45 protein-coding genes, 1 tRNA gene and 1 pseudogene are annotated in these 57,487 nt (G+C 69.4%); 22 read left to right on the forward strand and 25 right to left on the reverse strand.

What is annotated here, in order from left to right:
* Positions 1–94: 94 nt before the first annotated feature.
* A pseudogene (locus ASD47_RS28055) lies at positions 95–196 on the reverse strand (hypothetical protein); the annotation flags it as partial.
* Positions 197–490: 294 nt separating this feature from the next.
* Here ASD47_RS28055 and ASD47_RS00005 point away from each other — a divergent pair.
* Positions 491–2,266, forward strand: coding sequence for a class I adenylate-forming enzyme family protein (locus ASD47_RS00005; RefSeq protein ID WP_056749880.1), 1,776 nt, complete (start codon positions 491–493; stop codon positions 2,264–2,266).
* Between the two features lie 117 nt (positions 2,267–2,383).
* On the opposite strand, the gene ASD47_RS00010 is transcribed toward ASD47_RS00005, so the two are convergent.
* Positions 2,384–3,832, reverse strand: coding sequence for an amidase (locus ASD47_RS00010; protein ID WP_056749881.1), 1,449 nt, complete (start codon positions 3,830–3,832; stop codon positions 2,384–2,386).
* A 100-nt stretch (positions 3,833–3,932) separates the two neighbouring features.
* Between ASD47_RS00010 and ASD47_RS00015 the strand changes: the two genes are divergently transcribed.
* Complete coding sequence (locus ASD47_RS00015) at positions 3,933–4,670, forward strand: TlyA family RNA methyltransferase (RefSeq protein ID WP_056749883.1); 738 nt, start codon at positions 3,933–3,935, stop codon at positions 4,668–4,670.
* 199 nt (positions 4,671–4,869) lie between these two features.
* Here ASD47_RS00015 and ASD47_RS00020 read toward each other — a convergent pair whose 3' ends face one another.
* The gene (locus tag ASD47_RS00020) at positions 4,870–5,520 is read right to left on the reverse strand and encodes a hypothetical protein (protein ID WP_056749885.1); all 651 of its coding nucleotides are present in this window, start codon (positions 5,518–5,520) and stop codon (positions 4,870–4,872) included.
* A gap of 250 nt (positions 5,521–5,770) precedes the next feature.
* On the opposite strand from ASD47_RS00020, the gene ASD47_RS00025 reads away from it, so the two are divergent.
* The 3 genes from ASD47_RS00025 (at position 5,771) to ASD47_RS00035 (ending at position 8,278) form a co-directional block, all read left to right on the forward strand.
* Positions 5,771–6,997 carry a class I SAM-dependent RNA methyltransferase gene (locus tag ASD47_RS00025; protein WP_056749888.1) on the forward strand — a complete coding sequence of 409 codons (1,227 nt, stop codon included), beginning with the start codon at positions 5,771–5,773 and terminating at the stop codon, positions 6,995–6,997.
* A 28-nt stretch (positions 6,998–7,025) separates the two neighbouring features.
* Positions 7,026–8,117 carry a class I SAM-dependent methyltransferase gene (locus ASD47_RS28010; RefSeq protein ID WP_056749890.1) on the forward strand — a complete coding sequence of 364 codons (1,092 nt, stop codon included), beginning with the start codon at positions 7,026–7,028 and terminating at the stop codon, positions 8,115–8,117.
* An 87-nt stretch (positions 8,118–8,204) separates the two neighbouring features.
* A tRNA-Cys gene (locus tag ASD47_RS00035) sits at positions 8,205–8,278 on the forward strand.
* Between the two features lie 19 nt (positions 8,279–8,297).
* On the opposite strand, the gene ASD47_RS00040 is transcribed toward ASD47_RS00035, so the two are convergent.
* The 11 genes from ASD47_RS00040 to ASD47_RS26430 form a co-directional block, all read right to left on the reverse strand.
* Positions 8,298–8,879 (reverse strand): SCO family protein, encoded by a 582-nt coding sequence (locus ASD47_RS00040; protein WP_056749892.1) that lies wholly within the window; start codon positions 8,877–8,879, stop codon positions 8,298–8,300.
* Complete coding sequence (locus ASD47_RS00045; RefSeq protein WP_056749895.1) at positions 8,879–9,343, reverse strand: copper chaperone PCu(A)C; 465 nt, start codon at positions 9,341–9,343, stop codon at positions 8,879–8,881. Before ASD47_RS00045 ends, ASD47_RS00040 begins: the two co-directional genes overlap by 1 nt.
* A gap of 2 nt (positions 9,344–9,345) precedes the next feature.
* A complete protein-coding gene (locus tag ASD47_RS00050) occupies positions 9,346–10,695 on the reverse strand; it encodes a PepSY domain-containing protein (RefSeq protein ID WP_308424039.1) in 1,350 nt (449 codons plus the stop codon).
* Between the two features lie 5 nt (positions 10,696–10,700).
* Entirely contained in the window at positions 10,701–12,752 is a 2,052-nt protein-coding gene (locus tag ASD47_RS00055; protein WP_056749897.1) for a TonB-dependent receptor domain-containing protein, read from the reverse strand.
* 141 nt (positions 12,753–12,893) lie between these two features.
* Positions 12,894–13,313, reverse strand: a complete 420-nt coding sequence (locus ASD47_RS00060) for a DUF2946 family protein (RefSeq protein WP_056749899.1) — start codon at positions 13,311–13,313, stop codon at positions 12,894–12,896.
* A gap of 35 nt (positions 13,314–13,348) precedes the next feature.
* Positions 13,349–14,554: a glycoside hydrolase family 27 protein gene (locus ASD47_RS00065; RefSeq protein ID WP_056749900.1), complete on the reverse strand. Its 1,206-nt coding sequence runs from the start codon at positions 14,552–14,554 to the stop codon at positions 13,349–13,351.
* Positions 14,538–16,091, reverse strand: coding sequence for a tryptophan halogenase family protein (locus tag ASD47_RS00070; protein WP_056749902.1), 1,554 nt, complete (start codon positions 16,089–16,091; stop codon positions 14,538–14,540). Before ASD47_RS00070 ends, ASD47_RS00065 begins: the two co-directional genes overlap by 17 nt.
* Before the next feature lie 78 nt (positions 16,092–16,169).
* On the reverse strand, positions 16,170–19,445 hold the full coding sequence (locus ASD47_RS00075) for a TonB-dependent receptor (RefSeq protein ID WP_056749904.1): 3,276 nt from the start codon (positions 19,443–19,445) through the stop codon (positions 16,170–16,172).
* A 297-nt stretch (positions 19,446–19,742) separates the two neighbouring features.
* Entirely contained in the window at positions 19,743–20,720 is a 978-nt protein-coding gene (locus tag ASD47_RS00080; protein WP_056749906.1) for a S1C family serine protease, read from the reverse strand.
* A 76-nt stretch (positions 20,721–20,796) separates the two neighbouring features.
* Positions 20,797–21,345 (reverse strand): AraC family transcriptional regulator, encoded by a 549-nt coding sequence (locus ASD47_RS00085; RefSeq protein ID WP_056749908.1) that lies wholly within the window; start codon positions 21,343–21,345, stop codon positions 20,797–20,799.
* A 311-nt stretch (positions 21,346–21,656) separates the two neighbouring features.
* Positions 21,657–21,815: a hypothetical protein gene (locus ASD47_RS26430; protein WP_156402046.1), complete on the reverse strand. Its 159-nt coding sequence runs from the start codon at positions 21,813–21,815 to the stop codon at positions 21,657–21,659.
* 202 nt (positions 21,816–22,017) lie between these two features.
* On the opposite strand from ASD47_RS26430, the gene ASD47_RS00090 reads away from it, so the two are divergent.
* The gene (locus ASD47_RS00090) at positions 22,018–23,109 is read left to right on the forward strand and encodes a PA0069 family radical SAM protein (protein ID WP_056751467.1); all 1,092 of its coding nucleotides are present in this window, start codon (positions 22,018–22,020) and stop codon (positions 23,107–23,109) included.
* A gap of 173 nt (positions 23,110–23,282) precedes the next feature.
* Here ASD47_RS00090 and ASD47_RS00095 read toward each other — a convergent pair whose 3' ends face one another.
* Positions 23,283–23,933, reverse strand: a complete 651-nt coding sequence (locus ASD47_RS00095) for an HAD-IA family hydrolase (protein ID WP_056749909.1) — start codon at positions 23,931–23,933, stop codon at positions 23,283–23,285.
* Positions 23,934–24,007: 74 nt separating this feature from the next.
* Between ASD47_RS00095 and ASD47_RS00100 the strand changes: the two genes are divergently transcribed.
* On the forward strand, positions 24,008–24,493 hold the full coding sequence (locus ASD47_RS00100; RefSeq protein ID WP_056749910.1) for a glycosyltransferase: 486 nt from the start codon (positions 24,008–24,010) through the stop codon (positions 24,491–24,493).
* Here ASD47_RS00100 and ASD47_RS00105 read toward each other — a convergent pair.
* The 3 genes from ASD47_RS00105 to ASD47_RS00115 all read right to left on the reverse strand — a co-directional run bounded on the left by ASD47_RS00105 (position 24,490) and on the right by ASD47_RS00115 (position 27,315).
* Positions 24,490–24,750 (reverse strand): hypothetical protein, encoded by a 261-nt coding sequence (locus ASD47_RS00105; protein ID WP_156402047.1) that lies wholly within the window; start codon positions 24,748–24,750, stop codon positions 24,490–24,492. The genes ASD47_RS00100 and ASD47_RS00105 overlap by 4 nt on opposite strands.
* 108 nt (positions 24,751–24,858) lie before the next feature.
* Positions 24,859–26,349 (reverse strand): lytic transglycosylase domain-containing protein, encoded by a 1,491-nt coding sequence (locus tag ASD47_RS00110; RefSeq protein WP_235525697.1) that lies wholly within the window; start codon positions 26,347–26,349, stop codon positions 24,859–24,861.
* Positions 26,350–26,493: 144 nt separating this feature from the next.
* A complete protein-coding gene (locus ASD47_RS00115) occupies positions 26,494–27,315 on the reverse strand; it encodes a uracil-DNA glycosylase (RefSeq protein ID WP_056749915.1) in 822 nt (273 codons plus the stop codon).
* Positions 27,316–27,478: 163 nt separating this feature from the next.
* Here ASD47_RS00115 and ASD47_RS00120 point away from each other — a divergent pair, with 163 nt between their 5' ends.
* The 4 genes from ASD47_RS00120 (at position 27,479) to ASD47_RS00135 (ending at position 32,147) form a co-directional block, all read left to right on the forward strand.
* Positions 27,479–29,152 (forward strand): electron transfer flavoprotein-ubiquinone oxidoreductase, encoded by a 1,674-nt coding sequence (locus ASD47_RS00120; RefSeq protein ID WP_056749918.1) that lies wholly within the window; start codon positions 27,479–27,481, stop codon positions 29,150–29,152.
* A gap of 99 nt (positions 29,153–29,251) precedes the next feature.
* Positions 29,252–30,985, forward strand: a complete 1,734-nt coding sequence (locus ASD47_RS00125; RefSeq protein WP_056749920.1) for a tetratricopeptide repeat protein — start codon at positions 29,252–29,254, stop codon at positions 30,983–30,985.
* Between the two features lie 35 nt (positions 30,986–31,020).
* Complete coding sequence (locus ASD47_RS00130; protein ID WP_056749927.1) at positions 31,021–31,905, forward strand: 4-(cytidine 5'-diphospho)-2-C-methyl-D-erythritol kinase; 885 nt, start codon at positions 31,021–31,023, stop codon at positions 31,903–31,905.
* Positions 31,902–32,147 carry a hypothetical protein gene (locus ASD47_RS00135; RefSeq protein ID WP_056749929.1) on the forward strand — a complete coding sequence of 82 codons (246 nt, stop codon included), beginning with the start codon at positions 31,902–31,904 and terminating at the stop codon, positions 32,145–32,147. The genes ASD47_RS00130 and ASD47_RS00135 overlap by 4 nt, the downstream gene beginning before the upstream one ends.
* A 92-nt stretch (positions 32,148–32,239) precedes the next feature.
* On the opposite strand, the gene ASD47_RS00140 is transcribed toward ASD47_RS00135, so the two are convergent.
* Positions 32,240–33,769, reverse strand: a complete 1,530-nt coding sequence (locus ASD47_RS00140) for an ammonium transporter (RefSeq protein WP_056749930.1) — start codon at positions 33,767–33,769, stop codon at positions 32,240–32,242.
* 26 nt (positions 33,770–33,795) lie between these two features.
* Positions 33,796–34,134, reverse strand: coding sequence for a P-II family nitrogen regulator (locus ASD47_RS00145; RefSeq protein ID WP_007665036.1), 339 nt, complete (start codon positions 34,132–34,134; stop codon positions 33,796–33,798).
* Between the two features lie 321 nt (positions 34,135–34,455).
* Here ASD47_RS00145 and ASD47_RS00150 point away from each other — a divergent pair, with 321 nt between their 5' ends.
* The 4 genes from ASD47_RS00150 (at position 34,456) to glyS (ending at position 38,477) form a co-directional block, all read left to right on the forward strand.
* On the forward strand, positions 34,456–34,806 hold the full coding sequence (locus tag ASD47_RS00150) for a DMT family protein (RefSeq protein ID WP_056749931.1): 351 nt from the start codon (positions 34,456–34,458) through the stop codon (positions 34,804–34,806).
* A gap of 84 nt (positions 34,807–34,890) precedes the next feature.
* Positions 34,891–35,289, forward strand: a complete 399-nt coding sequence (locus ASD47_RS00155) for a hypothetical protein (protein WP_056749933.1) — start codon at positions 34,891–34,893, stop codon at positions 35,287–35,289.
* Between the two features lie 84 nt (positions 35,290–35,373).
* Entirely contained in the window at positions 35,374–36,273 is a 900-nt protein-coding gene (locus ASD47_RS00160) for a glycine--tRNA ligase subunit alpha (RefSeq protein WP_156402083.1), read from the forward strand.
* Positions 36,274–36,281: 8 nt separating this feature from the next.
* Entirely contained in the window at positions 36,282–38,477 is a 2,196-nt protein-coding gene (glyS, locus tag ASD47_RS00165) for a glycine--tRNA ligase subunit beta (RefSeq protein WP_056749951.1), read from the forward strand.
* A gap of 3 nt (positions 38,478–38,480) precedes the next feature.
* On the opposite strand, the gene ASD47_RS00170 is transcribed toward glyS, so the two are convergent.
* Together ASD47_RS00170 and ASD47_RS00175 are read right to left on the reverse strand one after the other, a co-directional pair.
* On the reverse strand, positions 38,481–40,112 hold the full coding sequence (locus ASD47_RS00170; RefSeq protein WP_235525699.1) for an ATP-binding protein: 1,632 nt from the start codon (positions 40,110–40,112) through the stop codon (positions 38,481–38,483).
* Positions 40,113–40,213: 101 nt separating this feature from the next.
* Positions 40,214–42,025, reverse strand: a complete 1,812-nt coding sequence (locus tag ASD47_RS00175; RefSeq protein ID WP_056749953.1) for a methyl-accepting chemotaxis protein — start codon at positions 42,023–42,025, stop codon at positions 40,214–40,216.
* A 180-nt stretch (positions 42,026–42,205) separates the two neighbouring features.
* Between ASD47_RS00175 and ASD47_RS00180 the strand changes: the two genes are divergently transcribed.
* From ASD47_RS00180 to ASD47_RS00195, 4 genes are all read left to right on the forward strand, one after another.
* Entirely contained in the window at positions 42,206–43,384 is a 1,179-nt protein-coding gene (locus ASD47_RS00180) for a carbohydrate porin (RefSeq protein ID WP_056749954.1), read from the forward strand.
* Between the two features lie 309 nt (positions 43,385–43,693).
* Entirely contained in the window at positions 43,694–46,381 is a 2,688-nt protein-coding gene (gene ppdK, locus ASD47_RS00185; protein WP_056749955.1) for a pyruvate, phosphate dikinase, read from the forward strand.
* A 166-nt stretch (positions 46,382–46,547) separates the two neighbouring features.
* A complete protein-coding gene (locus ASD47_RS00190) occupies positions 46,548–47,024 on the forward strand; it encodes a heme-binding protein (protein WP_056749956.1) in 477 nt (158 codons plus the stop codon).
* 12 nt (positions 47,025–47,036) lie between these two features.
* Positions 47,037–47,942 (forward strand): hypothetical protein, encoded by a 906-nt coding sequence (locus ASD47_RS00195; RefSeq protein ID WP_369800249.1) that lies wholly within the window; start codon positions 47,037–47,039, stop codon positions 47,940–47,942.
* On the opposite strand, the gene ASD47_RS00200 is transcribed toward ASD47_RS00195, so the two are convergent.
* Positions 47,836–49,056: a glycosyltransferase gene (locus tag ASD47_RS00200; protein WP_056749963.1), complete on the reverse strand. Its 1,221-nt coding sequence runs from the start codon at positions 49,054–49,056 to the stop codon at positions 47,836–47,838. The genes ASD47_RS00195 and ASD47_RS00200 overlap by 107 nt on opposite strands.
* Before the next feature lie 153 nt (positions 49,057–49,209).
* Complete coding sequence (locus tag ASD47_RS00205) at positions 49,210–50,538, reverse strand: Hsp70 family protein (protein ID WP_056749965.1); 1,329 nt, start codon at positions 50,536–50,538, stop codon at positions 49,210–49,212.
* A gap of 121 nt (positions 50,539–50,659) precedes the next feature.
* Between ASD47_RS00205 and ASD47_RS00210 the strand changes: the two genes are divergently transcribed.
* The 3 genes from ASD47_RS00210 (at position 50,660) to ASD47_RS00220 (ending at position 54,752) form a co-directional block, all read left to right on the forward strand.
* Positions 50,660–51,478 carry an alpha/beta hydrolase gene (locus ASD47_RS00210; RefSeq protein ID WP_056749966.1) on the forward strand — a complete coding sequence of 273 codons (819 nt, stop codon included), beginning with the start codon at positions 50,660–50,662 and terminating at the stop codon, positions 51,476–51,478.
* 84 nt (positions 51,479–51,562) lie between these two features.
* Positions 51,563–53,392, forward strand: a complete 1,830-nt coding sequence (locus tag ASD47_RS00215) for a methyl-accepting chemotaxis protein (protein ID WP_056749967.1) — start codon at positions 51,563–51,565, stop codon at positions 53,390–53,392.
* A 181-nt stretch (positions 53,393–53,573) separates the two neighbouring features.
* The gene (locus ASD47_RS00220) at positions 53,574–54,752 is read left to right on the forward strand and encodes an NAD(P)/FAD-dependent oxidoreductase (protein ID WP_056749969.1); all 1,179 of its coding nucleotides are present in this window, start codon (positions 53,574–53,576) and stop codon (positions 54,750–54,752) included.
* A 149-nt stretch (positions 54,753–54,901) separates the two neighbouring features.
* On the opposite strand, the gene ASD47_RS00225 is transcribed toward ASD47_RS00220, so the two are convergent.
* On the reverse strand, positions 54,902–57,175 hold the full coding sequence (locus ASD47_RS00225; RefSeq protein ID WP_056749972.1) for a DEAD/DEAH box helicase: 2,274 nt from the start codon (positions 57,173–57,175) through the stop codon (positions 54,902–54,904).
* Positions 57,176–57,487: the final 312 nt, after the last annotated feature.

Consider the following 57,487-nt stretch of genomic DNA (forward strand, 5'->3'; position numbering starts at 1 on the left):
GCGAGTATGCCCATAGGCCCGCGCCCCCGGCGTCCGGTTTCTCCCGAAAGGGATCGAGACCGGGTCCGGCTAAGCCTCAACAGGGCTGCCCACCGGACGCTGGCGGAAAACGACCGCGCGGAGCGRTCGGCTTCGTCGAAACGGTAATAACTTAAAGAACTCCGGACGATGTCCGGCGCTCCGCGTCCCTTTCCATCAGCTCAGCGAGAGATCGCGTGAGGCGGCGAACACTTGCCCCCACCTGACCGCTTCGCGGTCTGTCGCGGCGAGGGGGCAGAGCGCTCTTCCTCCTCTGGGGGAAGACGACCGCGAAGCGGTCCGTAGCGGGCAAGGGCGTGAGCCGCGACGTCCTAGGCCTCCCGTCCGCACCTCTAACTTATCGTTGTTCCCTTAGGTTCGAACAGACGTTTGCATCCCGCCCCGGCCTGTGCTTTCTCGTGGGGAAACGTGCTCGGCCAGCGAAGCGCGACCATAGACCGGGAGAGTAACGATGACCCAGGCCGCCACCGCGCCCAACGCCGCGCCGACCCCCGCCGCCATCCCCTGGCCCGCCATGTCGGTCAAGCAGGCCTACGCCCTGATCACCGCCCCGGGCTCGCCCGGCGAGATGGAGGAGATCGAGATTCGCGGCGTTCCGACCCGGGTCTGGAAGCACTGCCCACCCACCCTGCGCGACACCCTGCTGATCGGCCGCACCCATGGCGACAAGATTTTCCTGGTCCATGACGACGAGCGGGTCAGCTTCGAGGCCTTCTATCGCGCCGTGACCGTGTTCGCCGCCGAGCTGGCGGCGGCGGGGGTGAAGAAGGGCGACCGGGTCGCCCTGATCATGCGCAACCTGCCCGAATGGCCGGTGGCCTTCTATGCCGGCCTGTCGCTGGGCGCGATCCTGACCCCGCTGAACGCCTGGTGGACCGGCCAGGAGCTGGAATACGGCCTGGTCGACAGCGGCGCCTCGGTGGCGGTGATGGACGTCGAGCGCTTTGAACGCCTGGCCGAGCACCTGCACAACTGCCCCGACCTCAAGCGCGTCTATGTCAGCCGTTCCAAGGAGGAGATCGCCCATCCCTACGTCAAGCGGCTGGAGGGCGTGATCGGCTGTCCCAACGACTGGATCAAGCTGGACGAAAAACCGCTGCCGACCGTCGACCTGGGCCCCGAGGACGACGCGACGATCTTCTACACCTCCGGCACGACGGGCAAGCCGAAGGGGGCGCTGGGCACCCATCGCAACGTCAACAGCAACATCTTCGCCACCGGCGCGGCGACGGCCCGGGGCTACCTGCGGCGCGGCGAGGTCCCGCCCCAGCCCGATCCCACCCTGCCGCAGAAGGGCTCGCTGATCTCGGTGCCGTTCTTCCACGCCACCGGCTGCTTCGCGGTGCTGAACCCCTCGCTGTTCGGCGGCGCCAAGCTGGCCATGATCCGCAAGTGGGACCCGGAAAAGGCCATGCAGCTAATCCAGGACGAGAAGCTGACCCAGATGGGCGGCGTGCCCACCATCGCCTGGCAGATCATCGAGCATCCCAGCCGTCCCAACTACGACCTGTCGTCGCTGGAGACCGTGGCCTATGGCGGCGCGCCCTCGGCGCCCGAGCTGGTGCGCAAGATCAAGGAGATCTGGCCCAAGTCGCTGCCGGGCAACGGCTGGGGCATGACCGAGACCTCGGCCACCGCCACCAGCAACTCGGCCGAGGACTACGAGAACCGTCCCGACAGCTGCGGCCCGGCCGTGCCGGTCACCGACCTGAAGATCATGACCCTGGAGGCGCCGTATCGCGAGCTGCCGATCGGCGAGGTCGGCGAGCTGTGGTGCAAGGGCCCGCAGGTGGTGAAGGGCTACTGGAACAAGCCCGAGGCCACCGCCCAGACCTTCATCGACGGCTGGGTGCGCACCGGCGACCTGGCGCGGCTGGACGAGGAGGGCTTCTGCTACATCATCGACCGGGCCAAGGACATGCTGATCCGCGGCGGCGAGAACATCTACTGCATCGAGGTCGAGAACCTGCTGTACGAGCACCCGGCGATCATGGACGCGGCCCTGGTGGGGATCCCGCACAAGACCCTGGGCGAGGAGCCGGCCGCCGTCGTGACGCTGAAGCCCGGGGCCGAGGCCACCGAGGCCGAGCTGCGGGCCTTCGTCGCCGACCGCCTGGCCGCCTTCAAGGTGCCGGTCAAGGTGCTCTTCTGGCCCGAGACCCTGCCGCGCAACGCCAACGGCAAGATCATGAAGAACGAGCTGAAGAAGGTGTTCATCGAGGGGTAGGGCGGGCGCCGTGCGTCCTTCGGCGCTCGGCTACGCCTCGCCTCTCAGGATGAGGACTTCAGCAAAAGTTTCTCATCCTGAGGCGCTCGCGCAGCGGGCCTCGAAGGACGCAACGCGCTAGCCGACGCTGATCCCCGGCCGCCGCCAGGCCCAGGGCTGGGCCGCTTCCAGTTCATAGGCCAGTTCGAACAGTGTCCGCTCGTCCCCGGCCCGGGCGGCGAACTGCACGCCCACGGGCAGGCCGTCGGCGGTCCAGTGCAGCGGGACGCTCATCGCCGGCGCGCCGGCCACGTTGTGCAGGGTGGTGTAGCCCACATAGGCGTTCAGGCGCTCGGTCAGGTCGGGGATCGAGACGGTCGGCGCCACCCAGCCCAGCGGCGCGGGCGGCTGGCCCAGCACCGGCGAGAGGATCACGTCATGGCGGTCGAACCAGCGGTCATAGGCCTGGGCGTCGGCGTTCAGGCGGGCGACCGACTGCTCCAACCCGCCTTCGGGCAGGCCGCCGAACAGCTCGGCCAGGGCCAGGGTGAACGGCTCCAGCAGGGTCTCGTCGGGCCGGCGACCGATCGCCTGGGCGACGAAATCGACCAGCTCGGCCCCGGCGCTGGCCCAGACGGCCAGGAAGTCCAGGGCGAAGACCGGACCGTTGGTCGGCCACTGGGTCGGCTCGACCTGGTGCCCCAAGGACTCCATCAGCTTGGCCGCGGCCTCGGCGGCGGCGCGAACCTCGGCGTCCGGCTGGACGCCCAGCTGGGTCTCGGTGACCAGCCCGACCCGCAGCCGCCTTTGGCTCGGTCCGGCCACCCGGCCGACGGCGGGCAGGGGACCAGCGGCCTGTTCGGTGGCGGCGAACAGGGCGGCGCTGTCGCGGACGCTGCGCGACACACAGTGCTCGACCGCCAGGTCCACGGCCCGCAGCGGCGGCCGGCTGGGCGGCATCCGGTGGCGCGACGGCTTCAGCCCGAACAGGCCGCAGCAGGCGGCGGGAATGCGGATCGAGCCGCCGCCGTCATTGGCGTGGGCGAACGGAACGATCCCCGCCGCCGTGGCCGCCGCCGCCCCGCCGGACGAGCCGCCGCTGCTGTGGACCGGGTTCCAGGGGTTGCGGGTCGGCGGAAAGGCCACCGGCTCGGTGGTCGGCAGAAAGCCGTATTCCGGCGTGGCCGACTTGCCGATCACCACCAGCCCCGCCCTGTCGAAGGCGTCGCAATAGCCGTCCTGGGTCGCGGCGGGCGGCAGGCCCAGCATGGCCCGCGAACCCGACCGGGTGGGCAGGCCGGCATAGTCGTTGAGGTCCTTGACCAGGAACGGCACGCCGGCGAACGGCGCGCCGCGGTCGCCCTGGCCCTGGTCCAGGCGTTTGGCCTTGTCGATCGCCCGGTCGAAGTCGGCGGTGACCAACACGCCCAGGGCGCCGTCCAGGGCCTCGGCGTCGCGCACGGCCTTTTCGACGACCTCCACGGCGCTGGCCGCCCGGGTTCGGATACGGTCGGCGATCTCGGTGGCGTCGAGCGTCCAGGCGGCCTGGGAAGCGGGCGCGGCGGTCAGGCCATGGCGAGTGTCCATCGGGTTTCCTCGGGCGTCCCGACGTCTCGGGCGCGTCGGTGAACGCCGATCACTGTGAACCGGAAGGCGCGCCGGCCGCAAGTCGTGCTACAGCCCGCCGATGAAACGCAAACGCGCCGACATCCTGCTGGTCGAGTCCGGCCTGTTCGACAGCCGGGCCAAGGCCCGCGCCGCCATCGAGGCCGGGGCGGTCAAGGCCGACGGCAAGCTGGTGACCAAGCCCTCGCAGGAACTGGAGCCGACCGCCGTGCTGGAAGGCGTCGCCGCCTTCCCGTGGGTTGGGCGCGGCGCCCTGAAGCTGGCCCACGCCCTGGAGCTGTGGCCGATCGCCGTCGAAGGCAGGATCGCGCTGGACGTCGGGGCCTCGACTGGCGGCTTCACCGAGGTGCTGCTGTCCAAGGGCGCGGCCAAGGTCTACGCGGTCGACGTCGGTCGCGAGCAGCTGCATCCGCGCATCGCCGCCGACCCGCGCGTGGTCGACCGCTCCGGCGTTGACGCCCGGGTGCTGGACGAAGGCCATCTGGATGAGGCGCCCAGCCTGGTGGTCAGCGACGTCAGCTTCATCTCGGTGGAGAAGTGTCTGCCCGTGGCCCTGGACCTGGCCGCGGCGGGCGCCGACCTGGTCAGCCTGATCAAGCCGCAGTTCGAGGCCGGTCGCGACCGGGTGGGCAAGGGCGGACTGGTCAAGGATCCGGCGATCATCGCCGACTGCATCGCCTCGGTTTCAGCCTTCGTCGAGGCGGCCGGCTGGACGGTCAGAGGCCTTGCCCCCAGCCCGATCGCCGGCGGCGATGGCCAGGTCGAGCACCTGCTGTGGGCGGTGAAGGATCAAGGCTGATCAATCGAGCTTCGGAAGCGAAACCTCGTCCTTCGACAAGCTCAGGATGAGGTTTTCTACGGCTACGATTGGAGCATTGGTCCTCATCCTGAGCCTGTCTAAGGACGACGGCCATTCGCTAGCCAGCCTTAGGCCAAAGGAAAGCCGCCGGCGCGAACGCCGGCGGCTCCCATTTGGTTCGACTGAAACCTCGGATCGCCTAGTCGACGACCTGGTAGCGGCCCGAGGCGTCGGGGCAGACGCGGACGAAGCGCTTCTGGGTGCGGCCGTCGGGCAGGTAGATCGGGCTTTCGGCCAAGGTGCAGCCGTTGGCGTCGGCGCGGCTGTCGGTCACGCTGTAGGAGCGTTCGGACTCGTAGGTGTAGCCGTCGCGACGATCGCCATAGCGGCTGTCCTCGTAACGCCCGGCATAGCCGCGATCCTCGTAGCCGCGGTCATAGCTGTTGTCATAGGGCTGGTTGTAGGCGCCCTGGTTGTAGGACGGGGGAGGCGGCGGCGGCGGGGCGGCGCCCGGCGAGCAGGCCGCCGAGTTGCGGCCGATGGCCGAACCGGCGATCGCGCCGAGCACGCCGCCGAGCACGGCGCCTTCGGTGCGGGCGCCCTTGGCGGCCACGCCGCTGCCGATGGCGGCGCCGATGCCGGCCCCGGCCAGGCCGCCGCCCGTGCCGCGCTGCGTCGTGCTGCGGCGGCAGGGATCGTAATAGTAGCCGTTATTGTCATAAGCGCCGCCACCGCCGTAGGCGCCGGCGTTGCCATAGGCGCCATAGGCCTGGGCCGAGGCCATCGTCGGGGCCAGCGCGCCGGCGAGGGCGGCCGCGGCGGCGACGCCGAGAACGGTCTTGAACATCATGAGAAACTCCTCCGACCGGGGCCGCCGAGAGTCGGACCCGCCTTAACGTCTAAATTGCCAAGCCTTTGATGAATGGCTGTTGAGCGACCCGTTCATCTTCGTTCACGCGCATTCGCTCCGAATAGGCTATGGGAGCGTCCGAAATCTTGTCCGTGTCGATCGTGGCGCGGGCATGGCGGGCGCCGTCCCGAACATCATAACAGAAATGGCGCGGACCGGTGAAGGTTCCGCCTGTCGAATTGGACTGTCCATGCGTGAACTGAGGATCCAGGCGGTCGGCGCCCAGGGCGACGGCATCGCCGAGGGCTCTTTCGTCCCCCTGACCCTGCCGGGCGAGCGGATCACCGCCGAGATGACCGGCGCTCGCGGCGAACTGGTCGAGGTGCTGGAGCCCAGCCCCGACCGCGTCCTGCCGCCATGCCCGCACTTCGGCGTCTGCGGCGGCTGCGCCTTCCAGCACTGGGACGCCGCGCCCTATCTGGAGTGGAAGCGCGAGCAGGTGCGGTTCCAGCTGGCCCGCGAGGGACTGGAAACCGAGGTCTTGCCGACCTTCGCCTCGCCGCCGGCCTCGCGCCGTCGCGTGGCGCTGCACGCCCGGGGCGGCAAGGGCGGCGCCCGACTGGGCTTCAAGGAGCGCCGGTCGTGGAACCTGGCCCGGATCGAGACCTGCCCGGTGTCAAACCCCAAGCTGGTCGCGGCCTTTCCGGCCTTGGCCCGGCTGGCCGCGCCGTTCCTGGAACATCCCAAGTCGGCCCCGACGCTGCACGTGACCCTGACCGCCACGGGGCTGGACATCGACGTCACCGGCGTCGAGGCCAAGAGCGGCGGGCTGTCGGCCGACGCCAGGGTCCGCGCCGCCATGATCGCCGGCGAGCACGACTTCGCCCGGGTCACCATGGCCGGCGAGATGATCTACATGGCCCGCCAGCCGATGGTGAAGCTGGGTCCGGCCGTGGTCGCCCTGCCGGCCGGGAGCTTTCTCCAAGCCGTGCCCCAGGCCGAGAAGGCCATGGTCGAGTTCGCGGTCGAGGCGGCCCGGGGCGCGTCGCGGATCGTCGACCTGTTCAGCGGCGTGGGCACCTTCACCTTCCGGCTGGCCGAGGTGGGCAGCGTCCACGCCGCCGACAGCTCGGCGCCCGCCATCGCCGCCCTGAAGGGGGCGCTGGGCACGGCCAACGGGCTGAAGGCGATCACCGCCGAGGCCCGCGATCTGACCCGCCGGCCGGTGCTGTCGACCGAGCTGAACAAGGTCGACGTCGCCGTGCTCGACCCGCCCCGGGCCGGGGCCTTCGAGCAGCATGTCGAGATCGCCAAGTCCAAGGTGGCCCGCGTGGTCGGCGTCTCGTGCAATCCCGCCACCTTCGCCCGCGACGCCAAGGTGCTGACCGACGCCGGTTTCCGCCTGGAGCGGGTCTTGCCGGTGGACCAGTTCCTGTGGTCGCCCCATATTGAGCTGGTCGGCGTGTTTTCGCGATAGGACGGCTTGGACCGTCCGGGAGACGGTCATGGACGAGCGATCCGCCAAGTCCGGCGAGCCCCGGGAGGCCGTTCCCAAGGGCCGTGGGGCGTTCGCCCTGGACGGCGCCAGCCAGCGGGCGCGAGCGGCGATCAAGGCCGCCTGGTGGACCGCCGCTGGCGGCGTGACGCGGGCCCTGGCCCAGCCGACGCGGGGCGAGGCCAAGGTCCGGTTCGAACCGCAGGGGCCGCCGGTCTCGGCCGCCCGGTTGCGCAGGGCCTATCTGGCCGCCTTCGACAAGGACGCCGCCGACGTCGCCGCCGGCCTCTATCCGCCGGCCCAGGACGGACTGGGCGACCCGGCCGAGGCCTTTCGCCAGGCGCTGGACGTCATCGCCGACGCCCGCGCCGTCGACCAGCGCCGCCGCCGGGGCGACGGGGTCGAGGTGCGCGAGGAGCCCGGCACCGAGGCCTATCCCAACTACTATCGGCAGAACTTCCACTACCAGTCGGGCGGCTGGTTCACCGACGCCAGCGCGCGTCGGTACGAGGCCCAGGTCGAGGCGTTGTTCTCTGGCGCGGCCGGAGCCATGCGGCGGCGGGCCCTGTCGCTGCTTGCCCGCCATTGGCGCGGCCAGGACCAGCGCGGGCTGAAGGTGGTCGACCTGGCCTGCGGCTCCGGCGCGTTCCTGGCCGATCTCGCCACGGCCTTTCCCCGCGCCGCCATCGCGGGCCTCGACCTGTCGCGGGCCTATCTGGCCGCCGCGCGCAGCCGCTCGGGCCGGGGCGGGGTTCAGGCCAACGCCGAGCGTCTGCCATTCGCCGACGCCAGCCTGGACGCGGTCACCTGCGTCTACCTGTTCCACGAGCTGCCGCCGCGGGTGCGTCCCGTGGTGGCCGCCGAGATCGCCCGGGTGCTCAAGCCCGGCGGCGTGCTGGCCTTCGCCGATTCGGTCCAGCCGATCGACGAGCCCGACCTGTCGCGGCTGCTGGAGGCGTTCCCGGCCTATTTCCACGAGCCCTATTATTCGACCTACGCTCAGGCGGACCTGCCGGCCCTGTTCGGCGCGGCGGGCCTAAGCGTGGCCGGGCAGGACCAGGCCTTCCTGACCAAGGCGCTGCTGCTCGAGAAACCCTGGTGATCAACAGCTTGATGGCCATTGCCTAGGGCGGCGGGCTCCTGTATTCGAACCGACCTCTTCGCCGACGCAGCTTGCGTTGACCCGGATGGCCCGGTGGCGGAGTGGTGACGCAGCGGATTGCAAATCCGTGCACCCCGGTTCGATTCCGGGCCGGGCCTCCACCTTCCTCCCTCCTGTGACTTATCCCTTCAGCAAGGCCCTCAACTGGCCCAGGCCGCGCTCAGGCGGGCCGCCATAGCCGATCGGCTCGACGAACCGGCCCTGGGCGTCGAACAGGTAGATCGCCGAGGAATGGTCCAGCGTGTAGCCGCCGCCGTCCGTCGCCACCTTCTGGTAGTAGACGCGATAGGCCTTGGCGGTCTTGGCGATGTTCTCCGGCGTGCCGGTGAAGCCCTGGATGCGGCGGTCGAAGTTGGACAGGTAGAGCTTCAGCTGTTCGGGGGTGTCGCGCTCGGGATCGACCGAGACGAAGACCACGTTCAGCTTGTCGGCCTCCGGTCCCAGCGCCTTCAGCCAGGCGGTCATCTCGGCCATGGTGGTCGGGCAGACCTCGGGGCAGTAGGTGAAGCCGAAGAAGATCGCCGTGGGCTTGCCCAGCAGCGTCTTCTCGGTGACCGGCCGTCCGTTCATGTCGACCAGCTGGAACGGACCGCCGATCTGGACCGTCGAGCTTTGGCTGGCGTGCTCGGCGGGCTTGTCGCAGGCGGCGAGGGGGGCGCAGACCAGGATCGCGGCGAGGGCGGCGGCTTTCCACGAGGTCATCAGTGGCCTCCCATAGGCATGCTCATGGCCGGCGTCGGCGCGGTCTTGACCGGCGCGGTCACGGTAACGGGCGGCGCGGACTTGAAGCGCAGGGTCAGGGCGACCTTGGCGCCGGGCGTCAGGGCGATCTTCGGCCCGATCAGCATCAGGTGCTCGGCCCCGGGCTTGAGGGCGACGGGCTTGCCGGCCGGCAGGGCGACGCCGTCGGCCAGCTGGCGCATGCGCATCACCCCGCCGTCCATCGACATGGTGTGGATCTCGGCGCGGCCGGCCGCGGCGGTCTCGACGGCGACCAGGCGATCGTCGACGCTGGCGGCCAGGGTCAGGTAGCAGCCGCCGGCCAGGGCGCCCTTGGGCGCGGCCCGGCACCAGGCGTCCGTGACCTTGACGGCTGGCGAAGCAGCGGCGGCGAGCGAGGGAACCGCCAGGGCGGTGACGGCGAGGGTAGCGAGGAAGGGCTTCATGATCAAACTTCCGTCTTGAGGCGCGCGGTCGGGATCAGCCGGCGCAGGGCGATGTCGAGGGTCAGCACCGCCAGAAGCGAGGCGCCGACGAGCGGGTAGAGAAGGGCGAGGGGGACGACGACCAGGGCCAGGCCACCATAGGCGCGGCGGTCGGCCGGAGCCGGCGGCGCGGCCAGTCGTCCCCTCGGCCGGCGCTTCCACCACATGACCACGGCCGACAGTCCCAGCAGCCAGACGGCGACGCACCCGGCCAGCATGACCAGCTTGTTGGCCAGGCCGAACTGCTGGCCCTGGTGGACGGCGACGCCCCACTCGATGGCCTTGGCCGCGGGTCCGAAGTCGGCGTAGCCGATGTCGGCCAGGGGCCTTCCGGTCAGTCCGTCCAGATAGAGGGTCCGGGTGCTCTCGATCCGATCGGGCATGAAGGCCGCCGACCAGGCCTTGCCCGGAGCTTTGGGCAGGGACAGCGCATAGGGCCTGGGCAGGCCGGCGGCGTCGACCCTGGCGACGATGTCGTCGACGCCGAGCGGCGCCATGGCGTGGTCCATGTCCTGCATGCCGTCCATGCCGTCCATGGTCTTGCCCTGCAGCGCCCAGGGCACGGCTTCGGCGTTGACCGCATGATGTCCGCCGCCGGTCGGCGGCGTGGGGCGGCCGAGGCCCGCCTCGGTGGTGATCTTGCGGACCTCCTGGCCCCAGAAGGCCGACCACGGCATGCCGGTGGCCGCCAGGAAGACGATCACCGCGCCGGCGAACAGGCCGGTCACCGCATGGAGGTCGCGCCAGAACACCCGCTTTCGGGGCGGACCGCGCACCGTGACCACGCCGCCTGACTGGCCGCGCGGCCACCACAGGAAGACGCCGGTGGCGACCAGGACGATGGCCCAGCCGGCGACGACCTCGACCAGCCAGTTGGCGACGGTTCCGAACAGGTCGAGGCTGTGCAGGCGCTTGATCGTCCCCATCACCCCGCCCTGGGGCGTCGAGCCCAGCAGGCGGGCGTCGTGCGGATCGACATAGGCGCTGAGCGTCTCGCCGCCGGGCCGCTGGACCAGCATCTGCACGGACCGGTCGGGCCGGGCCGGCGGGACCAGTTGCAGGACCTTGCCGCCCAGGCCGCGTTCGGCGCTGGCGATCCAGGCCGAGGGCGGCGCATGGGCGGCGCTTTGCGGCGCGACCAGCAGCCGGCGGTAGAGCACCTCGCTGATCTCGGTCTTGAACAGGTAGAGGCCGCCGGTCAGGGCCATCAGCATCAGGACCGGCAGCACCAGCAGGCCGGCATAGAAGTGCCAGCGCCAGAAGGCGCGGTAGACCTGGCCGGCGGGGCGTTCCGAGGGGGCGGGATGGGTCATGGCGGTCAGAACGACACGGTGACGCCGCCGAACACCGAGCGGCCGTCGCCGGGCCAGACGGCGGCCGTGGCCGGGGTCCAGGTCGTGGCGGCCTGGACGTTGGAGACATAGGCCTTGTCGGCCAGGTTCCGGGCGTCGAGGAACAGCGAGACCCTGTCGTTCAGCGTCCAGCCGGCGTTGAGATTGAGGATCGCGTAGGACGGGGCGGCCTTGGTGTTCCGGTAGTCGATCCACTGGTCGGAGGCCGACCATTCCACCGACGGGGCCACGAACCACCCCCGGGCGTCGTCGTAGCGCAGCTCGGCGCGGTAGAAAGTCTTTGGCACGATCGGCAGGCGGTTGTCGCCGTACTGGGTGTCGCCGTCGAAGCGGAAGTCCGACAGGGTCCAGGTCTGGCGCAGCCGCCAGCGCGGGGCCAGCTTCCAGTCCAGCGCCGCCTCGACCCCCTGGTGGATGGTCCTGTCGGCGTTGAAGGTCGCGGCCGGGTGCTGGCTATCGACCGCGAACTGCAGCAGCTCGTGCTGGAGGTGGGCGCGATAGAGCGTCACGTCGTAGGTGAATGGTCCGCGATGGCCGCGCGCCCCGACCTCGCCCGTCCAGGCCTCCTGGGCCTGCACCGGGGCGAAGCCGACATTGTTCGGCGACAGGGCGCCGAAGTTCGGCGGCTCGACCGAGCGGGTGATGTTGGCGAAAAGCTGCGAGCCGTCGTCGCCTTGCCACAGCACGCCGACGCGCGGCGAGACCCAGGCGTAGTCCTTGCCGGCGGCCAGGTTGAAGGTCGTGGCCACGCCGGGGACGGCGAAGCTGCGGTAGTCGCGCTTGGCGGTCCCCCAGGTCAGACCGCCGACCAGGGCCAGATGCGGCGTGGCGAACACCCGGCCCTCGGCGAAGACATCGGCCGCCTTGGCGTTCTGCAGGGACAGCGACTGCAGGGCGCCGCGAGCCCCCCTGAGGTTGGTGTAGAAGGCCGAATCCAGGTCGCCTTGACGATACCAGGCGCCCAGATAGGCGTCGGCCTTGAGGCCGCCCAGCACGCCCTCCCAGTCCAGCCGGCCGAAGGCGCCGTAGTTGCGGCTCTGCTGGTCAATGACCTGGAAGATCGGGTGGTCCAGGTCCTTCCACACTGCATAGACCGCGCCCTCGAACACGGTGTGGTCGTCCAGCCGCCAGGCGGTGCGCAGCGAGCCGCGCAGGCCGCGCTGGTTGCGGCCCTGGTCGTTGGCGGCGCTGGCGGCGGCCGTCTGGCGTGGATTGGCGGCGAACTGGGCCAGGGTCAGCGAGCCGGGAATCTCCTGGTTGATGTTGGAGCCATTGACGACGAAGCGCACCTCGCGATCTTCGCCGAAGCTGCGGCCGATGTTCAGCGACCCGAACTGGATGTTCTGCTGGCTCTGCGAGCGCCAGCCCTGGCCGGTCTGGTTGGTGGCGGCGGCGTAGACGTCCCAATCGCCGGACTGGCGGGCCACGGCCACATGCTCGCGCAGCAGGCCATAGGAGCCGCCGTCGAGGCGGACCTGCTCGTCGAATCCGGCGTTCCGGCCCGTGGGCGTGACCATGTTGATCGCCCCGCCCAGCAGGGCGCCGCCGAAGCGCAGGGCGTTGCCGCCGCGATAGACCTCGGTGAAGCGGGTGTTCAGCGGGTCGGCGACCTGGCTGTCGCCATAGCCGTCGGCCTCGTTCAGCGGCACGCCGTCCTGGGCCAGCAGCAGGCCGCGATTGTGGCTGGCGTTGCCGATGCCCGAGCCGCGGATCGAGATGCGGACGTCGCCGCCCCACTTGCGCTGGGCGTAGACGCCGGGCGCGTCGCGCAGCATGTCGTCCAGCGCCAGGGCCTGGCGGCTGGCGTAGGACTCCTGGGAGATCACCGTGACGCCGCCGGGGGTTTCGGACAGGCGCCGACGGGCGGCGGCGACCACGGGCGGGTCCTCCGGGGCGGGACGGGCGGTGACGATGACGGAACTGACCTCGCGGGCGGACGGGGCGTCGTCCGGCGCGGCCAGGGCGATGGCGGGCAGGGCGAGAAGGGCGGCCGTGGAGGCCAGCAGGAAAGGCTTCATCGGATCTGGATCCTTCGGCGCGCGACGGGCGCGGCCGGAGCAGGCTGAACGGAGTGCGAGGACGCAACGCGCGAAGGCGGCCGCCGGACATCGTCCGGACGGCGCAGGCGCGTGCAGGCCGGCCGCCGCAGCGGCCGGGCGCTAGATCAGCAGGCTGGGCGGACCTCGGGCCGGCAAGGGCGGCGCGGCCAGGCCGCGGCCCGGAACGGGGTCCACGGCGCGCGCCAGGGCCATGGGCCGATAGGCGACGAACTCGACCTTGGCCACCGCCAGCGTGCTGGGCGGCGGCGCCGTCGCGCCATGGCTGGCGAACGGGCAGGGGGCGTCGTGGCCCGGCTTGTCGGCGGGCGACTTGTCGTGAGGGTCCAGGGCGTCGCCCGGTTGGACGACCAGCGGGCCCTGGCCCGTGCAGAGCACCAGGGCGAACGGCAGGCCGTTCCTCGGCTCGGCCTGGGTCATGAAGCCCGCCGGGACCATGACCTTCAGGGCGAGCGCCAGGATCGCGAGCGCCAGGAAGGCGCCGCGTGTCCAGGTCCGGCCAAGGCTTGGCGAGCGGGTCACGTCCGGGCTTTATCCCAAGCGGTCGGGCAAGGCTACTAGGGGCTGACCCTGACCATCACCACGCCGTGCGAGGCGACCGGCGCGGCGAACCGCCCCGTCATCTTGCCCAGTGTCTTCTTGGACCACAGGTCGCGGACCTGGGCCCGGAGGCTGGCCGGGTAGCCCAGCTCCGTCCAGTCCACGGCGATGGTCTGGGTCGCTGCGCCGCGATTGAACAGGATGACCGCCCGGCTTCCGTCCGCCAGCGGCTTGGACCAGACCTCCAGGTCCCCGTCGTCGCGGACGCGGCGGCCCTGCACGCCCAGCGGATCCTGGTTCACGGCGATCACGTCGGTGTTCAGCAGGATGGCGCGGGTGGCCTCGTCCATGTTGGCGATGTCGTTGCCGGCGATCAGCGGGGCGGCCATCAGCGCCCAGAGGCTGAAGTGCGAGCGGTACTCGGTGTCGGTCAGGCCGCCGTTGCCGACCTCCAGCATGTCCGGATCGTTCCAGTGGCCGGGGGCGGCGAAGGAATGGAGCGGTTCGTTGAGATCGACGATGGGCAGGACCCCCAGCGCGTAGTCGTGCTTGCCGTCCCACTTGTCGGTGATGTCGCCGGTCGTGCGCCACAGGTTGCCGACCTTGTCGGCCCACAGCCAGGGCTTGGCCGTGCCCCACTCGCACATCGAAAAGACAATGTCGCGGCCGGTCTCGCGCAAGGCGTCGGCCATCAGGGTGTAGGCTTCCTCGGCGTTGCGCGTGCCGGTCGAGCACCAGTCGTACTTCAGATAGTCCACGCCCCAGTCGGCATAGGTCTTGGCGTCCTGGAACTCGTGTCCCTGGCTGCCGGGGCGGCCGCCGCAGGTCAGCCGCCCGGCGTCCGAATAGATGCCGAACTTCAAGCCCTTGGCGTGCACATAATCGGACAGCGCCTTGATGCCGCTGGGAAAGCGCTTAGCGTCGTAGGTGATGAAGCCGCCGGCGTCGCGCGGACCATGCCAGCAGTCGTCGATCACCACGTATTGGTAGCCGGCCGCCTTCATGCCGTTGCCGGCCATGGCGTCGGCCATGCGGCGGACGGTCTGCTCATCGATGTTGCAGGCGAATTTGTTCCAGCTGTTCCAGCCCATCGGCGGCGTCTTGGCCAGGCCGTTGGCGACCCGGGGCGGGTCCTTGTCGGCGGCCGAGGCCAGGGTCGGCGAAGCCAGGGTCAGGACGACGGCGGCCAGCAGGGCGATATGGCGTTCAGGCGACCGGGGCATCAGCTCTTCTTTTCTGGCTGTCGGCGGGGAAGCGCGCAAGCACGCTGGCGTGGGTCGGCATGCGGTCGGCGGCCTGCCGGCAGGCGACCCGCATATGATGCAGGCGCTCGGCCAGCAGGCGCTCGTCCATCAGGTCGGCCAGCGGGTCGTAGCCCTCCGGCTCCCCCGCCTGTCCCATCATGATCGCCAGCCAGTTCGGCTCCTGGAAGATGGTCTGGTTGGGGAAGATCGTCGCGCCGCGGGTGCGGAACAGCTCCATCTTTTCGCGCAGCGAGTCGGGTACGGCCATATGGCGCAGGCGGTCCCAGAGCGGTTCGCCGACCCGACGGTTGGCGTGGTAGTGATAGATCAGGAAATCCCGGATCTGCTCCATCTCGTCGCCCAGGATCCGGTTGTAGATCCCCGCGGCGGCTGGATCGTCCTTGGCGCGCGGGAAGCTGCCGGCCAGCTTGATCAGGCCATGCTGGATCAGGTGGATGGACGTCGATTCCAGCGGCTCCAGGAACCCGCTGGACAGGCCGATGGCCGCGCAGTTCTTGACGCGGGACCGGGTGCGCCGGCCCGTGGCGAACCGCAGGAAGCGCGGGTCGGCCAGGGCCTTGTTTTCGGGATGCTCGCGCGCCAGGCTGGCCAGCAGGACGTCGGCGGCCTCATCGTCGCCGATGTGGTCGCTGACATAGACATAGCCGTTGCCGGTGCGGTGCTGCAGCGGGATGCGCCAACGCCAGCCGGCCTTGTCGGCGATGGCGCGGGTATAGGGAATGGGATCCTCGTAGCGCGCCGACGGCACGGCTACGGCGCGATCGGCCGGCAGGAACTGCGACCAGTCGTCGTAGCCGACCTTCAGCGCCTCGCCGATCAGCAGGCTCCGGAAGCCCGAGCAGTCGATGAAGAAGTCGCCCGCCAGGATCTCGCCGTCGTCCAGCGCGAGGGAGGCGATCGTGCCGTCCAGGGGATCGAGGTTCACGCCCCGGATGGTCCGCTCCAGCCGTTGTACGCCGCGCCCCTCGGCCACCTCGCGCAGGAGCTTGGCGTAGAGCGAGGCGTCGAAATGATAGGCGTGGGCCATGGCCGCGCGCGGATCGCGGGGATCCTCCGCGCGCCAGTCGAACCGTCCGGCCTTGGCCGCCAGGTCGCTGAGCGAGAACTCGAAAAGCTCGGCCTTGTAGCCCCGCTGGCGCGCCCGCAGCCAATAGGCGTGGAACGACACGCCATCCATCGGCGTGCCGTAGTTGCCGAACGGATGCATGTACCGTCCGGCCGGATCGCCCCAGCCGACGAACTCGATCCCCAGCTTGAACGAGCCCTCGGTGGCCGTCAGCATCCGGCCTTCGTCCAGGCCCACCACCTGGTTGAAGAAGGTGATCGGCGGGATGGTCGCCTCGCCGACGCCCACCGTACCGATCTCGGCGGACTCCACCAGGGTGATCCGCATCTGGCGGGGCGTGAAGACCTTGGAGAAGAAGGCGGCCGACATCCATCCGGCCGTGCCGCCGCCGACGATCACCAGATGTGAGATCTTTCCTGGGTTTTCCATGCCGCCTTCTCGTTGCTTTGCAATCGAGCCCCGCCGGCGTGGAGCCGGCGGGGTCGTGATCAAGAGATCAGCTTGGAGCTAGAAAGTCCCGCGGACGATGAAGGAAACGCGGCGGTCGCTGACGGTCCAGCTGTGGGTCTGGACCAGGGACTTGGAGAAGTTGCCCTGGGTGCCGAGATACCAGGAGTCCCGCTGGTCCATCTCCAGTTCGATCTTGGAGTTGAGCAGGTTGACCGCCTGGATGCCGACCTTCACCTGCGGGGTGACCGAGTACATCACCGAACCGTCCAGCTGGCCGTACGACTTGGAATAGACCGGCACCATCAGGTTGGAAGCCGAGGCGCTCATCAGGTAACGCGAGCGCCAGTTGTAGGCCAGGCGGGCGTCGATGCCGTATTTGCTGTACAGCAGCGTCGCATTGTACGTGTAGCGCGACAGCTGCTCCAGCGGCAGGTCCAGCTTGGCGGCGTTGATCTGCGAGGCGTCCGTGGTGCTGCTGGAGACGTTCTGCGTCCCCTTGCTGTCGAGGATGGTCGCGTTGAATTCCGTGCCCAGGCCGCCGAAGGCGCCGGGCATGAAGTCGTAATACTGCTGGTACTGGAACTCCATGCCGTAGATTTCGCCATGGCCCATGTTCTGGGGCACGGTGCCGACGGCCTGCACGGTCTTGCCATTGGAGGTGGCGATATTCAGCAAGGTCGGCGTGGACTGGATGTAGTCGTAAACGTCCTTCTTGAACACGCCCGTCGCCAGCATGCCGCCGCGGAAATACCACTCCGCCGACAAGTCGAACGAGTTGGCCCGCATCGGCTTGAGGTCGGGATTGCCCGCGTAGAAGCCGAAGGCGACGTCGGTATGGTACTGGACCGCCGAACCGCCGGCCGCCGCGGTGTCCAGCTCGGCCTGGGTGTAGGGCTGGCCGGTCTGCTGGTTCAGGATGCCGTCAGAGACGGTGGCGGGGCGCGACTGCAGCGTGCCCGACACCGACATCGAGGGATCCAGCTGGTTGAAGTCCGGCCGGACGATGTTCTTCGACGCCGCGAAGCGCACGAACACGTCGTTTCGGAGCTTCAGGCGCAGGTTCAGGCTCGGCAGCACGTCGGTGTAGTCGGTGCCGCCGGTGGTGTTGAACGCCCGGCCGTCGGCGTAGGTGATCTTCGTCGCGGCGGTCGGCGAGGCGAACCGCACCTGGCTCTGGTCGATCAGGTTGATCGTGCCGAACCCTTGAGCGTCCGTCTTGGACCTGACGACCCGCAGGCCGAAGTTGCCGTCCCAGCTCATGCCCTCGTCGCCCCACGCCCAGGGCAGGTCGCTGCCGAAGCGGACCTTGCCGTACACCGCGGCGGTGTCTTCCCACTGGCGATTGACGCCGCGGCCGCCGGAGTTGGTGAAGCTGGTGTGCACGTCGCCCAGCGGTTGCCAGTAGCTGATGCTGCCCGTGGGCGCGGCCCAGATGGGCATGTAGCTCATCAGGGTGCCCTGGGTGAACGGGCTGTAGGTTCCGCCAGCCGGCGACCACGACGGGATCGTGCCGTTCGGCCCGCCCGGCGGATAGTAGCCGTATTCGCCATCGTTGTAGGCCGGTCCGCCGCCAGGGATCGGGCCGTTCCAGACGACCTGGTTCAGGTAGGTAGACAGCGCTGTCGGGCTGCGCGCCAGATCGAACGTCGGCAGGATCAAGCCCGGGACCGAGAGGTCGCCCTTAAAGAAGTTGTCGAAGTCCACGACCTCCTGGTGCTGGGTGTACTTGTCGGCGGTGGCGGTCACGCGCGTGGCCCACGGCGCCGAGATCAGGTTCCAGTTGTAAGCCGTGTCGCGCGAGGTGGCGTCGCGCGACGTCGCCCGCACGCCCACCTTGATGTCCTTGATCAGCTTGTCGTCGTCGAAGGAGTAGGTGACGTCGAACTTGCCCGCATATTCCCGGGCGTCGTTGTCGTCGATGTGGTCCATCGCGGCGTAGAGGTTGAACGCCGAAGGCGTGGCCGTGACGTTGGCCATGCTGATCTTCGGCAGGTCGTCGGTCAGGTCCAGACCGAAGCCGCCCGCCAGGGTGACGGTGTTGTAGACCGTCATGTCGGTGCTTTCGCGGTGCGAATAGACGTATTGAAGGTCGCCGGAGATCGCCCAGCGATCGTTGGTCCAGTTGAAGCCGGCCGAGATGTCGTTGGTGTTGTCCTTCACCTGGCCGTAGCGCGTGCCCAGGTTCAGCAGGAACGTGTTGGCCACGCCATTGCCCCCCCCGCCGCCGTCGACCAGCTGGCCCTTCACGAAGTTGCCGTCCTCGTCGAAGGTGAACGACGTACCGGCCGCCGGACCCACCACGAACGACTGGTTGTTGGTCGCCGAGCAGCAGGCCGAGGTCTGGGCGAAGCGGTCCATGAAGGTCTGCTTGGCTTCGGTGCGGAAGAAGGTGGTGTAGACCTCGAGATTGTCGTTGGGGCGGTACTGGAACGCCGCGTAGTAGCCCTTGCGGTCCCGGTCCTGGTCGTTGTTGCGATACTGGATGCCGACCGGAACGAACACTCGGCTCAGCGGCTGGCCGGCGATCGAATTGTCGCCGTTGAAGTTCAGCGTGGCGCCCCCGTCATAGGACGACTGAACTCCGATGCCGTGGGCGTTGTACGGATCGACGGCGACGGTGTTCACCGCGGTCTTCAGCTTGGAGTTGGACAGGCTCAGCAGCACGCCGAACTCGCCGCCATCGGGCGTATCGAAACGGTTGCTGTAGAGGACGCTGCCCGACGGTGAGCCTTCCTTGCGCAGATCGCCGCGCGTGTAGTCGGCCGAGAAGGCCAGCTGGCGGCCCTTCTGATCGAACGGCATGCGCGTGCGCAGGTTCACCGTGCCGCCCAGGCCGCCTTCGACGATGTCGGCCGACGGGTTCTTGTAGACGTCGACGCCAGCGAACAGCTCGGGCGTCACGTCTTCCCAGGAGATGGCCCGGCCGCCGCGCGCCGAGAAGATGTCCCGGCCGTTGAGTTCGGAGCGGACCCAGGTCAGGCCGCGGATCTGGATGCCCGACCCTTCGGCGTTCAGGCGGTCGACGTCCCGGGGTTGCGTGGTCCGGCCGATGGTTACGCCCGCAACGCGCTGCAGGGCCTCGGTGACCGACCGGTCCGGCAGGCCGCCGATGTCGACAGCGGTGATCGAGTCGACGATCTGTTCGGAGTTCTTCTTCAGGTCCTGGGCCGACTGGATGGCCTTGCGCTGGCCGACGACGACGACCTCGGAAATCTGGTCGGCCGATTCCTTGCCTTCGCCTCCGGTGGTCTGGGCGTGAGCCGTCGCGACAAATAGGCTGGACGCCCAGGCCAGCGTCGCGGTCGAGACCAGCAACATCTTCTTCTTATTCACTTTTTCCTCTCCCAATGTCAGCACGCCTTTGGCTATGCCTGCTCGTGTTTTTTGCCCTGTCCGCCGAGAGCGGCGGCTTGTCGCCGCCCCCAGCGTCGGGGATACACTTTAATTAACTTGTTTTATTAAACTGGCTGGAATTGTCGTACAAGCCACAAGCGCCAACAATCTTGAGTAGGCCGCCGATGCGGGCCAGGCGCGGCCGTCAGCGCCGCCTATTCCTGCGACGGCGCCGAGGGGCTTTTTGAGCTTCAACGTAGGGTGGCCGATCAAGGACGGCCGGTATCCCGGCTCAAACTAGTTCAGCCGGGGCTTTTTCAGCAGCGCGTTGCGGTCGACCGAGCGGATTTCGACCTCGAAGACGTCCTGTTCGCGCTGGATCCGCAGCGGGACCGTGACGCCGGCCGGGCCTTGATCCCACAACGCGGTGTAGAACTCGGCCAGGTCGGAGACCTCATCGCCCGCGACGGCCAGGATCAGGTCGCCGGCCCGAAGTTCTGCTCGGGCGGCCGGGCTCCCCGGCGACACGCCGACCAGCACGACATGCGATTCGGTTTCCTGCGCGAACACGCCCAGCCAGGGGCGGGGCGGATGGGCCGGTTTGCCGCGCGCCAGGTCGTCCAGGATCGGCGGCAGCAGGTCGGCGGGCACGAACAGATTCAGCGGCTTGGCCTGGCCGTCGCGCGACTGTCCGGCCAGGCTCAGGGAGCCGACGCCGACCAGTTCGCCCTCGGGACCGACCAGGGCCGCGCCGCTCCAGTGCGGGTGGGCGGGCTCGGTGATGATCGCTTCGTCCAGCAGATATTCCCAATAGCCGGCGAAGGGCATGCGGGTGAGCACCCGGCCCGCGACAGCGTGGGCGCGCCCGCCGGCCCCGGCGATGACGACCGGACTACCAGGCTCCAGGACCTTCGACGCGCCCAGGCGCAGCGCCGGCAGGCCAAGGGGCTCGAGCGCCTGCACCAGGCCCAGCCCGGTCTGGCTGTCGAAACCCAGCACGTGGGCCTGCACCCGCCGGCCGTCGTTCAGGGTCAGCACGACCTGGCTGGCCTCGGTGACCAGATAGCCCATGGTCAGCACCAGGCCGTTTTCGCTGATCACCACGCCATTGCCCAGCCGCTCGGTCCCAAGGATCCGGGCCGTGAAGGCGTCCGCCGGGACCTGGGCCTCCAGGGCGACCACCGAGGACAGCGCACGATCAAGGTCGAAGGGATAGGCGTTGGCGGTCGGACGCAGTCGCGCCTCGACCTCGTGTCCTTGGAACGGTGAAGGCAAGTCGATCTCCTGTCGGAGACTCGAATTTGGGGCTCGGCGGGCGCGGGAACAAGAGGGCGCGGCCGCGCGGCTTCGATCAGGCCGCCAGGGCGGCAGGATCGCTCGGGCGTTCCTGGTGCTCCCGACGCCAGCGGCTGGGCGTCTGGCCGACCCCCGCGCCGAAGGTCCGGCAGAAGTGGGCCTGGTCGGAGAACCCGCAGGCCAGGGCGATCTGGGCCAGGGTGTCCCGGGTGGTCAGCATCAGGTGCTTGGCCCGGGCGATGCGCCGCTCGATGATGTAGCTCTTGGCCGACTGGCCGAAGCTTTCCTTGAAGGCGTGCGAGAAGTAGCTGGGGCTCAGGCGAACCGTCGCGGCCACATCGCGGACCTGGAGGTTGCGGTCGCGGTTCTGGTCGATGAAGGCTGTCGCGGCGCGCACCTGCCAGGGCGCCAGCCTGCCGGTTTGCTGGTCGCGGGCCAGGCGTTGGACTTCAGCCTCCAGGAGCTGACTCGCGCGACGCACCAGGTCGCGCGCGGTGTCGGGATCCTCGTCGAAAGCGCGCGAGGCGTCGGCGACCAGGCGCGCCAGGACCAGGGTCCTGTCGCGGGGCAGAGGGGAGGTCGGGGTCGCGTCCGGGAAAGTCATGTCCAACTCGCCGCCTCTCTACAGAAACCGTTTCTGCGCCGTCGCGCCAGGTTCAGTTTCGATTTTGCTAGCATTGGTCGATCATGACCGCAATGGTGCGATCTATAATCCAGCTGTAGTTAAGCTTCAGATCTCAAGAAAAAGATCGATGTTTTGCCGATTTTTCTCGCACGATAGGATGTTTGCCTGGGCGACGCCTTGATTACCTGGTGATCGGGGTGATGCTTTTCGACTATCGGCGATGGTTTTGAGCAAATGGCGCGGAGGAAGCGCTGTCGCCCCGGGGGGCGGGGCGACAGGTCGGGCGTCGATCAGGCGTCGCCGTCGGCGATGTCGGCCAGGAGGCCGTTGATCGGCTCGTCGTTGAAGCTGGTGACGTTGTGGCCCGTGTCGATCACGCCGACCTTGGCGACGTGCGGGACTTCGACCTCGGTCTTGGTTTCGACCTTGTCGTCCGGCTTGGTGGTCATGGGGAGCCTCCCGATGCGAGGGCCGCGCGCCTTTCGCCCGGCAGCCTCATGGCGAGCTTGGCATGAACGCGGGGCCCTGTCAGCGAAGGCGATCGCGAGGCGCGACAAGCGGGCTGGGGCGCCGCGAAACCGACCGGGCGCCGCCACGGTGTAAGCATTTGTGTTCTTGAATTGTTCTCGTTGGCGGTTCATGATGCCGATCATGGTCGCTCCCGCCAATCTTCCCGGTCATCCGCCGTCCAGCGCACGGGGGCGCGGGGCCAAGTCCAATCGCACGGGCCGCTTCGAGTCCCAGGTCAGCGAAGCGTTCGACGACGGCTGGGGCGAGGAGGAAGAACCGGCCCAGATCGCCACCGTCCTGCAGCCGATGAAGTCGCGGACGATCATCGCCCGCAACGACAGCCCCGACGTCGGCTTCGAAAGCTCGATCAACCCTTACCGCGGCTGCAGCCACGGCTGCATCTACTGCTACGCCCGGCCGGCCCACACCTATCTGGGACACTCGGCCGGCCTGGATTTCGAGACCAAGATCTATTTCAAGCCTGAGGCCGGCAAGTTGCTGGAGCGCGAGCTGTCCAGGCCGAAATACGTCCCCAAGGTCATCCATATCGGCGGCGACACCGATCCGTATCAGCCGGACGAGAAGACGTTGAGGGTGACGCGGGCGGTGCTGGAGACCCTGGCGCGGTTCCGCCATCCGTTCTCGATCATCACCAAGTCGAACCTGATCGCCCGCGATCTCGACATCCTCGGGCCGATGGGCCAGGCAGGGCTGGCGCGGGCGGCGGTGTCGATCACCAGCCTGGACCACCGGCTGTCGCGCAGCATGGAGCCGCGGGCCGCCACGCCCAAGCGCCGGCTGGACGCGGTGCGCCAGCTGGCGGCGGCGGGCGTCCCGACCACGGTGATGTTCGCGCCCTCCATCCCGTCGCTGAACGATCACGAGATGGAGGCCGTGCTCGAGGCCGCCGCCGCCGCCGGGGCGACCACGGCCGGCTACGTGGCCGTGCGCCTGCCGCTGGAGATCAAGGACCTGTTCGAGGAATGGCTGGCGGCCGAGCATCCAGACCGCGCGCGGCGGGTGATGTCCCTGGTCCGCCAGATGCGCGGCGGGGCGGCCTACAGCACCGAATGGGGCAAGCGGATGACCGGCGAGGGACCCGTGGCCGAGGTGATGAGCCAGCGCTTCAGGCTGGCGCGGACGCGGTTCGGCCTTGACCGCAAGCTGGCCCCGCTGGACCTCTCCCAGTTCGCCGTGCCGGCCAAGGCGGGGGACCAGTTGTCGCTGTTCTGAGGTCGACCCCCCTAGGCTCTGTGGACAGGTAGGCGTTTAGCGTCGAGCTGCCGCCTCGTCCTTCGACAGGCTCAGGATGAGGCGACTTGTAGGGCGGTTCAGTAGAATTCCTCATCCTGAGCCTGTCGAAGGACGAGGAATTCGGCCCAAGATCGTCGACTGTCCACAGACCCCTAGGCCTTAGACAAACGCAGCCCGTCGGGCCCGAGCTTGACCCGGACGCCCGAATAGTCGGCCAGGGTCGGATGCGCCGTCTCGAACGGGTGACGATGCGCGGCCGTGATGACGATCACCTGAGCGCCGGCCGCTTCGCCGGCCAGGACGCCGGCGGGCGCATCCTCGAACACCAGGCAGGCGTCGGCCGCAACGCCCAGGCGCCGGGCCGCCAGCACGTAACCGTCGGGCGCGGGCTTGCCGCGCGAGACGTCCTCGGCCGTGACCAGCACCGTCGGGATTGGGAGCCCGGCGGCGGTCAGGCGGCTCAGGGCCAGGTCGCGCTGGGCGGAGGTGACGACCGCCCAGCGATCGGCGGGCAGATCGCGCAGGACAGCTTCCGCGCCGGGGATCGGGTGGACGTCGTCGATGTCGGCGATCTCGCCCGCCAGGACCGCCGCGACCTCTTGGGCGATGTCGACGCCGGCCAGGTTCTGGCGGCGGATGGTCTCCTCCGCGCGCACGCCGTGAATCGTACGCAGGAAGGTCTCGACGTCCAGGCCGTGGCGCCGCGCCCAGGCGGTCCAGACGCGTTCGGTCGCGGCGATGGAGTTGGTCACCGTGCCATCCATGTCGAACAGGAAGGCGGCGAAAGCGCTGGTCGGGATCATGCGGGCGCTATGCCATGCTTCGGCGGGGCAAGTCTCGGCTTGACCTGGGTAGCGGGTGATCGGAAGCAGGGCCCATGATCACCGTCGTCCTGCCGACCCGCGACAGCGCCGCGCGCCTGGTCCACGTCCTGCCGCTGCTGGTGCCGGCCGCCGTCGATGGCCTGGTCAAGGCGGTGGTGTTCGCCGACGCCGGCTCCACAGACGCCACCCTGGCCATCGCCGAGGATAGTGGGGCGCGGGTGGTCCAGGCGGCTGGGGACGCCGGCGCGCGGCTGTCGGCGGGCTGCGCGGCGGCCAGAAGCGCCTGGATCCTGGCGCTGGGCGAGGACCTGGTGCTGCCGGACGCATGGCGCACCCCGGTCGAGGCCCACCTGGCGGGCGGCGGCGGCAAGCCGGCCTTCATCGCCGCGCCGGGGCCGCTAGGCCTGGCGGGGCGGCCGCTGGCGGTGCTGGCGTCAGGCGAGGCCGTCACCGCGGCCGGAGGCTTCAAGGCCGGCGGCGATCCGCTGAAAGCATTGCTGGGACGACTGAGGCCCAGGGCCGTGCGGCTAAGAATTTAGTCGCCGGCCGGAGCGCACGCCCGTCCTCCGGTGGCGTAGCGGTCGCCGAGCGGGAAGCGCGCCTTTCGCAGGGTGATCGCGCTGCCGATCGCGCAATGGTTGCCGGCGTGCAGTTGCACGAGCGTGGCATGTCCCTCGACGTCGACGGTCGCGTAGATCTCCGTGTCTGTGTCAGTGCCCAGGGCGCGAAAACCCGTGACCCGGCCCATGTGCGTGGTGACGGAACCCTGCGGGATCAACAGCAGGCCAAAAGCCAAGATCACCGCGGCGCCCAGACCGAGACCTAGCCGTTCGCCATGCTCGAGCCACCAAAGGCGAAGTGTTTCTCTGAAGGCTGGAGGGACGTGGCCCGGCGGCCTCAAACGCTACTGATCCAGCCGGAAATCGATCACCCGGGCGCCGCTGGCCACGGCGTCCAGGGTCTTGGTCTCGGCGCCCATCAGCTTGCGATAGGTCCAGTACGAGGCCATGACCTTTTCGACATAGTTGCGGGTTTCCTGGGCCGGCAGGCTCTCGATCAGCAGCAACGGATCGCAGTCGGCGCCGCCCAGCTGCTGCTGGGTCTTGATCAGCGTGCCCGGGCCGCCGTTATAGGCCGCCACGGCGCGGAACAGGTCGGGGCTCTGCAGGCCGCGGTCCATCAACCAGGTGAAATAGTCCTGGCCGACCCGCAGGTTGAAGCTGGGATCCAGCAGCGGGCTGGTGTCGGCCAGCAGCTTGTCGTCGCCGGCCGCGCGGGCGGCGGCCACCGGCATCAACTGCATCAGGCCCACGGCCCCGGCCCCCGACATGGCGTAGGGGTCGAAGCGGCTTTCCTGGCGCACCAGGGCGTAGACCATGGCCTTGTCGATCGTGAAGCCACCCTTGGGCTCCAGCGGGGGCAGGGGATAGTCCTCGCCGCCGACCCGCTTGACCGCGCGGCCGGCGTTCAGCGGCGCCTTCTCGTTCAAGGCCAGGGCCAGATCGGTCCAGTCGCCGCGGGCCTTGGGATCATCGCTGGCCAAGGACAGGCCGGCGCGCAGCTCCTGGCCGGCCTCGGCCCAGCGGCCGATCTGGGCCAGGGCGGCGGCGCGGCGGGCGCGGGGATCGGCGGCCAGCAGGCGCGCCAGGGAGGCCGTGTCGGGGCCTTCGTAGGAGACCTTGGTCAGCAGGGCGGCGATCGGGTCGTCCTGGGCCAGGGCCTGGCCGGCCAGAGCCAGCTGGCGGGCGGCGATCATGCCGTAGAAGGTGTTGGGCGCGCGGGCCGCCTGGCCGAGCAGGTCCTCGACGTCGCCGGGCTGGCCGCCGGACGCCGCCGATCGCGCGGCCCAGAAGGCGGCGGCCGAGCGCAGCCATTCGTCCTGCCCTTGGTCGTTGGCGACCTGTTCGAAATAGGTCCGGGCCTGGGCGTAGGACTCCAGGCGGAAGGCGGCGAGGCCGGCGATCCAGGGTTCGCGCGCGGCCTGGGCCAGGGCCAGGGCCCTTTTCACGTCGCCGGAATAATAGGCCTCGCGGGCGGCGCGGCCGCGGTCGCCGGAGGCAGGGGCCTTGGCGCCGGCCACGAACAGCACCGGCGCTTTCGGGGCCGCGGCGCGGGCCGGTCGGCGCTTGACGGCCAGGGCGTAGATCCGCTCGGCCCCGGCCTGGTCGCCATACGACTCCAGCCACTGGCTCAATTCGTCATAGCTGGCCGCGTAGGCGGTCGGATGCATGATCCGCGCGAAGTCCAGCGCGCCGCGGAGGCTCTTGTCGCGGGCGTTGGCCTGGGCGGCCTCGGCGGCGTCGAAATCACCGTGGTCGGCGGCGGCGAAGGCGGCGCGGTAAAAGCGGGCGTCGGCCTCGGACAGCGGTTCCAGCGCCGACGCATGGGCGCTCATGGGGGCGCTGAAAGCGGCCGCAAGACAGAGTACGAAGGCCGACAAGACGGCCAGAGGGCGAGCCAAAAGCTGCAATGCGTTTGCGCGCCCTAGCCTCGATGAGGCTCCCCGACGCGTCCCGTGTCCAACTGGTCGTCCAAATCTCTAGTGGGGACGCTCGGGACGATCAAGCCTCTCGCTGAGCATAAGCATGTCGGTCCAGGCCTTCTTCTTGGCCGCGGGCTGACGCAGCAGGAACGCCGGATGCAAGGTGGGCAAGGCCGGAAGCTCGCTTTGGCCGTCGCTGGAGGTCCACTCGAACCATCGTCCGCGCAGCGACAATATGCCCTCGTCGCGCTTGAGCAGGCTCTTGGCCGAGGCGCCGCCGACCAGCAGCAGGATCTTGGGCCGCACCAACTGAATCGCCCGCTCCAGGAACGGCGCGCAGGCGGCCTGCTCCTGCGGGGTGGGGGTGCGGTTGCCCGGCGGGCGCCAGAAGACGGTGTTGGTCACGAAGGCGCGGTCCAGCACGCCGGCGGCCTTGAGCATGCGATCCAGAAGTTGGCCGGCCCGGCCGACGAACGGCGCGCCCTGCAGGTCCTCGTCCGCGCCCGGGGCCTCGCCGATGATCATCAGCGGGGCGTCGGCGGGGCCTCGCGAGACCACGGCCTGGCGGGCGCCCTGGGTCTTCAGGGGGCAGCCGTCGAAGGCGGCGATGGCGGCGGCCAGGGCGGGGAGGTCGGCGCAGGCGGCGGCCAGGGCCCGGGCCTCGGCCACGGCCGCGCCCAGGTCGGGGCCGCGTCCGAAGGCTGGCGCGGCGACAGGAGCCGCCACCGCCGGAGGGGGGGCTTCCTTGCGGGCCCGCAGCAGGGCCGCACCCTCGGCCAGGCGGTCGATCGGATCGTCCGCGTACGAAGCCTCCACGCCCGCATCGGCCCAGAAGGCGAGCAGGCTTTCCACGGCGCGCGGATCGACGGAGAGCTCCATGCGCTTCTCTTAGTACGAAGTTCCGGGCGTCGCCACGTCCTGACCGCGCTGCATCGCAGCAAAAAACATCCGTTTATTCTTGACCACCGGCGCGTCACCTCACGATAAGCTTCGACTCAAACAGCAAGAACGCGGGCCGCGTGCGCCCGGGGCGGGAGATGGCATGAGCGAAGCGCTCGAACGCGAGTCGATGGAATACGACGTCGTCATCGTCGGCGGCGGACCGGCGGGCCTGTCGGCCGCCATCCGGCTCAAGCAACTGGCCGCCAAGGCCGGGACGGAAGTGTCGGTGGCGGTGCTGGAAAAGGGCTCGGAGGTCGGCGCCCACATCCTGTCGGGCGCGGTGATCGATCCCAAGGGTCTGGCCGAGCTGTTCCCCGACTGGAAGGAACGCGGCGCGCCGCTGGAGACGCCCGTCACCAAGGACGTCTTCCGGCTGCTGGGCCCGCAGGGCGATCTGGCCTTGCCGATGTTCGCCATGCCGCCGTTCATGCACAACCACGGCTGCTACATCGCCTCGCTGGGCAATGTCAGCCGCTGGCTGGCCGCCCAGGCCGAGGAACTGGGCGTCGAGATCTATCCGGGCTTCGCGGCGTCGGACCTGGTCTGGAACGACGACGGTTCGGTCAAGGGCGTCGTGGTGGGGATCGTGGGCGTGGCCAAGGACGGCCACCACAAGCCCGACTACAACCCCGGCATGGAACTGCACGGCAAGTATGTGTTCATCGCCGAGGGCGTGCGCGGCTCGCTGGCCAAGCAACTGATCGCCAAGTTCGACCTGTCGGCCGGCAAGTCGCCGCAGAAGTTCGGCATCGGCATCAAGGAGCTGTGGCAGGTACCGCCCGAAAAGCACCAGCCGGGCCTGGCCGAGCACACCACCGGCTGGCCGTTGGACAACCAGACCGGCGGCGGCAGCTTCATGTACCACTTCGGGGACAATTACGTGGCCATCGGCTATGTGGTGCACCTGAACTACAAGAACCCCTGGCTGTCGCCGTTCGACGAGTTCCAGCGCTTCAAGCACCATCCGGCCGTCAAGCCGCACCTGGAGGGCGGCAAGCGCATCGCCTACGGCGCGCGGGCCATCACCGAGGGCGGCTACCAGTCGGTGCCGAAGCTGACCTTCCCGGGCGGGGCGCTGATCGGCTGCTCGGCCGGCTTCGTCAACGTGCCGCGCATCAAGGGCAGCCACAACGCGGTCAAGACCGGCATGCTGGCCGCCGACGCCGCCTTCGAGGCCCTGGCCGCCGGTCGCGCCGGCGACGAGCTCACCGCCTACCAGGACCTCTACGAAAAGTCGTGGGTGGCCAAGGAGCTGAAGGTCGTCCGCAACGCCAAGCCGCTTCTGGGCAAGTTCGGCACAGCCCTGGGCGGGGCGCTCGGCATGTTCGACATGTGGTGCACGCACCTGTTCGGCGGCTTCTCGTTCTTCGGCACGATGAAGCACGACAAGACCGACGCCGAATCCACGGGCTTGGCCAAGGACTACAAGCCGCTGGTCTATCCCAAGCCCGACGGCGTGATCAGCTTCGACAAGCTGAGCTCGGTGTTCATCTCGGCCACCAACCACGAAGAGGACCAGCCGGCCCACCTGAAGCTGAAGGACCTCAGCGTCCCGATCACGGTGAACCTGCCCAAGTACGGCGAACCGGCCCGGCTCTACTGCCCGGCGGGCGTCTACGAGGTGCTGTATAACGAGCAGGGCCAGGATCCGCGCTTCCAGATCAACGCCCAGAACTGCGTCCACTGCAAAACCTGCGACATCAAGGATCCGTCGCAGAACATCGTCTGGACCACCCCCGAGGGCGGCGGCGGGCCGAACTATCCGAACATGTAGCGACCTCCAAAGGCCCCTTGAAAGCCGCAGGGCGCGGTCCGAACTCTCGGACCGCGCCTTTTTGTTGCGGCGCGCCCGGAAACCGATGAGGGTGCGGACATGACGCGTATCCAGCTGCTTCTCGCCCTTGTTTCGGCCTCGGCCCTGACCGCCTGCGCCGCCACCGCCCCTGGCCCCGACCTTCGCGGCAAGGTCGCCATGGACTCCGGCTGGGGCTCCAGCCGCTCGGCCTACGGCCAGTTCCTGGCCGGGCAGGCGGCCTTGCAGAACGGGTCGAACAGCGAGGCCGCGACCTATTTCGACGAGGCGCGCCAGCTGGACGAGGATCCGGGCGTCCTGGCCGAACGCGCCTTCACCGCCGCCCTGCTGGCCGGCGACGTGCCGCGCGCCGCCGCCATCGCCCCTCGCGGAACCGACGCCAACGAACAGGTGCGCCGCCTGGGCGTTCTGACCCGGGTGGTCGAGCTGCTGGCCGACGGCAAGGGGCGCGACGCCCAGGCCCTGCTGAAGACCGAGACCCTGGGCTTTCCCCACCGTCCGGCCGCCGTGCTGCTGGCGCCCTGGCTGGCGGCCGCGGCGGGCGACAACAATGGCGCGGTGGTGCGTCCGGAACTGCAGGGCGACCGGTTCGTGCAGTATTTCGGCCAGCTGAGCCAGGCGCGGCTCTACGAGCGCGCCAAGCGCTATGACGAGGCCGAGACCGACTACAAGGCGCTGATGGCGATCGAGAACGCCCGGGGCTTGTTCGTCGAGGATTACGGCGCGTTCCTGGAGCGTCGCAAGCGCCATGCCGACGCCGTGGCGCTATACGATCAGGCTCTGGCCCGCGATCCGGACGACCAGGGCCTGCAGAAGGCCCGCGCCCGTGCGGCCGCGCGCGGTTCCGCGCCGGCCATGCCGACCGAGAAACAGGGCGCGGCCCATATGCTGGTCGCCTGCGCCGCCAGCTTCGCCAGCGAGCGCCAGAGCCAGTTCGGCCTGGCCTATCTGCGCCTGGCGTTGCGGCTGGACCCCAAGCGCGACGACGCCTGGCTGCTGGTCGGCGACCTGCTGGCCCAGGACGACGACCAGCCCGGCGCGCGCGAGGCCTACGCCAAGGTGGCGCCGACCTCGACCCGCTACGTGGCGGCCCAGTCCAAGCTAGCCTGGAGCTACCAGACGGCCGGCGAAAAGGACAAAGCCGTGGCCCTGGCTCAGCAGGCCGCCGTCGCCGCCCCCAAGGATCGCGACGCCCAGATCGCCTATGCCGACCTGTTGCGCGCAAACGAGCGGTGGGCCGAGTCGGCCGTCGCCTTGGATCCGCTGATCGCCAGCCAGGGCGACAAGCCGGACTGGCGCCTGCTCTACATGCGCGGCATCGCCCTGGAGCGGGCCGGACGCTGGAACGACGCCGAGCGCGACCTGCTGACGGCGGTCAAGCTCAGCCCGGACGAGCCGGACCTGCTGAACTATCTGGGCTATTCGTGGATCGACCGCGGGGTGCGCCTGCCCGAAGCCATCGTCATGGTCCAGAAGGCGGTCGACGCGCGCCCGCAGTCGGGGGCCATGCTCGACTCCCTGGGCTGGGGCTACTACCGCCAGGGCGACTACAAGACCGCCGTGGCCAAGCTGGAGCAGGCCGTCGAGCTGGAACCGGGCGATCCGGACGTCAACGGCCACCTGGGCGACGCCTACTGGCGCATCGGCCGGCGGGTCGAGGCGCGCTACCAGTGGCAGCGCGTGCTGAGCCTGGAGCCCGACGCCAAGCAGAAGGCCGAGGCCGAGGCCAAGTTGAAGGACGGCCTGGGCCCGAACGGTCCGGCGGCCTCGACCTCGGTGGCCAAGGCGGGCTAGGGCTCTCCAGTCTAATCTCCCTGCAAGGGTAAGCCATGCGCCTCGACGCCTTCGCCCCGGCCAAGGTCAATCTGTTCCTGCATGTCGGCGGACCCGACGCCGAGGGCTATCATCCGATCTCCAGCCTGATGCTGTTCGCCGACGTCGGCGACCGGGTCACGCTGCAGGCGGCCGACGCGCCCAGCTTCGCGACGACAGGCCGGTTCGGCGGCGAGATCCCGCCGGGCGACGACAATCTGGTCGTGCGGGCGACCCAGGCGCTTCACGCCCGGCTGGGCGGGCCGGTCCCGCCGTTTCGCCTGGTTCTCGACAAGGCCCTGCCGATCGCCGCGGGCCTGGGCGGGGGCTCCAGCGACGCCGGGGCGGCCCTGAGGCTGCTGCGCCAGGGCCTGGCGTCCGACCTGTCCGACGCGGACCTGGAAGCCGTCGCCGCGAGCCTGGGCGCGGATGGCGCGGCCTGCCTGTGGGGCGCGCCGGTGATGGCCCAGGGCCGGGGAGAGCGCCTGTCGCCCGCGCCGGCCCTGCCGGAGCTGCACGCCGTGCTGGTCAATCCGCTGGTCCCGTCGCCGACCGGCGCCGTCTATCGCGCCTATGACGCGGCCGTGGCGCCCGAGGGCGAGGCCCTGCCGCCGCTACTGGACGGGCTGGCCAGTGTCGAAGAGGTCTGCGCCTGGCTGGCGGCCTTCACCCGCAACGACCTGCAAGCCCCCGCCGTGGCGCTGGAGCTGCGGATCGGCCAAGTGCTGGACCTGCTGACCGGCGAGCCCGAGACGCTGCTGGCCCGGATGTCCGGCTCCGGCGCCACCTGCTTCGCCCTGTGCGCCGGCGATATCGAGGCCGAGGGCCTGGCCGAACGGATCGAGCGGATGCGGCCCGACTGGTGGGTCAAGCGCTGCCGGCTGGGCGGGCCGTTCGCGTGACCGTGGTCGTGCTGGGCGACGAGTGGGACCGTGCGCTAGTCGGCCGGACCGTCAGCGCCCTCAAGGCCATGGGCGCCCGCCTGGTCGACAGGTTCGGCGGCGTGGCCGGATCGCAGGAGTTGGGCGTGCAGGTCTGGGACCTGGAAGGGCAGGTCATCAGGCTGGAGACCGAAACCTATATGGGCTTTTCGATCGAAGCCCCGGATCCAGTCCTTGCCGAGGTGCAACGGCGACTGGCCTGACGTCGATAACGTTCCCGGGCCTGAAACAAAGAAAAAGGCCCGGAAGCCGAAGCTTCCGGGCCCTTCCTTTTGGACCGAACCTGACCCCAGCCTTAGCTGTGGTAGGCGCGTTCCCCGTGCTCGGAGATGTCCAGGCCTTCTTCCTCGGATTCCGGCGAGGCCTTCAGGCCGATCACCAGCTTGATCAGGAAGAACACGATCGCCGAGGCGATGGCCGACCAGATGATGGTCACGCCGACGGCCTTGACCTGGGCCATCACCTGGGTGGCCAGGCTGTAGACGGCCGTGTCGCAGGTCGAGATGTCGCCGTCCTTGGCGCAGCTGGCGTAGTCGACCACGCCGGCGCCGCCCCACTTGGGATTGACCAGCAGGCCGGTGCCGATGGCGCCGACGATGCCGCCGATGCCGTGGATGCCGAAGGCGTCCAGGCTGTCGTCGTACTTCAGCGCGTTCTTCACGACCGAGCAGAAGAAGATGCAGATCGGCGAGACGACCAGGCCGAGGATCAGCGCACCCATCGGGCCGGCGAAACCGGCGGCGGGGGTGACGGCGACCAGGCCGGCCACGATGCCCGAAGCCAGGCCCAGGGCCGACGGCTTCTTGCGGGTGATCCACTCGACGACGATCCAGGACAGGCCGGCGGCGGCGGTGGCGACGAAGGTGTTGATCATCGCCAGCGAGGCGTAGCCGTTGGCTTCCAGGTTCGAACCGGCGTTGAAGCCGAACCAGCCCACCCACAGCAGGCCGGCGCCGACCAGGGTCAGGGTCAGCGAGTGCGGAGGCATCGGCTCCTTGCCGTAGCCCTGGCGCTTGCCCAGGATGATCGCGCCGACCAGGGCGGCGATGCCGGCGTTGATGTGCACCACGGTGCCGCCGGCGAAGTCGAGGGCGCCGAAGCTCCAGCTCAGGCCAGCCTTGATCGGGTCGGCCGGGTGCAGGGCGATGGCGTCAGGACCCGGCCACCACCACACCATGTGGGCGATCGGATAGTAGGAGAGCAGGGGCCACAGGATGGCGAACACCACGGCGGCCGAGAACTTGAAGCGCTCCACCAGCGAACCGACGACCAGGGCGGCGGTGATCGCGGCGAAGGTCGATTGGAAGACGATGAAGGTCAGTTCGGGGATGACGACGCCGGTCGAGAACGTGGCGACCACGCTCGACGGGGTGACGCCGTTCAGGAACAGACGGCTGAGGCCGCCGACGAAGGTGTCCGCGCCGCCGCCGTCGGTGAAGGCGAAGCTGTAGCCCCACAGCACCCAGGCGACGATGCCGATGATGGCGACGGTCGAAACCTGCATCATCACCGACAGCATGTTCTTGGAGCGGACCAGACCGCCGTAGAACAGGGCCAGGCCCGGGATGATCATCAGCAGGACCAGCAGGGACGAGACCAGCATCCAGGCGTTGTCGCCCTTGTCCATCTTGTCGACGATGGCCGCCGGCGCGGCGGCGGGAGCCGGAGCGGCGGCGGGCGTCGCGGCGGGGGCGGGCGTGGCCGCGGCCGGGGCGGCGGCGGCCGGGGCCGCCGTGTCCTGGGCGAAGGCGACGGCGCCCAGCGGGGCCCCCGCCAAGGTCGCGGCGAGCATCAGCCCGGCCAGCGGTTTGAAGTTCAATCTCACGTTGGTATCCCCTTTTCCCCGACGGATTACAAAGCAGCCGGGCCGGTTTCGCCGGTCCGGATGCGAACGGCTTCCTCGACATTGAGGACGAAGATCTTGCCGTCGCCGATCTTGCCCGTGGCCGCCGCGGCCTTGACCGCCTCGACCGCCTTGGCCGCCGATGCGTCGTCGACCACGGCTTCCAGCTTCACCTTCGGCACGAAGTTCACCTGGTACTCGGCGCCGCGATAGATTTCGGTCTGGCCCTTCTGACGGCCGTAGCCCTTGACTTCCGACACCGTCAGACCTTCGACGCCGGCGGCGACGAGGGCCTCGCGGACCTCGTCGAGCTTGAAGGGTTTGACGATCGCTATGATCAGTTTCATCCGTCCTGCTCCGACCCGCCGACTGAGCGGGCTCCCCTTTGAATTGGCTTTAGAGCGCGTTGCTCACTCGCACCGCGACCCAGGCTCGTCGGCCCGCGTCGTTTCCCCGGCGTCTTCACGCTATCGGTCGCGCTTCCCACATGACTGTCGCGTGGTAGGGAATTGGAAACGAAAGGGACTAGGCGCCCAATATTTGCGCATCGACGACCGTGGGTGCTCGGAAAGGCGGCATTTTGCCGTTCGAACGGCAGGGTGGCCTAGCTTGTCGCCAAGCGCATACAATTACCGCTCTTGCGTTGCGATCCGGAGTTTGCGCCGCCCATGCCTTCCGTCTGGTTGAAAATCGCGCCCTGGTGCCTTTTGATTGCGTCGAACGTCTTCATGACCTTCGCCTGGTACGGTCACCTGAAGAACCGCGCGACGACAATGCTGGTCGCCATCTTCACCAGTTGGTTGATCGCCTTGCCCGAATACTTGCTGGCGGTACCGGCCAACCGCCTGGGCCACAGCGTCTACACGACCGCCCAGCTGAAGACCGGCCAGGAGGCGATCACCCTGGTCGTCTTCACGCTGTTCTCGATTTTCTACCTGGGCGAGGAGATCAGCTGGAAGACCCTGGTCGGGTTCGGCTTCATCTTCGTGGGCGTGGCGATCGTGATGTTCTTCAAGTAACGCGTTCACGACCCCGTGAGCCGCGCAACGGAGTCCAAGGCCTAGACGCTGTTGTGGCTGTATTCCTCGATAAGGATCAGCCCCATGCTTGTGCGTATCGTTACCGCCGCCGCCGCCCTGGCGCTGCTGTCCGGCGCGGCCATGGCCCAATCGACGGCCCCCCAGGCCACGCCGGAGACGGGGGCCCCGGTGAACCCGGATCCGACCGCCGCCGCGCCGGCCGACCAGACCCTGCCCGCCGACCCGTCCGCGGCCACGACGACGCCGACCGACCCGGCCACCTCAATGGCGGCCCCGACCGGCACGGCCACCGACACCGCCGGCCGCGTCTCGTCGATGCCGGCCGAGGCGCAGGCGGGCCTGAAGGCCGGCGACGCCAACGTCACCTCCAACCCGCCGGTCGCCGACACCCCGGAAAACCGCAAGCTCTACGGCGCGCCGCTGTCGCACGCCGGCAAGCGCACCGCGGCCAAGGGCAACTAAGCCGTTCCAGCGGTCCAACATTGCTTGAAGCGCCAGTCGGCGGGCCCTATGGTCCGCCGACTTTTTTCTGGCCCTGTTCGGACCCTGATGTCTTCCAAACCCAAGTCCTTCCAAGACCTGATCCTGACGCTCCACGACTATTGGAGCGCCCAGGGCTGCGTGATCCTGCAGCCGCACGACGTCGAGGTGGGGGCGGGGACCCTGCACCCGGCCACGGTGCTGCGCGCCCTGGGTCCCAAGCCCTGGAACGCGGCCTATGTTCAGCCCTCGCGCCGGCCGGGCGACGGCCGCTACGGCGAGAACCCCAACCGCCTGCAGCACTATTACCAGTACCAGGTGATCCTGAAGCCGAACCCGCCGAACATGCAGGACCTCTATCTGGGGTCGCTGGAAGCCATCGGCCTGGACCTGCGCACCCACGACATCCGCTTCGTCGAGGACGACTGGGAGAACCCCACCGTCGGGGCCTGGGGCCTGGGCTGGGAAGTCTGGTGCGACGGCATGGAGGTCAGCCAGTACACCTACTTCCAGCAGGTCGGCGGCCTGGACGTTTCGCCGGTGGCCGGCGAGCTGACCTATGGCCTGGAGCGTCTGGCCATGTACGTGTTCGGCGTCGACAACGTCTACGACCTGCCGTTCAACGATCCCGAGGCCCCGCTGGGCCACCTGACCTATGGCGACGTGTTCCTGGAGAACGAGCGCCAGCAGTCCGAGGCCAACTTCCACGGCTATGATGTCGCCGTGCTCAAGCGCCAGTTCGAGGACATGGAGCAGCAGGTGCCGCTGATGCTGGCCCGTTCCTACCAGGGCAAGTCCCTGGTGCTGCCCGCCTACGACATGGTCCTCAAGGCCAGCCACCTGTTCAACCTGATGAACGCCCGCGGCGCGATCGCCGTGGCCGAGCGCGCCAGCTACATCGGCCGCATCCGCGACCTCTGCAAGCTGTGCGCCAGCGCCTGGGTCGAACAGCAGGAAGCCGCGTAAGTAAAGTCATGCCCCAACTGCTTCTCGAACTGTTCTCCGAAGAGATCCCCGCCCGCATGCAGGCGGGCGCCGCGCGCGACCTGGAACGCATGGCGCGCGAACACCTGGCCGCGGCCGGCTTCCTGCCCGAGGCCCTGAAGACCTTCGCCGGCCCGCGCCGCCTGACCCTGGTGGTCGAGGGGCTGCCCATCGCCCAGGCCGACCGCAAGGAAGAGCTGAAGGGCCCCCGCGTCGGCGCCCCGCCTCAGGCCATGGAAGGCTTCCTACGCAAGGCGGGCCTGACCCAGGACCAGCTGGTCGAGCGCGACGGCGTCTGGATGGCGTTCCTCGACAAGAAGGGCCGCCCGACCACGCAGATCGTCGCCGAGATGGTCGAGGCGATCATCCGCGGCTTCCCGTGGCCCAAGTCGATGACCTGGGGGACCAGCAAGCTGCGCTGGGTGCGGCCGCTGAAGCGCATCCTGTGCGTTTTCGACCGCGAGGTCGTGCCGTTCACCATCGAGGGGATCGAGGCCGGCGACGTCACCGAGGGCCACCGCTTTATGCGCGTCGGCTACGGCTGGGGCGGGCAACCGTTCAAGGCGCGCGACTTCGACGAATACGCCAAGGGGCTGCTCGAGCACTTCGTGGTGCTGGATGTCGAGGAGCGCAAGGCGCGCATCCTGGAAGGCTGCAAGACCCTGTGCTTCGCGCGGAACCTGGAGCTGGTCGACGACATCGGCCTGCTGGAAGAAGTCGCGGGCTTGGCCGAATGGCCGACCCCGGTGCTGGGCGACATGGACCCGGCGTTCCTGGACCTCCCGGGCGAGGTGATCCGCACCTCGATGCGCACCCACCAGAAGTACTTCGCCGTGCGTAAGCCGGACGGGGAGGGCCTGGCCCCGCACTTCATCACCATCGCCAATGTGCAGTCGGCCGACGGCGGCGCCGTGATCGCCAGCGGCAACGCCAAGGTGCTGAGCTCGCGCCTGTCCGACGCCCGGTTCTTCTGGGACGAGGACGTCAAGGTCGGCTTCGAGCCGTGGCTAGACAAATTGGATGGTGTCACCTTCCACGCCAAACTTGGAACCATGGCTGAGCGTGTCGAGCGTATCGTTGCTCTGGCTTATGAGATTGCGCCTCTGGTCGGTGCAGATCCGAGAAAGGCCATCGAGGCTGCGCGCTTGGCGAAGGCAGATCTAGCCTCGCAGATGGTTGGCGAATTCCCTGAGCTCCAGGGTTTGATGGGTGGCTACTACGCGCGGGCCGCTGGAATGAGCGACGACATCGCCGATGCCATCCGCGATCACTACAGGCCGCAAGGCCCATCCGATGTTGTGCCCACCGCGCCGCTCAGCGTAACTGTGGCCCTTGCCGACAAGCTTGATACCCTGGTTGGCTTTTTTGCCATCGACGAGAAGCCCACGGGGTCGAAGGACCCTTATGCGCTGCGCCGAGCGGCGTTAGGCATTGTCCGTACGGTCCTCCAGAATAACCTTCGCATTTCACTATTTTCGATCGCACGAACGGCGGTGCGAGAACTCGAAATGCAGGAATTCCTTCGAGGAGTGAACAAGGACTCTCAGGCGCAGTTTGGCCTGCTGAAGGCCGGGGTTGCCCAGAGGGTCGTAGCTGCTCTTTCGGAGGAACAGCTCCAAGTTCTGATGAACAAGGTCAACGCTCGCTGGAGCGGTCTGAAGCTCGGTGAGGCGTTCGGCGCGTTCTTCGAGGACCGCCTGAAGGTTCTCCTCAAGGATCAAGGCAAGCGCCACGACCTCGTGGACGCCGTGTTCGCGCTCGGCGACGACGACTTGGTGCGCATCGTCGCCCGGGTGGAGGCTCTGGACGGGTTCCTCAAGACCGACGACGGCAAGAACCTGCTGGCCGGCTACAAGCGCGCCTCCAACATCCTCAAGGCCGAGGAGAAGAAGGGCTGGAAAGCCGAGGGCGGTCGCGAGATCCTGCCCGACGCCTCGGCCCCGGAAGTGCAACTTCACGACGCCCTGCGGATGATCGAGAAGCCCCTGGCCTCGGCCCTGGAAGCGGAAGACTTCACCGCCGCCATGCGCGAGTTGGCCGGCCTGCGCGGCCCGGTCGACGCCTTCCTGGACGGGGTGTTCGTCAATTCCGAGGTTCCGGCCGAACGCGACAACCGCCTCAAGACCCTGGCCGCCGTCCGCGACGCCATGGGCCAGGTCGCCGACTTCTCGCTGATCGGCGGGTAGGGGTTACCCCCCGACCACCCTCAGGGTGGGCCGCTCGCTGCGCACCCGGCGCAGCGGGACGTCGAAGTGGAAGGTCGAGCCGGCGCCGGGCGTGCTGTCGACGCCGATCGTCCCGCCCATCAGGGTGACCACCTCGTGGCTGATCGCCAGGCCCAGGCCCGAGCCCTCGTGGGCGCGGGTCAGGGAGCTGTCGACCTGGGAGAAGATCTTGAACAGGCGCGGGCGGTGCTCGGGCGCGATGCCGACGCCGGTGTCGCGCACCTCGAACCGCAGGCCAGTCTCGGACGGGCTCGCCTCGATCCGCACCGCGCCCTGGTGGGTGAACTTGACGGCGTTGGCGACCAGGTTGCCCAGCACCTGGCGCAGGCGGATCGGGTCGCCGATCCAGGCGCCGTCGCCGCCCGGCGCCACCGCGAAGGTCAGGGCGATCCCCTTGTTGGCCGCCGCGCCCGAGAACAGGGCGCAGGTCGACTCCACCAGCATCGTCAGGTCGAAAGGCTCGGCCCGCAGCCGGACGCCGCCGGCCTCCAGCCGCGCCATGTCCAGGATGTCGTTCAGCAGGGCCAGCAGCGCCTGGCCTGAGTGGTGGATCACGTCCAGCCGCTCGCGCTGGCGGTCCGGCAGCGGCTCGGCCTGCATGATCTGGGTCATGCCCAGCACGCCGTTCAGCGGCGTGCGGATCTCGTGGCTCATATTGGCCAGGAACTGGGTCTTGGCGGCGTTGGCGGCCTCGGCTTCCTCCTTGGCCGCGATCAGGGCGCGGCGGCCGGCGGCCAGCTTGTTCAGGGCGTCGGTGACGCGCAGGAACAGGATGAAGGCGGCGACGAACAGGGCCGCGAACACCAGGGCGATCCAGGGGGCTCCGGCCTTGAGCAGCGACATGCCCGGATCGCGCGCCGGCCAGGCGAAGCCGCCGATCGGCTGGCCGTTGATGTCGTGCAACGGCACGCTGTGGTCGCTGGACTTGCTTTCGGCGACCAGGACGAGGCCGTCGATGCCCAGGTCCTTCTGCAGGCCGCGGGTATAGGCCGTGCTGACCCGGCGGACGGTGACCGCGATCGAGGGCGGGACCGCTCGTTGTCGCGCCGCCAACGGCGCGGTCTCGGCGATCACGTCGGCGGCGACCACCAGGTAGATCTCGTCACCCGAACGCACCAGGCCCGAGTCGGTGGTGGAGCCCTCGAGGCTGAAACGCTCGGCCCGGTGCGCGGCCGTGGCCTTGGCGAGGACGCGGTTGACCAACGGCGCGGCGTCGCCCGGCAGCGCGCCCAGGGCGCTGGCCGACACCCGGGCGCCGGCCAGCGAGCCGTAGATCACTTGGCCGTCGCGGACCACGAAGGTCAGGTCATGCTGGAAATACTGGTGATAGTACTCGCCGAAATTGACGTCGGCCCAGGCCATGTCGACCGGCGGGCCCATGGCCTTGGCGGCGTCGTCCCAGACCGTCGCCGAGGTCAGCTCGCGGGCCATGCGCTGCAGGTCGCGCTGCACCGTGCGCTGGACCAGCTCACGCTCGTCCTGGCTCTCCAGGCGGTCCAGCGACTGGGCCGCGAACAGCATCAGGGCGATGCTGCCCAGCACCGAGACGGCGACCAGGACGATGGTCGCGCCGACGATCCAATGCAGGGATCTCACGCCGCGCGTCACGGAGGAGGGGTTGAGCCACGTCATGTCACCCTGCTAGCGCATTCCTGGCGGCGTCGGAGGCCAGCGCGGCTTTTGGCCGCAGCGACGCTTCAGCTCGCCCGGCGCAGTTCGGGACGCGCGTCGCCGCCGATCCGGAAGCGGCCGACCAGCGAGACCAGCTGGGCCGTCTCGCCCTTCAGGGAATAGGTGGCGGCGGTGGCCTGCTCGACCATGGCCGCGTTCTGCTGCACCACCTGGTCCATGTGATTGACGGCGGTGTTGACCTCGGCCAGGCCCGAGGCCTGCTCCTGGCTGGACGAGGAGATCTGGCGGACCAGATCGTCGATGACGGCGACGCGGCCGACGATCCGGGCCAGGGCCTCCCCCGTCTGGCCGACCAGGGTCACGCCGGCGTCGACCTGCTGCGACGAGGTCGAGATCAGCGTCTTGATCTCCTTGGCCGCCTCGGCTGAACGCTGGGCCAGGGCCCGGACTTCCTGGGCCACGACCGCGAAGCCGCGGCCGGCGTCGCCGGCCCGGGCCGCCTCTACGCCGGCGTTCAGGGCCAGCAGGTTGGTCTGGAAGGCGATCTCGTCGATCACCCCGATGATCTGGGTGATCTGGCGCGAGGAGTCCTCGATGGCGTCCATGGCCGCGACGGCCTGGTCGACGACCTGGCCCGAGCGCTCGGCGTCGGTGCGGGCCGAGGCGACCTCGGTGGTGGCGCGGCCGGCGCCGTCGGCGGTCTGGCGAACGGTGGCGGCGATCTCGTCCAGGGCGGCGGCGGTCTCTTCCAGGCTGGCCGCTTGCTGCTCGGTGCGACGCGACAGGTCGTTGGAGGCCTGGGCGATCTCCTCGGTGCCCGAGCCGATCTGCGAGGCGACGTCGGAGATCGTGCGGATCGCGTGCTCCAGCCCCGCGGCGGCGGCGTTGAAGTCGTTCTTCAGGGCGGCGTAGTCGCTGGCCACCTGGACGGCGATGCGGGCCGACAGGTCGCCGCCGGCCAGGCTGGCCAGGCCCTTGGCCATCACGTCGACGACGGCCTTCTGCTCGCGGCCGGCGGCTTCGAACGCGGCCTCCATGTCGCGCAGCTTGCGGTCCAGCTCCTGCTGGAACCCGGCCGCCTCCGCCTCGAGACGGGCGCGTTCGATGCCGGACTGGCGGAACACCTCGACGCTCTTGGCCATCTCGCCGATCTCGTCCGCGCGCCCCGCGCCCGAGACGGTGATGTCCGTCTGGCCGGCCGCCAGCCGACGCATGTCGCCGGCCAGGTTCAGCACCGGCCGCACGATGGCGGCGCGCGACATCGCGATCAGAATGCCGGCGAAGACGACGCCCGCCAGCACCGCGACGCTCATCAGGATTTCGGAGAACAGGGCCACGCTCTTGGCGCGGGCCGCGGCGGTGGTCGAAGCGGCCTCGATCTTGTCGGACGCCGCGCTCATCGCGTCTTCCAGCGTCGTGAACTGCTTGGTGAAGCCGGGCATGGCGGCGACGGCCTGGACGTGGTCGGTCGCGCCCAGTTCGATCATCTGGCTGGCGGACTTGATGTAGGTGTCCAGCGGCGCCTTGAGCTCGGCCAGGGCGGCCCGGCTGGCGGGGTCGGTGGCCAGGGCGTCGTTGGCGGTGATCGCCTCGCGGAAATTGGCGACGTGAGCGGTCAGGTCCTTGCGGACGTCCTGGATGGCGACTCCCGAACCAGCGTCGCCGGCCAGCTGGCTGGACAGGACGTCGGCGCGCAGGGCGTCGTGCATCATGTCGGCTTCCAGATGGTTGCGCAGGACACTGGCCGAGACCTGGGCGTCCTTGAGGGCGTCGTCGAGGCGGGTCGTCGACCACAGGCCCGCGCCGGCGCTGGCCGTGCACAGCAGCATGACGGCCGCGCCCGCGCCCATCACCTTGTGGTTGATCGTCCGAAGCATTCCCGAGCCCTTGTGCCGTCTGGATTCGCACACTGTCCGGTATTGAGGTTAACGACGTCTTTGTCCTGCGTGTTCGAATGGCGGGAGCGTCGAGATGAGGCAAAAGGCCGCGCCCCGAGGACTTTAAGAAGTGCTTCAAGGGCGGCCGGTACTTGTCCCTGTATTGACGGGGCGGGACCCATGATTGGTTTTAAATCTATCTGTTCATGCGCGGCGTTCGCAATTGGCGTAGCCGCCGGATCGGCTGCCTCGGCGCGAGAGCAGGGCGCCTGGACCCACGAAATCACCTATACGGCCGACGTCGCAGGGACGGTGCGCGGCGGGACGGCCCATGCCGGCCGCGCCCTGGACAATCTTGACGTCATCGTCGACGGCGACCTGGAGACGCTGGTCGGCTGGCGTGGGGCCACGGTGCACGGCTACCTGCTCAACAACAGCGGCGGCATGCCCAACGACTTGGCCGGCACGCTGCAGGGCGTCGACAACATCGAGGTCGGACGGCCTCGGGCCCGGCTCTATGAACTGTGGCTGCAGACGCGTTTCGCCGGCCAGCGCGGCTCGGCCCTCGCCGGGCTCTACGACCTCAACAGCGAATTCTACGCCACCGAAGCCTCGGGCCTGCTGCTGGCTCCGCCGTTCGGCATAGGCTCGGAGTTCGCCTCCACCGGCCCGAACGGCCCGTCGATCTTTCCGTCCACCGCCCTGGCGGTCCGCGTGAAGGTCGAGGGCGGCAAGGGGCGCTATGTCCAGGCCGCCGCGCTCAACGCCCATGCCGGCACGCTGGGGGATCCGGAGGGGCCGTCGACGGCGTTCGACAACGGGGCCCTGGTGATCGCCGAGGCCGGGGTGGGCGACCGCTGGCGCCTGGCGGCGGGCGGCTGGTTCTACACCGAGCGCCAGCCGGACCTGCGGACCCTGGACGCCAGCGGCGAGCCCGCCCTCAGCAAGGCCCGCGGCGGCTACCTGCTGGCCGAGTATCCGTTCGTGGACGGCGGCGAGACGGGGCGGTCGGTGCGCGGCTTCGCCCGGCTGGGGTTTTCTGACGGCGACACCACGCCGTTCAGCTCGGGCTGGCAGGCGGGCGTGCTGGTGGAGCGGGTCTTCGCCTCGCGTCCCGACAGCGCGTTCTCGATCGGGGCGGAGCAGGGACGCCTGTCGTCCAAGCAGCGCGCCAACACCCTCGACGCGGGCCTGGCGCCCGCCCGGGCCGAATCCAGCGTCGAGGTCACCTATTCGGACAAGCTGGCGCCACGCGTCGCCCTGCAGCCCGACCTGCAGGTGATCCGCCGCGCCGGCGGCGTCGAGGACGCTCGGACGGTGGTGGTGATGGCGCTGCGGATGACCATCGACCTGTTCTAGAATGGCCGCCAACCTAGCTTCAGCATGGCGAGATGCGACGGGCGCCACCGGTCCCAAGACTCGGGCCGGTGTTCGCCCTTGTGATGTATCGCGCAAATCTCGATCAGGACAACGTTGTCATTGGAAGAATTTGCCGAATTTTCGCTTTAGACTGCGAACCGAAAACCGTCGGTGGACGGCTTCTTTGACAAGGTGCTACTGAACGCCCGGATATTGCAGTGCGGGATGGGCGTTGAGCTTCGTTGTCCCAGGCCAGGACGGTTCCACCAGAGAACCGCAGGCTTTTCACTATCGCAGGGTGAACAAGAAATGCCGGTTGATACGCTGACCAAGACGCAGTGGGTCTATTCGTTCGGGGGAGGCGGCGCCGACGGCGACGCCAAGATGAAGAACCTGCTGGGCGGCAAGGGCGCCAATCTCGCCGAGATGTCGTCCCTGGGCCTGCCGGTGCCGCCGGGCTTCACCGTGACCACCGAAGCCTGCGTCCACTACTACGCCAACGGCAAGCAGTACCCCGCCGAGCTGGGTCAGCAGGTGGCGGACGGCCTGGCCGTCGTGGAGAAACTCACGGGCAAGAGCTTCGGCGACGTGAAGAACCCGCTGCTGGTCTCGGTGCGCTCGGGCGCCCGGGCCTCGATGCCGGGCATGATGGACACCGTCCTGAACCTGGGCCTCAACGACGAGACCGTCGAGGGCCTGGCCCAACTGTCGGGCGATCGCCGCTTCGCCTATGACAGCTACCGCCGCTTCATCCAGATGTACTCGAACGTCGTGCTCGACCTGGAGCACCACATGTTCGAGGAGATCCTCGACGACCACAAGGACCGGCTGGACGTCACCGTCGACACGGCCCTGACCGCCGACGACTGGGCCGCGGTGATCAAGGACTACAAGGCCGCCGTGCGCGAAGCGCTGGGCAAGCCCTTCCCGCAGGACGCCCAGGAGCAGCTGTGGGGCGCGATCGGCGCGGTGTTCGCCAGCTGGATGAACGACCGGGCCAAGTTCTATCGCCGCATGCACGACATTCCAGAGGCCTGGGGCACCGCCGTCAACATCCAGTCGATGGTGTTCGGCAACATGGGCGAGACCTCGGCCACGGGCGTAGCCTTCACCCGCAACCCGTCGACCGGCGACGGGCGGCTGTACGGCGAGTTCCTGATCAACGCCCAGGGCGAGGACGTGGTGGCGGGCATCCGCACGCCGCAGTCCCTGACCAAGGCCTCCCGCGAGGAGATGGGCGACACCGCGCCCTCGATGGAAGAGGCGATGCCCGAGGTGTTCCAGCAGTTCAAGACCGTGGTCGAGACGCTGGAGCGCCATTACCGCGACATGCAGGACATCGAGTTCACGGTCGAGCAGGGCAAGCTCTACATGCTGCAGACCCGCAGCGGTAAGCGCACGGCCAAGGCCGCCCTGAAGATCGCCGTCGACATGGCCGCCGAGGGGGTGATCTCGCGCGACGAGGCCATCGGCCGGGTCGAGCCGGCCTCGCTGGACCAACTGCTGCACCCGACCATCGACCCGACCGCCCATCGCGAGCTGATCGCCAAGGGCCTGCCGGCCTCGCCCGGCGCGGCCACCGGCAAGATCGTCTTCGACAGCGACGCCGCCGAAAAGGCGGCCGCGGCCGGCGAGGCCGTGATCCTGGTGCGTGAGGAGACCTCGCCCGAGGACATCCACGGCATGCACGCCGCGCGCGGCATCATCACCGCCCGCGGCGGCATGACCAGCCACGCCGCCGTCGTGGCGCGCGGCATGGGCCGGGCCTGCGTCAGCGGCGCGGGCGACGTGGCCATCTTCCCCAAGGAAGGCCTGTTCCGGGTGCGCGGTCGCGAGTTCAAGGCCGGCGAGACCATCACCATCGACGGCTCGACCGGCGAGATCCTGGCCGGTTCGCCCAAGATGATCGAGCCCGAGCTGACCGGCGACTTCGCCACCCTGATGGAGTGGGCCGACGCGGCGCGCCGCATGAAGGTCCGGGCCAACGCCGAGACCCCGCTGGACGCCAAGACCGCCCGCCAGTTCGGCGCCGAGGGTATCGGCCTGTGCCGCACCGAGCACATGTTCTTCGACGACACCCGGATCGCCGCCGTGCGCGAGATGATCCTGGCCGACGACGAAGCCGGCCGCCGGGCCGCCCTGGCCAAGATCGCGCCGTTCCAGAAGGCCGACTTCGTCGAGCTGTTCACAATCATGGAAGGCCTGCCGGTCACCATCCGCCTGCTCGACCCGCCGCTGCACGAGTTCCTGCCGCATACGGAGGAAGACGTGGCGGCCGTCGCCGAGGCCACGGGCCTGGACGCCGAAAAGCTGATGCGCCGGGCCAAGGAGCTGCACGAGACCAACCCGATGCTGGGCCACCGCGGCTGCCGCCTGGGCGTGTCCTATCCCGAGATCTACGAGATGCAGGTGCGGGCGATCATCGAGGCCGCCTGCGAGATCGCCAAGTCGGGCAAGGCCGCGCCCGTGCCGGAGATCATGCACCCGCTGGTCACCAAGGGCGAGGAGATGAAGTATCTGCGCGACCTGACCGACCGCACCGCCAAGGCGGTGCTGGAAGAGCAGGGCGTGGATCTTCAGTACACGGTCGGCACCATGGTCGAGCTGCCGCGCGCCGCCCTGCGGGCCGGCGACCTGGCCGCCAACGCCGCGTTCTTCAGCTTCGGCACCAACGACCTGACCCAGACGACCTTCGGCATCAGCCGCGACGACGCCGGCAAGTTCCTGGGCGCCTATATCGACAAGGGCATCTTCGACAAGGACCCGTTCGTGTCGCTGGATCAGGAGGGCGTGGGCGACCTGATCCGCATCGCCGCCGAGCGCGGCCGTGCGGCCCGTCCGGACGTCAAGCTGGGCATCTGCGGCGAGCATGGCGGCGACCCCGCCTCGATCACGTTCTGCGAAAGCGTCGGCCTGGACTACGTGTCCTGCTCGCCCTACCGCGTGCCGATCGCGCGGCTGGCCGCGGCCCAGGCGGCGCTGGCCAACAAAGGCTGATCTTCCAAAGGGGCTCGTTCGCGAGCCCCTTTTTCGGTCCGCCAACCTCTCTTTTCCACTCATCCCGGCGGAAACCGGGACCCAAGCGGCCTTGGCCGCTTGAGCGCCGCACGCTACTCCAGACTCGGCTTGGGTCCCACGTTCGCCGGGATGAGCGGAGGATAGAATGAAGCGGATCATGATCGTGAGCACGCTGCTGGCCGCGACGCCGGCTTTCGCTCAGACCGCCGGCCCCGCCCTCGACCTGCCGTTGTCCATCGACCTGGCCCGCGCGGCGGTCGACGCCTGCGCGGCCAAGGGCGCGGCGGTTAGCGCCAGCGTGGTCGACGACAAGGGCAATCCGCTGGTCGTGCTGCGCGCCCCCGCCAGTCCCAAGCCCCCGGTCGCCGCCCCGCGCAAGGCCGCCACCGCCGTCCAGTTCGACGCGCCGGGCAGCGCGATGGAGCCCCGCGAGAAGGACGACCCGGCCTTCGCCGCCCTGATCAAGGCCGAGCCGGACCGGCTGAACCCGCACGGCGGCTCGCTGCCCCTGCACAGGGGCGGCCGGCTGGTGGGCGGCCTGGCCGTGGCTGACACCTCGCATGAGACGGCCGACGCCTGCGCCCGCGAGGCCCTGGCCAGGTTCGCCGGCCAGGTGAACTGAGCCTTGGGCCTGGTGAAGGACATGTGGCGCGTCGGCCTGGTCCGCGCGCCGATGGCGGACCTGCTGAAGCCCGGCGCCCTGGCCGAGCATCCGGTGTCCTGGATCCCCGATCCCGGCCCTCTGTGCTTCCTGGCCGACCCGATGGGCGTCTGGCGCGACGACCGGCTCCATGTCTTCGCCGAGATCTACGACTATCGCGACCGGCTGGGCGCCATCGAGGTGCTGACCTTCGACACCGACCTGAACCTGCTGGGCCGCCAGCCCGCGCTCAAGGAGCCCTGGCACCTGTCGTACCCCTTCATCCTCGAGGCGGACGGCGAGACCTACATGCTGCCCGAGGCGCACAAGTCGGGGCGGCTGACCCTGTATCGCGCCGTGGACTTCCCGACGAGGTGGGAGCCGGTCCAGGCGATCGAGCTTGACCAGGTGGCCATCGACGCCACCCCGGTGCTCCACGACGGCCTGTGGTGGCTGTTCTACACCCCGGCCACGACCCGCGCCGAGAAGGTCAGCGCCCTGCACGTGGCCTGGGCCGAAACGATCACCGGCCCCTGGACGCCGCACGCCGGCAATCCCGTGCGCTTCGATCCCTCCAGCTCACGGCCGGGCGGCACGCCGGTCGTGGTCGACGGAGCGATCGTGCTGCCGATGCAGGACTGCCGCCAGACCTATGGCGGCGCCATCCGCCCGCTGCGGGTCACCACCCTGACGCCGGACCGCTTCGAGGCGGAGGCCGACGAACCGATCCTGCCGCCGTCCAGTTTCGGCCGCCTGACCGACGGGTTTCACACCCTGTCGGCCGCCGGCCCGGTCACGCTGATCGACGCCAAGCGCTTCGAAGTCTCGCCGCGCTCGCTGGCGCTGGACGTCCGGCGAGAATGGAAAAAGCGCGTCCCGGGAAGGGCGCGAACCGCTTGATCGCGGCCGGACTGGCTCGCTTGGCGACCACGGCGTCGAACACCTGCAGATAGGCCTCGGCGATCGGCCCGATTCGATAGCCGGCCACCGATCGGGCCAGGACCGCCGGATCGGGGGCCGGGGCGCTCAGCACCTGGCGCAGGCCTTCGGCCAGGCCGTCGACATCGCCGATCGCGGCGACGCGGCCGGCGTCGCTGTGGCCCAGCAGCTCTCGGGCGGCTGGGGTGCAGTCAGTGCTCACCACCGGACGGCCCGCGCCCAGGGCCTCGACGATCACCGCCGCATAGCCCTCGTACCAGGAGGTCAGCAGGAAGGCGCGGCCCGCCTCCAGCCACGGCCGGATGTCGGGGACATAGCCGGGTAGGCTGACCCGCTCGGCTACCCCCAGTTCGATGGCGAGGGTCTCCAACTCGGTCCGCCGTTCGCCTTCCCCGACGATCGCCAGCCGGGCGTCGGGATCGTCGAGCCTGGCGAAGGCCCGCAGGGCGACATCGAAACCCTTTTCCGCCACCAGCCGTCCGGCCGCCAGGATGAGCTTGCCTTCGGGCGGTGGGGTGAAGGCGTGGTCGTCGTCGAGGGCGGGCAGGGCGATGCGCTGAGTGATGCGCCGCCCCAGCACGTGGTTGGCGTCCTCGGTCATGCTGTCCGACAGCGAGATGGCCTGGTCAACGCCGGCAAACTGTCGGCGGGTTCGCAGATTGTAGGGGATCTGGGCCAGGGCGCCGCGCCCATGGCGATAGAGGGGCGTGCCGATCTGGGCGACCACGCCCGGCCGCTGGTCGGCCGGCAGGGCGTCGATGGCGGGCAGGATCGGCCAGTGATAGTTGCCGGGCGCGAACAGGATGTCGGGTCGGCTCCGGGCGACATAGGCGGCCGCGGCCCGCCCGAGGGCCTTGCGCGAGCCGGGGCCGCGCGGAAGGGGCGGATCAGCCTCGACCACCTGGACCTCGGCGTCGATCAACTGGGCCAGCGGGCCCTCGCGAGATCCGCAGAACAGGGTGACCTTGCGGCCCAGCGCCGCCCAGCGGTTAGCCAGCCGCACCGCGATCCGTTCCGACCCGCCCAACGGCAGGTCATGCAGCACGATGACAATCGTGCGCGCTCCGTCGCCCATTCCTGCCGTTCCCCGACTCGACGTGATGGCGCGTCGGGCGCGGCGAACCGCGGGCCTGCAAGCTCCACTATGAAAGAGACGCCGCCGGGCGGGGGGAACCGGAAAGGATTCCTGCGGCGGCCGCCTACTTCGCCACGCCGTCGCCGGCCGCCGTCAGGCGGGAAGCCTGGCCTTTTCACTCCACAGGTCCAGGTCGGGCTCGCGGCCGATCAGGGCCAGGCCCGAGGCGATGGATTCGAACTCGCCGCCGCTCTCGATCTTCGCCGTCCCGAACCGGCGCAGGAAGATCTGGCGCACGGCCGGCACGAACGAACTGCCGCCGGTCAGGAAGACCCGGTCGACGCCGTTCGGCCCCAGGCCCGAGCGCTCCAGCGCCTGGTCGACCGCCGTCTCGATGGCTTTCAGCTCCGGGGCGATCCAGCCCTCGAAATCGGTGCGCCGGACGGTCTTCTCGATCAGCACCGAGCCGGCTTCGAAGCGGAACGTCGCCTCATCCTGGCTCGACAGCGCCTCCTTCAGGGCCGAAACCGCGCGGTAGAGGGCGTAGCCGTGATTGTCGTCCAGCACCTCGATCAGCCGGGCGATCTTCTCGGGCTCCATGGCGGTGCGCTCCAGGGCCCGGATGTCGCGCATGTCCTTGGAGGCGCGCAGCAGGGCCAGCTGGTCCCAGCGGGCGAAGGCGGTGTAGTAGCGCTGGGGGATCGGCAGGCGGTTGTCGAACGCCTTGTAGAGGCTGCCCTTGCCCAGTTCGGGCGACACCAGCTGGTCGATGATCCGGTAGTCGAAGGCGTCGCCGGCCACGCCGACGCCTGACCGGGCCAGGGCGGTGGAGCGCAGCTTCCCGGCGTCCCGCTCGAAGCGCACGATTGAGAAGTCGCTGGTGCCGCCGCCGAAGTCGGCGACCAGCACCGTCGCGTCCTGCCGCAGCTGGCGGGCGAAGAAGAACGCCGCCCCGACCGGCTCGTAGGCGTAGCGGACGTCGGTGAAGCCCAGGCGCCGGAAGCCGGCCTCGTAGCGGGTCAGGGCCAGGGTCTCATCGGGATTGCCGCCGGCGAAGGTCACCGGCCGTCCGACGATCACCCGCGGCGGCAAGGTCTCCATGGCGGGCCCGCCGTGGGCCTTCAGCTTCAGCAGGAAGTCGGCCAGCAGGTCCTCGAACAGGTAGCGCTTGTTGAGGATCTTGGTCTCGGTGAAGGCGGCGCTGGCGGCGAAGGTCTTGAACGACTGGATGAAGCGGGTCTCCAGCGGGTCCTCGACATAGGCCTCGATCGCCCAGGGACCGGCCTCCGTCACCAGCTCGTTGGGCCGGCCGTTGGCCCCCATGACCGCGTGGAAGCTCAGGGCCGAGCGGAAGGCGAAGATCTCGCCGCCCGTCGTCGGGAACCTGACCAGCGTGGCCGGGCCGTCGCCATGGGTCATCGAGACCACGGTGTTGGTCGTGCCGAAATCGATTCCGATCGTCGTTTGCGGAACGGACGTCATGGGGGAGCCTGGGCGGGAGGAGGGCAGGGTTCCTAACGCCCCAGGCGCTGGCGTCAAGCGGAGTGGTCGCTTTGCGACGAAGAGCTCTTGGCGGCGCGCCTTCGATGGTCGAGCCTTGGCCATGCATCGCAGACGATTCCTGGCCGCCGCGGCCGCCGCCGCCGCCGTTCCCGCCTTCGCCCCGGTCGGGGCTCGCGCGCTCACGCCCGACGGGACGTTCATGGTCGACAGCCGCGTGCTGGGCGGCCAGCGCCGGGTCAATGTCGCCCTGCCGCCCGGCTATGCGCAGGGCAAGCGGCGGTTTCCGGTGCTCTACCTGCTCGACGGCGGCGTGGTGCAGGAGGACTTCCCCAAGATCACCGACTTCGTGTCCCAGATGGTGGCGGCCGGAACCCTGGCCCCGATGATCGTGGTCGGGATCGAGGGTGTTGACCGCAAGCATGACCTCACCCACCCGGCGACGTTCGCCAAGGATCGCGAGCTGCTACCCACCTCCGGCGGTTCGGCGGCCTATCGCCGCTTTCTGGTCGACGAATTGCGGCCGTGGGTGAAGGCGCGCTACCGCACCAACGGCGCCAGCGGGTTGATCGGCGAATCCCTGGCCGGCCTGTTCGTGGTCGAGACGTTCCTGCGCGAGCCCCGGGCCTTCGACGCCTATCTGGCCGCCAGCCCCAGCCTGTGGTGGGACGACCAGAGCCTGTCGCGCCAGGCTTCGACCCTGTTGGGGCAGGGCGGATTCAGAGGCCGTCGCCTCTACCTGTCGATCGGCGACGAGGGGACGACGATGCAGGCGGGCCTCGACCGGGTGGTCGCGGCGCTCAGGGCCGCCCCGCCCAAGGGCCTGGCCTGGCGCTACGAACCCATGCCGAACGAGCACCACAGCACCATCTACGACCCGTCCGCCAAGTCTGGGTTGCCCTGGCTGTTCCCGCCCCGTTAACGCGACTTTCACGCGCCCCGGCGAACCATCGTCCGCAAGTAAATCGAGCCGCGTCTCCCTGCGGAAGGCTCGACGGGGGAAGCGATGGGATTCGACGACCTGAAGATCTCGACCAAGGTGCTGCTGCCGGCCGTGATTCTGGCGGCGGCCGTCCTGGGCTGCACCGGCATGGGCGTCTGGCAGCAGAAGAGCCTGCAGGACGCCACTCGGGTCCTGGTCGAGCACCGCTCTCCGGCCGAGGTGCAGTCGGCCCGCTTCAGCCGCCGCCTCAGCATGATGGGCCATGCCGCCCACCGCGTGGTCACCTACGAAGGAACCTCCGACGCGGCGCGCTCGGCGTCCAAAGACCTCGACAAGGTCTATGGCGAGGGCAAGGACAGCCTGGACAAGATGGTCAAGGCCGACCCCTCCATCGCGCCGACCGCCGAGGGCTTCCGCCAGCGCATCGACGCCCTCTACGCCGATGGACGGGCGGCGGCCGACCTGGGCCTGGCCAATGACGACGTCGGCGCCATCGCGCGCCTGTCGGCCCTGGATCCGGCCATCGAGAGTCTGTCCAAGGACGCCAAGGCCTGGGGCGACGGCTATCACGTCGAGACCGACGCCCTGGTCGCCCACGCCAACCGCAAGGCCAACCAGGGCGCCCTGACGACCATGCTGCTGGGCCTGGCCGCCGCGATCGGCGGCATGGGCTTTGCGCTGTGGATCGGCGCGAGCAAGATCTCGCGACCGGTGGCCGCGCTGTCCAAGACCATGACCACCCTGGCCCAGGGCGACCTCGACGTCACGGTGGCCGGGGCGGCCCGCAAGGACGAGGTCGGGCTGATGGCCCGGGCCGTCCAGGTGTTCAAGGACAACGCCGCGGCCCTGCGGGCCTCGCAGGCCGAGCAGCAGCGGATCACCGCCGCCGGCGAGGCCGAGCGCCTTCGCAACGAGGCGGCCAGCCAGGGCGCGGCCCGGGACCAGGCCTTCGTCATGGAGCGGATCGCGGCCGGCCTGGCCCGGCTGTCGCGCGGCGACCTGACCGTGCGCGTCGTCGAGCCGTTCCCCGAGGGCTATGGCCAGCTGCGCACCGACTTCAACGGGGCCATGGACCACCTGGACCAGGCGATGGGCCAGATCCTGACGGCGGTTGGCGGCATCGGCCGTAGCTCCGACGAGATCACCGCCGCCGCCGACAACACCGCCCGCCGCAGCGAGCAGCAGGCCGCCAGCCTGGAAGAGACCGCCGCCGCTCTCGACGAGATCACCGCCACCGTTCGCCGTGCGTCCCAGGGCGCCAACGACGCCGCCCGCGTGGTCGGCTCGACCCGCGAGGACGCCGAGCGTTCCGGCGAGGTGGTGCGCGGCGCTGTCGCGGCCATGACCGGTATCGAGCAGTCGTCCCAGCAGATCGGCCAGATCATCGGGGTGATCGACGAGATCGCCTTCCAGACCAACCTGCTGGCCCTGAACGCCGGCGTGGAGGCGGCCCGGGCCGGCGACGCGGGACGCGGCTTCGCGGTGGTGGCCCAGGAAGTCCGGGCCCTGGCCCAGCGTTCGGCCGAGGCGGCCAAGGAGATCAAGACCCTGATCTCCACCTCGGCCGGCCAGGTCGGCCAGGGCGTCAAGCTGGTCGGCCAGACCGGCGAGGCCCTGGAAGGCATCGTGTTCAAGGTGGGCGAGATCGACGCCCTGGTGAAGGAGCTGGCCGCCTCGGCCGGCGAGCAGGCCACCGGCCTCAACGAGGTCAACGCCGCCGTCAACCAGATGGACCAGGGCGTGCAGCAGAACGCCGCCATGATCGAGCAGGCCACCGCCGTCAGCCACGCCCTGAAGACCGAGATCGGCGGCCTGGTGCAGATGATGGGTCGTTTCCAGGTCACCAGCGGCCACGCCTCGGCGGGCGTCGCGCCGATGCGCCGGGCCGGCTAGGATGGCCCGCCGCCTTGCCCGGGCGCGATGGATCGCCGTGTCGATCTGGTGCGGGCTGGTCCTGCTGCTGATCGGCATCGGGGTGTTCGTGCTGAACGAGCCGATACCGGTCTGATATCGTCGCATTGACTTCCCGGCCGGCCTCCTGTCGATACGCCGCTCAAGAGAGAGGGCCAGGGCCTTGGAAGACTTCGACGTCGTGGTGCTGGGCGCCGGCGCGGCCGGCATGATGTGCGCCATCGAGGCGGGCAAGCGTGGCCGCAGGGTGCTGGTGGTCGACCACGCCAAGGCCCCCGGCGAGAAGATCCGCATCAGCGGCGGCGGGCGTTGCAACTTCACCAACGTCAACACGGCGCCGGCCAATTTCCTGTCGGCCAATCCGAAGTTCTGCGTCTCGGCCCTGCGGCGCTATCGGCCGAGCGACTTCATCGCCCTGGTCCAGCGCTACGGCATCGCCTTTCACGAGAAGACCCTGGGCCAGCTGTTCTGCGACGGCTCGGCCCGGCAGGTCATCGAGATGCTGCTGACCGAGATGGACCAGGCCGGCGTCACGCTGCGCCTGGAGACGCAGGTCAAGGGCGTGGCCAGGGACGGGGCGGGCTGGCGCGTCAGCTTTTCCAACGGTCCGGTCGCCTGCCGCTCGGTCGTGGTCGCCACCGGCGGCAAGTCGATTCCCAAGATGGGCGCGACCGGCCTCGGCTACGAGATCGCCCAGCAGTTCGGCCTGAACATCGTCGAGACCCGTCCCGCGCTCGTGCCCTTGACCTTCGAGGTCAAGACCCTGGAGCGCCTGGCGCCTTTGTCGGGCGTGGCCCTGGACGCGGTGGTCTCCAGCGGCAAGACCAGGTTCGCCGAGGCCATACTGTTCACCCACCGCGGCCTGTCGGGCCCGGCGATCCTGCAGATCTCGTCCTACTGGCGCGAGGGCGGCGAGATCAGCGTGAACATGGCGCCGGGCGTCGACGTGTTCCAGGCCCTGCGCACCGCCCGCACGGCCACGCCCAAGCGGGCCCTGTCGACGGTGCTGGGCGAGATCCTGCCCAAGCGCCTGGCTCAGCTGATCGCCGAGGACGCCGGCGCCTACGGCAACATGGCCGACTGCTCGGACGTGCTGCTGCGCGGCGTGGCCGCGACGGTCAACGCCTGGACGTTCAAGCCGGTGGGCTCGGAAGGCTATCGGACGGCGGAAGTGACCCTGGGCGGCGTTGACACCGACGGCCTGGATTCGCGGACCCTGGAGGCCAAGGCGGTCCCCGGCCTGTACTTCATCGGCGAGGTGGTCGACGTCACCGGCTGGCTGGGCGGCTATAATTTCCAGTGGGCCTGGGCGTCGGGCTGGTGCGCCGGGCAGGCGGTTTAGCGACCGTCGACTTGCTCCCACCTAACCGCTTCGCGGTCTGTCCGCCCCCAGAGGGACGGGAGCCCATGGCGCGAGGCTCTTCCCCCTCTGGGGGGAGGGAGCGCCGAAGGCGCGGAGGGGGCAAGTGGTCACCCCCTCCACATCGACAACTACTTCTTCTTGAACGGCGTCTTGCCGCCCGGCTTCTTGCCGAAGGCGGGCTTGGGGCCGCCGAACGCCGGCTTGTCGCCGAAGGAACCCTTGACCTTGAAGGGCTTGGGGCCCTTGAACGGCTTGGCGGGGCCAGCGCCGGCGTCGGCGCGCGGCTTGCGGAACGGCTTTTCCGAGGTGGCGGCCGGATCGTAGGGCACGCTCTCGCGGTCGGTGCGCGGCGCGCGACGCGGCGCGGCCTCGGCGTGGGCGCGCGGGGCTTCGTCCCGCGGCTTGAACTCGCGCTTGGGAGCGTCCGAACGGGGGCCCTCCGCCCGGGGCTTGAAGTCGCGCTTCGGCGCCTCGTCGCGGTCGCGCGGCTTGTAGTCGCGCTTGGGCTCTTCGTTGCGCGCATACGGCTTGGCGTTGCTGACGCCGTCGGCGCCGAACGAGGACGGGCGCGGGGTGTGATCGCGCGAGCCCGGGGCGTTGGCGCGCGGGGCGCGGTCGTTGTCCCGGGGCGGACGCGGGGCGTATTCGCGGCGCGGCGCGTCGTTGTCGTCGCGAGGCGGACGCGGCGCGTACTCCTTGCGCGGGCCGGCGTCGCGAGCGGCCGGGGCCGTGGTCGGGGTGATGGTCACGTCGTCGCGCACGGTGGCCTGGACGGCCGCGCCGAACTTCACTTCCGCCTCGGCCGAGATCTCGAACTTGGTGTCGTAGTCGAAGATCCGGATCGAGCCGATGTCCTTCTTGGTGATGTGGCCCAGACGGCAGATCAGCGGGATCAGCCACTTGGGGTCGGCGTTGTTGCGACGGCCGGTGTTGAGGCGGAACCAGGCCGAGTTGCTCATGTCGGCGCGCGGTTCGCGTTCCGGACGGTCCCCGAAGTCGCCCCGAGGCGCGAAGTCGCGGTCGGCGAAGCGGTCGCCGCGATCATTGGAACGCTCACCGCGGGCCCGCGGGCCCGGATCGGCGCCGTGGCGCGGGTCGTCGTAGATTTCTTCCGGGGCCGGCAGCTTGGCGCGGCGGGCGCGGATCAGGGCGGCGGCCAGCTCTTCGGGCGTGCGCTTCTCCAGCATGGCCGCGACCAGGCCGGCGTCGTCCTCGTTCGAAGGCTCGGCGAAGATCGGGTCGTCCAGGAGGCGCTCCTGGTCCTTGGCGCGGATCTCGTCGGCCGTCGGGGCGCCGCCCCATTGACCTTCGACGCCGGCCGCCATCAAGAGCTGCTCGGCCTTGCGGCGGCGGGTGTAGGGCACGACCAGGGCGCTGACGCCCTTCTTGCCGGCCCGGCCGGTGCGGCCCGACCGGTGCAGCAGGGTGGCCTTGTTGACCGGCAGCTCGGCGTGAATGACCAGGCCCAGGTCGGGCAGGTCGAGGCCGCGGGCGGCGACGTCGGTGGCGACGCAGACGCGGGCGTGGCCGTCGCGCAGGGCCTGCAGGGCGTCGGCGCGTTCACGCTGGGAGAGCTCGCCCGACAGGCCGACGACGGCGAAGCCGCGCTCGCGCAGCTTGCTGTGCAGGGCGCGGACGCTTTCGCGCGTGTTGCAGAACACCAGGGCGCCGGGGCTTTCGAAATAGCGAAGCAGGTTGACGATCGCGTGCTCGGTTTCGTTCGGCGCGACGCGGACGGCGCGATACTCGATGTCGCGGTGCGGCTCGTTGCGGCCCAGTGTGTCGATGCGCAGGGCGTCGTTCTGGTAGCTTTTGGCCAGTTGCACGATCTCGCGCGCCAGGGTGGCCGAGAACAGCAGGGTGCGGCGCTCGGCCGGGGCGGCGTCGAGGATGAACTCCAGGTCCTCGCGGAACCCCATGTCCAGCATCTCGTCGGCCTCGTCGAGGACGGCGACCTTCAGCTCCGACAGGTCCAGGTGGCCGCGCTCGATGTGGTCGCGCAGACGGCCGGGCGTGCCGACCACGATGTGGGCGCCGAAGTTCAGGGCGCGCTGCTCGCGGCGGGCGTCCATGCCGCCCACGCAGTTGACGACCACGGCGCCGGCCTCGGCATAGAGCCAAGTCAGCTCGCGATTGACCTGGATGGCCAATTCGCGAGTCGGGGCGATGACCAGGCACATCGGGGCGCCGGCCTTGCTGAACTTGTCGGCGTCGCCGAGCAGGGTGGGGGCGGCGGCCAGGCCGAAGGCGACGGTCTTGCCCGAGCCGGTCTGGGCGCTGACCAGCAGGTCGCGGCCCTCGGCGTCGGCTTCCAGCACGGCGGCCTGGACGGGGGTGGGCTCGAGGTAACCTTGAGCGGCAAGAGCCCGCTCAAGAGCGGGGTGGGAGGCGGGGAAGGGCATACGGGTCCAGTTCGTTTCAAGCGGACGGCGCACACACAAACGCGCGCGGCCCGCACCACGACCAAATACGACCCCCAAACGGACCGTGTTCTTGGTCAATATCTTCAGAGAATAGACCGTTTCGGTCCGGATGCCGATGAGGGCGGGACAAAAGGGGTCTGATGGGCGGCCTAAGGAAGGCAAAACGCTTCGGAAAGCAAGGGCGCGGGCGAAATAAGTCGCCCGCGGCGCATTGGTCGCGGCGGGGGCGGCGGCGCTCGAGGCGCGCAAATCCGAAATGTCGGAGTCTTCCATAGATCGCGTCGGACCGCC

Source organism: Caulobacter sp. Root1472 (assembly GCF_001426985.1).
In the GTDB taxonomy this organism is placed as follows: Bacteria; Pseudomonadota; Alphaproteobacteria; order Caulobacterales; family Caulobacteraceae; genus Caulobacter; species Caulobacter rhizosphaerae.

Excerpts from the sequence above, each read along its gene's own strand:
- ASD47_RS00005 (WP_056749880.1), top strand. The coding sequence starts at position 491 with ATGACCCAGGCCGCCACCGCGCCCAACGCCGCGCCGACCCCCGCCGCC.
- ASD47_RS00010 (WP_056749881.1), bottom strand. The coding sequence starts at position 3,832 with ATGGACACTCGCCATGGCCTGACCGCCGCGCCCGCTTCCCAGGCCGCC.
- ASD47_RS00015 (WP_056749883.1), top strand. The coding sequence starts at position 3,933 with ATGAAACGCAAACGCGCCGACATCCTGCTGGTCGAGTCCGGCCTGTTC.
- ASD47_RS00020 (WP_056749885.1), bottom strand. The coding sequence starts at position 5,520 with ATGATGTTCAAGACCGTTCTCGGCGTCGCCGCCGCGGCCGCCCTCGCC.
- ASD47_RS00025 (WP_056749888.1), top strand. The coding sequence starts at position 5,771 with ATGCGTGAACTGAGGATCCAGGCGGTCGGCGCCCAGGGCGACGGCATC.
- ASD47_RS28010 (WP_056749890.1), top strand. The coding sequence starts at position 7,026 with ATGGACGAGCGATCCGCCAAGTCCGGCGAGCCCCGGGAGGCCGTTCCC.
- ASD47_RS00040 (WP_056749892.1), bottom strand. The coding sequence starts at position 8,879 with ATGACCTCGTGGAAAGCCGCCGCCCTCGCCGCGATCCTGGTCTGCGCC.
- ASD47_RS00045 (WP_056749895.1), bottom strand. The coding sequence starts at position 9,343 with ATGAAGCCCTTCCTCGCTACCCTCGCCGTCACCGCCCTGGCGGTTCCC.
- ASD47_RS00050 (WP_308424039.1), bottom strand. The coding sequence starts at position 10,695 with ATGACCCATCCCGCCCCCTCGGAACGCCCCGCCGGCCAGGTCTACCGC.
- ASD47_RS00055 (WP_056749897.1), bottom strand. The coding sequence starts at position 12,752 with ATGAAGCCTTTCCTGCTGGCCTCCACGGCCGCCCTTCTCGCCCTGCCC.
- ASD47_RS00065 (WP_056749900.1), bottom strand. The coding sequence starts at position 14,554 with ATGCCCCGGTCGCCTGAACGCCATATCGCCCTGCTGGCCGCCGTCGTC.
- ASD47_RS00070 (WP_056749902.1), bottom strand. The coding sequence starts at position 16,091 with ATGGAAAACCCAGGAAAGATCTCACATCTGGTGATCGTCGGCGGCGGC.
- ASD47_RS00085 (WP_056749908.1), bottom strand. The coding sequence starts at position 21,345 with ATGACTTTCCCGGACGCGACCCCGACCTCCCCTCTGCCCCGCGACAGG.
- ASD47_RS26430 (WP_156402046.1), bottom strand. The coding sequence starts at position 21,815 with ATGACCACCAAGCCGGACGACAAGGTCGAAACCAAGACCGAGGTCGAA.
- ASD47_RS00090 (WP_056751467.1), top strand. The coding sequence starts at position 22,018 with ATGGTCGCTCCCGCCAATCTTCCCGGTCATCCGCCGTCCAGCGCACGG.
- ASD47_RS00095 (WP_056749909.1), bottom strand. The coding sequence starts at position 23,933 with ATGATCCCGACCAGCGCTTTCGCCGCCTTCCTGTTCGACATGGATGGC.
- ASD47_RS00100 (WP_056749910.1), top strand. The coding sequence starts at position 24,008 with ATGATCACCGTCGTCCTGCCGACCCGCGACAGCGCCGCGCGCCTGGTC.
- ASD47_RS00110 (WP_235525697.1), bottom strand. The coding sequence starts at position 26,349 with ATGAGCGCCCATGCGTCGGCGCTGGAACCGCTGTCCGAGGCCGACGCC.
- ASD47_RS00115 (WP_056749915.1), bottom strand. The coding sequence starts at position 27,315 with ATGGAGCTCTCCGTCGATCCGCGCGCCGTGGAAAGCCTGCTCGCCTTC.
- ASD47_RS00120 (WP_056749918.1), top strand. The coding sequence starts at position 27,479 with ATGAGCGAAGCGCTCGAACGCGAGTCGATGGAATACGACGTCGTCATC.
- ASD47_RS00125 (WP_056749920.1), top strand. The coding sequence starts at position 29,252 with ATGACGCGTATCCAGCTGCTTCTCGCCCTTGTTTCGGCCTCGGCCCTG.
- ASD47_RS00130 (WP_056749927.1), top strand. The coding sequence starts at position 31,021 with ATGCGCCTCGACGCCTTCGCCCCGGCCAAGGTCAATCTGTTCCTGCAT.
- ASD47_RS00145 (WP_007665036.1), bottom strand. The coding sequence starts at position 34,134 with ATGAAACTGATCATAGCGATCGTCAAACCCTTCAAGCTCGACGAGGTC.
- ASD47_RS00150 (WP_056749931.1), top strand. The coding sequence starts at position 34,456 with ATGCCTTCCGTCTGGTTGAAAATCGCGCCCTGGTGCCTTTTGATTGCG.
- ASD47_RS00155 (WP_056749933.1), top strand. The coding sequence starts at position 34,891 with ATGCTTGTGCGTATCGTTACCGCCGCCGCCGCCCTGGCGCTGCTGTCC.
- glyS (WP_056749951.1), top strand. The coding sequence starts at position 36,282 with ATGCCCCAACTGCTTCTCGAACTGTTCTCCGAAGAGATCCCCGCCCGC.
- ASD47_RS00175 (WP_056749953.1), bottom strand. The coding sequence starts at position 42,025 with ATGCTTCGGACGATCAACCACAAGGTGATGGGCGCGGGCGCGGCCGTC.
- ASD47_RS00180 (WP_056749954.1), top strand. The coding sequence starts at position 42,206 with ATGATTGGTTTTAAATCTATCTGTTCATGCGCGGCGTTCGCAATTGGC.
- ppdK (WP_056749955.1), top strand. The coding sequence starts at position 43,694 with ATGCCGGTTGATACGCTGACCAAGACGCAGTGGGTCTATTCGTTCGGG.
- ASD47_RS00190 (WP_056749956.1), top strand. The coding sequence starts at position 46,548 with ATGAAGCGGATCATGATCGTGAGCACGCTGCTGGCCGCGACGCCGGCT.
- ASD47_RS00200 (WP_056749963.1), bottom strand. The coding sequence starts at position 49,056 with ATGGGCGACGGAGCGCGCACGATTGTCATCGTGCTGCATGACCTGCCG.
- ASD47_RS00205 (WP_056749965.1), bottom strand. The coding sequence starts at position 50,538 with ATGACGTCCGTTCCGCAAACGACGATCGGAATCGATTTCGGCACGACC.
- ASD47_RS00210 (WP_056749966.1), top strand. The coding sequence starts at position 50,660 with ATGCATCGCAGACGATTCCTGGCCGCCGCGGCCGCCGCCGCCGCCGTT.
- ASD47_RS00215 (WP_056749967.1), top strand. The coding sequence starts at position 51,563 with ATGGGATTCGACGACCTGAAGATCTCGACCAAGGTGCTGCTGCCGGCC.
- ASD47_RS00225 (WP_056749972.1), bottom strand. The coding sequence starts at position 57,175 with ATGCCCTTCCCCGCCTCCCACCCCGCTCTTGAGCGGGCTCTTGCCGCT.